The sequence below is a fragment of the Asanoa ishikariensis genome, from assembly GCF_900107455.1.
Lineage (GTDB): Bacteria > Actinomycetota > Actinomycetes > Mycobacteriales > Micromonosporaceae > Asanoa > Asanoa ishikariensis.
The window spans coordinates 170,767-227,050 of the sequence record NZ_FNQB01000001.1; the positions used below are offsets into that span (position 1 = coordinate 170,767).

The 56,284-nt window shown below is 70.7% G+C and carries 58 protein-coding genes (2 of these 58 running past the window's edge); 15 read left to right on the plus strand and 43 right to left on the minus strand.

Annotation, left to right across the window (positions count from 1 at the left end; translation table 11 throughout):
• The 4 genes from BLV39_RS00780 to BLV39_RS00795 all read right to left on the minus strand — a co-directional run.
• Positions 1 to 944, minus strand: the 5' portion of a protein-coding gene (locus BLV39_RS00780; RefSeq protein ID WP_090786047.1) for a metallophosphoesterase. The gene continues 352 nt to the left of window position 1, outside the view; 944 of the gene's 1,296 nt are visible here — the first part of the coding sequence; the start codon lies at positions 942 to 944; its stop codon lies beyond the left edge, outside the window.
• Positions 945 to 1,220, minus strand: coding sequence for a MoaD/ThiS family protein (locus BLV39_RS00785; protein WP_090786049.1), 276 nt, complete (start codon positions 1,218 to 1,220; stop codon positions 945 to 947).
• A gap of 468 nt (positions 1,221 to 1,688) precedes the next feature.
• Complete coding sequence (gene moaA / locus BLV39_RS00790) at positions 1,689 to 2,702, minus strand: GTP 3',8-cyclase MoaA (protein WP_090786051.1); 1,014 nt, start codon at positions 2,700 to 2,702, stop codon at positions 1,689 to 1,691.
• Between the two features lie 212 nt (positions 2,703 to 2,914).
• A complete protein-coding gene (locus BLV39_RS00795) occupies positions 2,915 to 3,805 on the minus strand; it encodes a fructosamine kinase family protein (RefSeq protein ID WP_090786053.1) in 891 nt (296 codons plus the stop codon).
• On the opposite strand from BLV39_RS00795, the gene BLV39_RS00800 reads away from it, so the two are divergent.
• Together BLV39_RS00800 and BLV39_RS00805 are read left to right on the plus strand one after the other, a co-directional pair.
• Positions 3,804 to 4,379, plus strand: coding sequence for a GNAT family N-acetyltransferase (locus tag BLV39_RS00800; RefSeq protein ID WP_239084093.1), 576 nt, complete (start codon positions 3,804 to 3,806; stop codon positions 4,377 to 4,379). The genes BLV39_RS00795 and BLV39_RS00800 overlap by 2 nt on opposite strands.
• A gap of 145 nt (positions 4,380 to 4,524) precedes the next feature.
• On the plus strand, positions 4,525 to 5,655 hold the full coding sequence (locus tag BLV39_RS00805; protein WP_090786056.1) for a DUF4192 domain-containing protein: 1,131 nt from the start codon (positions 4,525 to 4,527) through the stop codon (positions 5,653 to 5,655).
• Here the strand turns inward: BLV39_RS00805 and BLV39_RS44700 are convergent.
• Positions 5,558 to 6,070 carry a hypothetical protein gene (locus BLV39_RS44700; protein ID WP_176984720.1) on the minus strand — a complete coding sequence of 171 codons (513 nt, stop codon included), beginning with the start codon at positions 6,068 to 6,070 and terminating at the stop codon, positions 5,558 to 5,560. The genes BLV39_RS00805 and BLV39_RS44700 overlap by 98 nt on opposite strands.
• A 100-nt stretch (positions 6,071 to 6,170) precedes the next feature.
• Positions 6,171 to 7,055: a formate dehydrogenase accessory sulfurtransferase FdhD gene (gene fdhD, locus BLV39_RS00815; RefSeq protein ID WP_090786058.1), complete on the minus strand. Its 885-nt coding sequence runs from the start codon at positions 7,053 to 7,055 to the stop codon at positions 6,171 to 6,173.
• 393 nt (positions 7,056 to 7,448) lie between these two features.
• On the opposite strand from fdhD, the gene mobA reads away from it, so the two are divergent.
• From mobA to BLV39_RS00830, 3 genes are all read left to right on the plus strand, one after another.
• Positions 7,449 to 8,084 (plus strand): molybdenum cofactor guanylyltransferase, encoded by a 636-nt coding sequence (gene mobA / locus BLV39_RS00820; protein ID WP_176984721.1) that lies wholly within the window; start codon positions 7,449 to 7,451, stop codon positions 8,082 to 8,084.
• Complete coding sequence (locus tag BLV39_RS00825; RefSeq protein ID WP_090786062.1) at positions 8,081 to 8,314, plus strand: DUF6457 domain-containing protein; 234 nt, start codon at positions 8,081 to 8,083, stop codon at positions 8,312 to 8,314. The genes mobA and BLV39_RS00825 overlap by 4 nt, the downstream gene beginning before the upstream one ends.
• Positions 8,315 to 8,558: 244 nt before the next feature.
• On the plus strand, positions 8,559 to 9,650 hold the full coding sequence (locus BLV39_RS00830) for a T3SS (YopN, CesT) and YbjN peptide-binding chaperone 1 (protein WP_090786064.1): 1,092 nt from the start codon (positions 8,559 to 8,561) through the stop codon (positions 9,648 to 9,650).
• Between the two features lie 76 nt (positions 9,651 to 9,726).
• Here BLV39_RS00830 and BLV39_RS00835 read toward each other — a convergent pair whose 3' ends face one another.
• A complete protein-coding gene (locus BLV39_RS00835) occupies positions 9,727 to 11,625 on the minus strand; it encodes a beta-propeller domain-containing protein (RefSeq protein WP_090786067.1) in 1,899 nt (632 codons plus the stop codon).
• Positions 11,626 to 11,668: 43 nt separating this feature from the next.
• Entirely contained in the window at positions 11,669 to 12,127 is a 459-nt protein-coding gene (locus BLV39_RS00840) for an Lrp/AsnC family transcriptional regulator (protein WP_090786069.1), read from the minus strand.
• A gap of 58 nt (positions 12,128 to 12,185) precedes the next feature.
• On the opposite strand from BLV39_RS00840, the gene ddaH reads away from it, so the two are divergent.
• The gene (ddaH, locus tag BLV39_RS00845) at positions 12,186 to 13,019 is read left to right on the plus strand and encodes a dimethylargininase (protein ID WP_176984722.1); all 834 of its coding nucleotides are present in this window, start codon (positions 12,186 to 12,188) and stop codon (positions 13,017 to 13,019) included.
• Between the two features lies 1 nt (position 13,020).
• On the opposite strand, the gene BLV39_RS00850 is transcribed toward ddaH, so the two are convergent.
• Positions 13,021 to 14,223, minus strand: coding sequence for an ABC transporter substrate-binding protein (locus BLV39_RS00850; RefSeq protein ID WP_090786073.1), 1,203 nt, complete (start codon positions 14,221 to 14,223; stop codon positions 13,021 to 13,023).
• A gap of 87 nt (positions 14,224 to 14,310) precedes the next feature.
• On the minus strand, positions 14,311 to 15,126 hold the full coding sequence (locus tag BLV39_RS00855; protein WP_090786075.1) for an alpha/beta hydrolase family protein: 816 nt from the start codon (positions 15,124 to 15,126) through the stop codon (positions 14,311 to 14,313).
• Between the two features lie 65 nt (positions 15,127 to 15,191).
• On the opposite strand from BLV39_RS00855, the gene BLV39_RS00860 reads away from it, so the two are divergent.
• Positions 15,192 to 15,776 (plus strand): bacterial proteasome activator family protein, encoded by a 585-nt coding sequence (locus BLV39_RS00860; protein ID WP_090786076.1) that lies wholly within the window; start codon positions 15,192 to 15,194, stop codon positions 15,774 to 15,776.
• Here BLV39_RS00860 and BLV39_RS00865 read toward each other — a convergent pair.
• From BLV39_RS00865 to BLV39_RS00890, 6 genes are all read right to left on the minus strand, one after another.
• Positions 15,773 to 16,564, minus strand: coding sequence for an HAD family hydrolase (locus tag BLV39_RS00865; protein ID WP_373315445.1), 792 nt, complete (start codon positions 16,562 to 16,564; stop codon positions 15,773 to 15,775). The genes BLV39_RS00860 and BLV39_RS00865 overlap by 4 nt on opposite strands.
• Positions 16,564 to 17,385: an HAD family hydrolase gene (locus BLV39_RS00870; protein ID WP_090786080.1), complete on the minus strand. Its 822-nt coding sequence runs from the start codon at positions 17,383 to 17,385 to the stop codon at positions 16,564 to 16,566. Before BLV39_RS00870 ends, BLV39_RS00865 begins: the two co-directional genes overlap by 1 nt.
• A gap of 164 nt (positions 17,386 to 17,549) precedes the next feature.
• Positions 17,550 to 18,815 carry a serine--tRNA ligase gene (gene serS, locus BLV39_RS00875; RefSeq protein ID WP_090786082.1) on the minus strand — a complete coding sequence of 422 codons (1,266 nt, stop codon included), beginning with the start codon at positions 18,813 to 18,815 and terminating at the stop codon, positions 17,550 to 17,552.
• A gap of 45 nt (positions 18,816 to 18,860) precedes the next feature.
• Positions 18,861 to 19,589, minus strand: a complete 729-nt coding sequence (locus BLV39_RS00880) for a hypothetical protein (RefSeq protein ID WP_143049594.1) — start codon at positions 19,587 to 19,589, stop codon at positions 18,861 to 18,863.
• A gap of 47 nt (positions 19,590 to 19,636) precedes the next feature.
• Positions 19,637 to 21,229, minus strand: a complete 1,593-nt coding sequence (locus tag BLV39_RS00885) for a phytoene desaturase family protein (protein ID WP_204083024.1) — start codon at positions 21,227 to 21,229, stop codon at positions 19,637 to 19,639.
• A complete protein-coding gene (locus tag BLV39_RS00890; protein ID WP_090786088.1) occupies positions 21,229 to 21,879 on the minus strand; it encodes an NADPH-dependent F420 reductase in 651 nt (216 codons plus the stop codon). Before BLV39_RS00890 ends, BLV39_RS00885 begins: the two co-directional genes overlap by 1 nt.
• 37 nt (positions 21,880 to 21,916) lie before the next feature.
• Between BLV39_RS00890 and BLV39_RS00895 the strand changes: the two genes are divergently transcribed.
• From BLV39_RS00895 to pheA, 4 genes are all read left to right on the plus strand, one after another.
• Positions 21,917 to 22,345: an OsmC family protein gene (locus BLV39_RS00895; protein ID WP_090786090.1), complete on the plus strand. Its 429-nt coding sequence runs from the start codon at positions 21,917 to 21,919 to the stop codon at positions 22,343 to 22,345.
• 52 nt (positions 22,346 to 22,397) lie between these two features.
• Positions 22,398 to 22,736, plus strand: a complete 339-nt coding sequence (locus BLV39_RS00900; RefSeq protein ID WP_090790990.1) for a metallopeptidase family protein — start codon at positions 22,398 to 22,400, stop codon at positions 22,734 to 22,736.
• A 115-nt stretch (positions 22,737 to 22,851) separates the two neighbouring features.
• Positions 22,852 to 23,586: an AIM24 family protein gene (locus tag BLV39_RS00905; protein WP_090786092.1), complete on the plus strand. Its 735-nt coding sequence runs from the start codon at positions 22,852 to 22,854 to the stop codon at positions 23,584 to 23,586.
• A 67-nt stretch (positions 23,587 to 23,653) separates the two neighbouring features.
• On the plus strand, positions 23,654 to 24,601 hold the full coding sequence (gene pheA, locus BLV39_RS00910) for a prephenate dehydratase (RefSeq protein WP_090786093.1): 948 nt from the start codon (positions 23,654 to 23,656) through the stop codon (positions 24,599 to 24,601).
• A gap of 3 nt (positions 24,602 to 24,604) precedes the next feature.
• Here pheA and BLV39_RS00915 read toward each other — a convergent pair whose 3' ends face one another.
• Positions 24,605 to 25,096: a hypothetical protein gene (locus tag BLV39_RS00915; protein ID WP_090786095.1), complete on the minus strand. Its 492-nt coding sequence runs from the start codon at positions 25,094 to 25,096 to the stop codon at positions 24,605 to 24,607.
• Between the two features lie 79 nt (positions 25,097 to 25,175).
• Positions 25,176 to 25,568, minus strand: coding sequence for an ACT domain-containing protein (locus tag BLV39_RS00920; RefSeq protein WP_090786097.1), 393 nt, complete (start codon positions 25,566 to 25,568; stop codon positions 25,176 to 25,178).
• 117 nt (positions 25,569 to 25,685) lie between these two features.
• Here BLV39_RS00920 and BLV39_RS00925 point away from each other — a divergent pair, with 117 nt between their 5' ends.
• Entirely contained in the window at positions 25,686 to 26,036 is a 351-nt protein-coding gene (locus tag BLV39_RS00925; RefSeq protein WP_090786098.1) for a YciI family protein, read from the plus strand.
• Entirely contained in the window at positions 26,033 to 27,262 is a 1,230-nt protein-coding gene (locus tag BLV39_RS00930; RefSeq protein WP_090786100.1) for an RNA polymerase sigma factor, read from the plus strand. The genes BLV39_RS00925 and BLV39_RS00930 overlap by 4 nt, the downstream gene beginning before the upstream one ends.
• 178 nt (positions 27,263 to 27,440) lie before the next feature.
• Here BLV39_RS00930 and BLV39_RS00935 read toward each other — a convergent pair whose 3' ends face one another.
• Together BLV39_RS00935 and BLV39_RS00940 are read right to left on the minus strand one after the other, a co-directional pair.
• The gene (locus BLV39_RS00935) at positions 27,441 to 27,929 is read right to left on the minus strand and encodes a transcriptional regulator (protein WP_143049595.1); all 489 of its coding nucleotides are present in this window, start codon (positions 27,927 to 27,929) and stop codon (positions 27,441 to 27,443) included.
• 109 nt (positions 27,930 to 28,038) lie between these two features.
• Complete coding sequence (locus tag BLV39_RS00940; RefSeq protein ID WP_090786104.1) at positions 28,039 to 28,764, minus strand: hypothetical protein; 726 nt, start codon at positions 28,762 to 28,764, stop codon at positions 28,039 to 28,041.
• A 160-nt stretch (positions 28,765 to 28,924) separates the two neighbouring features.
• On the opposite strand from BLV39_RS00940, the gene BLV39_RS00945 reads away from it, so the two are divergent.
• Positions 28,925 to 30,130 carry an arginine deiminase gene (locus BLV39_RS00945; protein WP_090786106.1) on the plus strand — a complete coding sequence of 402 codons (1,206 nt, stop codon included), beginning with the start codon at positions 28,925 to 28,927 and terminating at the stop codon, positions 30,128 to 30,130.
• On the opposite strand, the gene BLV39_RS00950 is transcribed toward BLV39_RS00945, so the two are convergent.
• The 23 genes from BLV39_RS00950 to BLV39_RS01060 form a co-directional block, all read right to left on the minus strand.
• Positions 30,127 to 31,005, minus strand: a complete 879-nt coding sequence (locus BLV39_RS00950; protein ID WP_090786108.1) for a DUF5926 family protein — start codon at positions 31,003 to 31,005, stop codon at positions 30,127 to 30,129. The two genes, BLV39_RS00945 and BLV39_RS00950, sit on opposite strands and share 4 nt — an antisense overlap.
• A 54-nt stretch (positions 31,006 to 31,059) precedes the next feature.
• On the minus strand, positions 31,060 to 31,482 hold the full coding sequence (locus tag BLV39_RS00955) for an ATP-binding protein (protein ID WP_090786110.1): 423 nt from the start codon (positions 31,480 to 31,482) through the stop codon (positions 31,060 to 31,062).
• Positions 31,483 to 31,534: 52 nt separating this feature from the next.
• Entirely contained in the window at positions 31,535 to 32,995 is a 1,461-nt protein-coding gene (locus tag BLV39_RS00960) for a sensor histidine kinase (protein ID WP_090786113.1), read from the minus strand.
• Between the two features lie 42 nt (positions 32,996 to 33,037).
• Positions 33,038 to 33,820, minus strand: coding sequence for a glycerophosphodiester phosphodiesterase (locus BLV39_RS00965; protein ID WP_090786115.1), 783 nt, complete (start codon positions 33,818 to 33,820; stop codon positions 33,038 to 33,040).
• A gap of 7 nt (positions 33,821 to 33,827) precedes the next feature.
• Positions 33,828 to 34,139, minus strand: coding sequence for a rhodanese-like domain-containing protein (locus BLV39_RS00970; RefSeq protein ID WP_090786117.1), 312 nt, complete (start codon positions 34,137 to 34,139; stop codon positions 33,828 to 33,830).
• A gap of 87 nt (positions 34,140 to 34,226) precedes the next feature.
• Complete coding sequence (locus BLV39_RS00975) at positions 34,227 to 35,297, minus strand: LCP family protein (protein ID WP_444541802.1); 1,071 nt, start codon at positions 35,295 to 35,297, stop codon at positions 34,227 to 34,229.
• A 73-nt stretch (positions 35,298 to 35,370) separates the two neighbouring features.
• Positions 35,371 to 36,612 (minus strand): LCP family protein, encoded by a 1,242-nt coding sequence (locus tag BLV39_RS00980; RefSeq protein ID WP_090786119.1) that lies wholly within the window; start codon positions 36,610 to 36,612, stop codon positions 35,371 to 35,373.
• 100 nt (positions 36,613 to 36,712) lie between these two features.
• Positions 36,713 to 37,690 (minus strand): NAD-dependent epimerase/dehydratase family protein, encoded by a 978-nt coding sequence (locus BLV39_RS00985; protein WP_090786121.1) that lies wholly within the window; start codon positions 37,688 to 37,690, stop codon positions 36,713 to 36,715.
• Between the two features lie 101 nt (positions 37,691 to 37,791).
• Positions 37,792 to 39,465 (minus strand): solute symporter family protein, encoded by a 1,674-nt coding sequence (locus tag BLV39_RS00990; RefSeq protein WP_090786123.1) that lies wholly within the window; start codon positions 39,463 to 39,465, stop codon positions 37,792 to 37,794.
• Positions 39,443 to 39,814, minus strand: coding sequence for a DUF485 domain-containing protein (locus tag BLV39_RS00995; protein WP_090786125.1), 372 nt, complete (start codon positions 39,812 to 39,814; stop codon positions 39,443 to 39,445). Before BLV39_RS00995 ends, BLV39_RS00990 begins: the two co-directional genes overlap by 23 nt.
• A 168-nt stretch (positions 39,815 to 39,982) precedes the next feature.
• Positions 39,983 to 40,504 carry a flavin reductase family protein gene (locus BLV39_RS01000; protein WP_090786127.1) on the minus strand — a complete coding sequence of 174 codons (522 nt, stop codon included), beginning with the start codon at positions 40,502 to 40,504 and terminating at the stop codon, positions 39,983 to 39,985.
• A gap of 4 nt (positions 40,505 to 40,508) precedes the next feature.
• Positions 40,509 to 42,179: an ABC transporter permease gene (locus BLV39_RS01005; RefSeq protein WP_090786129.1), complete on the minus strand. Its 1,671-nt coding sequence runs from the start codon at positions 42,177 to 42,179 to the stop codon at positions 40,509 to 40,511.
• Positions 42,170 to 42,928, minus strand: coding sequence for an ABC transporter ATP-binding protein (locus BLV39_RS01010; RefSeq protein WP_090790994.1), 759 nt, complete (start codon positions 42,926 to 42,928; stop codon positions 42,170 to 42,172). Before BLV39_RS01010 ends, BLV39_RS01005 begins: the two co-directional genes overlap by 10 nt.
• A 31-nt stretch (positions 42,929 to 42,959) precedes the next feature.
• On the minus strand, positions 42,960 to 44,609 hold the full coding sequence (locus tag BLV39_RS01015) for a sodium/solute symporter (RefSeq protein WP_090786131.1): 1,650 nt from the start codon (positions 44,607 to 44,609) through the stop codon (positions 42,960 to 42,962).
• Positions 44,610 to 44,984 (minus strand): DUF485 domain-containing protein, encoded by a 375-nt coding sequence (locus BLV39_RS01020; protein WP_090790995.1) that lies wholly within the window; start codon positions 44,982 to 44,984, stop codon positions 44,610 to 44,612.
• 24 nt (positions 44,985 to 45,008) lie between these two features.
• Positions 45,009 to 46,550, minus strand: coding sequence for a DUF4153 domain-containing protein (locus tag BLV39_RS01025; protein ID WP_090786133.1), 1,542 nt, complete (start codon positions 46,548 to 46,550; stop codon positions 45,009 to 45,011).
• Positions 46,547 to 47,611 carry a HAMP domain-containing sensor histidine kinase gene (locus tag BLV39_RS01030; RefSeq protein ID WP_090786134.1) on the minus strand — a complete coding sequence of 355 codons (1,065 nt, stop codon included), beginning with the start codon at positions 47,609 to 47,611 and terminating at the stop codon, positions 46,547 to 46,549. Before BLV39_RS01030 ends, BLV39_RS01025 begins: the two co-directional genes overlap by 4 nt.
• Positions 47,608 to 48,288 carry a response regulator transcription factor gene (locus BLV39_RS01035; protein WP_090786136.1) on the minus strand — a complete coding sequence of 227 codons (681 nt, stop codon included), beginning with the start codon at positions 48,286 to 48,288 and terminating at the stop codon, positions 47,608 to 47,610. The genes BLV39_RS01030 and BLV39_RS01035 overlap by 4 nt, the downstream gene beginning before the upstream one ends.
• A 116-nt stretch (positions 48,289 to 48,404) precedes the next feature.
• On the minus strand, positions 48,405 to 50,501 hold the full coding sequence (locus BLV39_RS01040; protein WP_176984724.1) for a carboxypeptidase-like regulatory domain-containing protein: 2,097 nt from the start codon (positions 50,499 to 50,501) through the stop codon (positions 48,405 to 48,407).
• Positions 50,502 to 50,643: 142 nt separating this feature from the next.
• Complete coding sequence (locus BLV39_RS01045) at positions 50,644 to 51,405, minus strand: LytR/AlgR family response regulator transcription factor (protein ID WP_090786140.1); 762 nt, start codon at positions 51,403 to 51,405, stop codon at positions 50,644 to 50,646.
• A complete protein-coding gene (locus BLV39_RS01050; protein WP_090786142.1) occupies positions 51,402 to 52,616 on the minus strand; it encodes a sensor histidine kinase in 1,215 nt (404 codons plus the stop codon). The genes BLV39_RS01045 and BLV39_RS01050 overlap by 4 nt, the downstream gene beginning before the upstream one ends.
• Before the next feature lie 89 nt (positions 52,617 to 52,705).
• Complete coding sequence (locus tag BLV39_RS01055; protein WP_090790997.1) at positions 52,706 to 54,268, minus strand: sugar transferase; 1,563 nt, start codon at positions 54,266 to 54,268, stop codon at positions 52,706 to 52,708.
• A gap of 242 nt (positions 54,269 to 54,510) precedes the next feature.
• Positions 54,511 to 55,371, minus strand: a complete 861-nt coding sequence (locus BLV39_RS01060; protein WP_090786144.1) for an Fpg/Nei family DNA glycosylase — start codon at positions 55,369 to 55,371, stop codon at positions 54,511 to 54,513.
• Between the two features lie 26 nt (positions 55,372 to 55,397).
• Here BLV39_RS01060 and BLV39_RS01065 point away from each other — a divergent pair, with 26 nt between their 5' ends.
• Positions 55,398 to 56,284, plus strand: the 5' portion of a protein-coding gene (locus BLV39_RS01065; RefSeq protein WP_090786146.1) for a glycosyltransferase family 4 protein. The gene runs 283 nt beyond the window's last position; 887 of the gene's 1,170 nt are visible here — the first part of the coding sequence; its start codon is at positions 55,398 to 55,400; its stop codon lies off the right edge, out of view.

A 56,284-nucleotide genomic window follows, 5' to 3' on the forward strand; every position in this document is an offset into this window, starting at 1 on the left:
AGGTCGATCGCGCCACCGCGCGCGGTGATGAGCTGGCGCTGGTTTCGCAACGTACGGATGCCGAGGCGCTCGACCTCGGCCAGCCACTCCTCGGCGCCGGAGTAGTACTCGTGGTTACCGGTCACGAAGAAGGCGCCGTGCTTGGACTGGATGTCGCGCAGCGGCGCGGCGGCGGCGCCGAGCTCAGCGACGCTGCCGTCGACCAGGTCACCGACAACGGCCACGAGGTCGGCCTGGGTCCGGTTGATGGCGGCGACCACGCGTTCGGTGTGCGCACGACCGGCGAGCGGGCCGAGGTGGATGTCGGAGACGGTCGCGATGCGGAAGCCGTCCATGCTGCGGGGGAGCTTGGCCAGGGTGATCTGGACCCGGTCGAGCCGCGGGGCGCTGAGGGCGGTCCGCGCTCCGTAGGCGGTGATGCCGGTGGCGGTGAGCCCGGCGAAGATGGCGGCTCCGCGGGCGAGCAGCAGTCGCCGCTCGATGCCGGGCGGTGTTGGGCTCGGGTCGTCGTCGCGTGGCTGCGGTGCGGTCGTGGTGGTGCCGGCGGGTTGCTCTTTCACGGGCAGAGGTTCCGCGTTCGCGCCGGCGGCGGTGGCCGCGGGCACGGCTTCGCTGAGGTCAGCGGTGGCGGTTTCCGCGGTGGTCGCGCGGCGGCGGAGTGCGATGCGGACGAGCAGCATCGGGATCTCCAGCAGGAGCAGCACGACCAGCAGGTAGAACATCAGCGCGATCCACAGATACCCGGGCCAGGCGAGCGCCGTGGCGCCGGTGCGGGTGCCGATCAACGTGGCAGGCACCAGCAAGCCCAGGACGACGGCCAAGACCGCACCGGCCCGCCGAACCCGCCCGGGACGCGTCGTGTCCCGGACAAGCCGTTTCCAGATGTAGAAGTGGATCAGACCGATGACGGCAAAAGCGACGACGACCAGCAGAACGATGCCCACTTACCCACCCGCGAACGGCGGAAGGACGTCGACCTCGGCCCCAGCCGGAAGCGGCCGCTGACCGTCCCGCCAAGCGACCCCGTCGACCAGAAAACTGGCGACCTTGAGCACGGTCGCCAACCGGTCGCCATGCCGCTCAGCCAGCTCGGCGACAAAGCCGTCATGCGTCAACCCGGCGGCCACGCTGGTTTCCGCGACCCCGGCAGCCGCCCGCGCACCGGCGAAAAACCGGACGGTGACGACCCCCGACGCCGACCCGTCGACGGAACTACCCATGACGATCAGCCTATCTCCCACCCAAACCGGTCCAGCGCGGGAGAGCGCCAACGTGCCGCGGTGGCGAGGTGTCGGTGTTGCGCTCAGGCGGGGAGCGCGAACGCGCGGCGGTGGCGAGGTGTCGGTGTTTGGGCTCTCGCAGGGAGCGCCAGCGTGCGGCGGTGGCGAGGTGTCGCTGTTTGGGCTCTCGCGGAGAGTGCGAACGTGGCGAGGTGTCGGTGTTGGGCTCAGACGGAGAGCCTGAACGCGCCGCGGTAGCGAGGTGTTGGTGTTGGGCTCACGCGGGGAGCGAACGCGCCGCGGGGGCGAGCTGTCTGTGTTGGGCTCACGCGGAGAGTGCGGGCAGGCCCAGGTGGCGAGGGTGCTGGCGCTGGGTTCGCCGGACGGCAGGGCGTGCTCGACCGCACCGTGTCGGAACCGTCGAAGAAGGGCCCGACGTGCAGGAAGTCGTTCCAGTTCGGTTTGTCGTCAGCCGCCGATGGCGGACATCGGTCGTGCCGGCTGGAGGAACGACGGGTCGTCGATGCCGTGGCCGGCGCGCTTGACCCACATCGCGGACTGCCAGCGGCTCGCTAGCTCCTCGTCCGTGGCGCCGCCGCGTAGCGCGCCGCGCAGATCGGACTCGTCCGTCGCGAACAGACAATTGCGGATCTGCCCGTCAGCGGTGAGCCGGGTCCGATCGCAGTCACCGCAGAACGGCCGCGTCACGCTGCCGATCACACCGACCCGAGCGGGCCCGCCGTCACTGGCCTGGTGGCCGTCCACCAGCCACGTCTCAGCCGGCGCCCCACCCCGCTCGACCGGATCCGGCAGCAGCGTGTAGCTGGCCCGCAACGCCTCCAGGATCTCGTCGGCGGTGACCATCGTCGCGCGATCCCAGCTGTGTTGCGCGTCGAGCGGCATCTGCTCGATGAACCGCAACTCGTAGCCGTGCTCCAGGGCGAACCGCACCAGCTCCGGTGCCTCGTCGTCGTTGACGCCGCGCATCAGCACTGAGTTGATTTTCACGGGGACGAGCCCGGCGTCGGCTGCCGCCTCGAGCCCTGAGATCACGGAGGCGTGCCGGTCGCGCCGGGTCAGCGTCTTGAACCGCGCCGGATCCAACGTGTCGAGCGAGACGTTGACCCGATCGAGGCCCGCGCTCTTCAGCGCGGGGGCGAGCCGCTCCAGCCCGATCCCGTTGGTGGTGACCGACATTTTCGGCCGGGGCCGCAGATCGGCACACGCCCGGACGATCTCCACCAGCCCGGGCCGGATCAGTGGCTCTCCGCCGGTGAACCGGACATTCGTAACACCCAACAATTCGACCGCGATCCGCACCAACCGCACGATCTCGCCGTCGCTCAACAACTCTTCGCGCGGCAGCCACGCGAGCCCCTCAGCAGGCATGCAGTAAGTGCAGCGGAGGTTGCACCGATCGGTAAGCGACACCCGCAGATCGGTAGCTACCCGCCCGAAGCGGTCGCCTAGCGCCCCGTTCATCGCACGGACCTCGGATATCGTCACCGTTCGACCGTATCGCGTGATGCCCCATCTCGTGGATGCCCGCAAAGGCCGATCCCAGCGTGCCCTAGCGTCCGCTCGCAATCGACGCCGCTCATAGGCCATCCGCTCCAGCAGAGGTCCAGCGGCATTTCGACCGGCGGCTGGGCGCGTCCTTTGCCTCGGCAGCACCTGCCCACCCTGCTGCGGCGCTAGGTGCGCAGCAGGGTGTCGACGGCCTGCCGGACTGCCGATTGGTAGGCCGAACCGAACAGCGCCGTGTGCACGAGCAGGAGCTGTAGCTGATGCAATGGCACCCGCCGCTGCCAGCCCTCCGCGAGCGGCCACTCCTCCCGGTAGGCGTCGATGATCGTCGCCAGCTCTGGTGCCCCGCCAAAGAGAGCGAGTTGGGCCAGATCCGTCTCCCGATGGCCACCGTGCGCCGCAGGGTCGATCAGCCAGGCCCGGCCGTCGGCAGCCCAGTGCAGGTTGCCGGGCCACAGGTCGCCGTGGATGCGGGACGGCGGCTCGGCACCGCCGTACACCTCGATCTGGTCGATCACCTGCTCCGTCGCTGTGGCGTCGGCCGCGGAGAGCGCACCACCATCCACTGACTGCCGCAAGTAGGGCTGTAGCCGCCGTTCGGCGAACCACTGCGGCCACGCTTGCGCGGAGGGCGCGTTGTCCTGATGCAGCGCGCCGATGAAACCAGGCCATTGCGCGCCGAAGGACGGCGCGCCGGCGCGATGCATGGCCGCCAACTGTCGGCCGAAGAGCTCGGCACCCACCCTGGTCGGCTCCCCGGAATCGACCCATTCCAGCGCCAACAGGTCCGGCAGGGCGACCAGGACCTCGGGCAACGGCGGGCCATCGGGGGTCCGCAGCCACTCGATGCCGGACGCCTCCGACGTGAAGAAGCCTTCGGGAATCGGCTCGGGCGACCGCTCGGGCCAGGTCTTGACGAACAGCGAGGCGCCGTCGTCGAGCGTCAGGCGGGAGGCGGCGGAGATGCTGCCACCGGCGACAGGGGTCTCGCGGATCCGCTGGTGCTTGAGAAACGTGGGCAGATGTTGCGGATGTGACCGGAGGTAGGCCAGGTCCATGAGGCCCAAGTCTGAACCCCTGTCGTGCATCGGGTTCCGCCGGGTCGCTTCGGAGAGTAAGCATGAAGACATGACGGATGTGGTGGTCCGCCCCTATCGTCCCCAGGACCACTCCGCGGGTCGGGCACTGTGGGTCGAACTCGCGGAGACGCGTAGCGGTCTCTATGGCAGGTCGGCCGGTGCCGACCCAGGCGCCGGCTTCGAGGAATATCTGACCCGGCTCGACCTGTCGGGAATCTGGGTCGCTGAAGACTCGGAGGGCATCATCGGCCTGGTCGGTCTGCTGATGTTCGGCACCAGCGGTGAGGTGGAGCCGATCGTCGTCTCGGCCAGCCGCCGGGGAGCGGGTGTGGGTGCCGCGCTGCTGAAGCACGTAAGCGGCGAGGCGAAGAAGCGGTCGCTGGCGCGCCTCACCATCCGACCGGAGTCGCGCAACGTCGAAGCTCTGAAGTCGCTTCATGCTGCTGGTTTCGACCTCCTCTCCGCTGTCGAGCTCAGCCTTGACCTGCGCTCTTCGCCGTCCACCGTGGACAACATCGAGATCGATCTGCACGGGCTGCGCTTCCGGGGTTGAGTGTGTCGGGCCGGAGGGCCTCGGCGGGGATCTTCGCGGCTGCCTGTGGATAACTTTGTGCCCCGAATTCGCCGGGGCGAAGTTATCCACAGTCGCGCTTCGTGGGGTGGCGATCACACAGCGACATCGACCACGCTTCCGCGCCATGACCGCTACCGAGGCGCCACCCATCACCTTGCGTTCCTGCGCCGACCTCATCGCGTCGGTGCCTTACCTGCTCGGCTTTCATCCGGCCGAGAGCATCGTGGTCATCGCGATCGTCGACGACCGGGTGCGCTTCGTGGCGCGCGGCGACCTACCCGATGCGGTCACTTCGGAGCACGTCGCCGGGCGCCTGGTCTCGCTGCTGCTCCGCGACCCCGTCGACGCGATCGCGATCGTCGGCTACGGGCCCTCGAGCTCGGTAACCCCCGTTGCGGAGGCGGTGTGCGTCGCGCTGCGGTCCACGGACATCACCACCCTCGACGTCCTTCGCGTCGACGGAGGTCGCTATTGGTCATATGTCTGCGCGAACGCGGCCTGCTGCCCACCCGAGGGCAAGCCCTTCGATCTGACCACGACCTGTGTGGGCGCCTCCGCCGTCTACGCGGGCCGGGTCGCGCTGCCCGACCGCGAGGCGGTGGCGGCGTCCCTCGCACCGGTCGACGGAGTGGCCCGAGCGGCGATGACGGAAGCGACCGCACGCGCCGACGCGCGCCTGACCAAGCTCGTCGAGACCGCTCGCGCCGCCGCCGACAGTGCTCCACCGCGGCTCCGGCCGATGTCGGCGCAGGCGGCCGGCGCGGCCGTGCGCGCCAACGCCCGCGTGGCCAAGGCGTTGCGCGCCGCGGGCGACGAGGCGGTGGAAGACGCCGTCGACCGTTATCGCGCCGGCCGGCGCCTCGGGGACGACGAGGTGGCGTGGCTCAGCGTCCTGCTGGTCCACCTGCCGGTGCGCGACCACGCGTGGGAACACATCACCGACGACGACTGGCAGGTCGACCTCTGGAGCGACATGGTGCGACGGGTCGACCCGCCACTCGCCGCCGCGCCTGCGAGCCTCTTGGCCTTCGCGGCCTGGCGGGCGGGGCATGGCGCACTCGCGGCGATCGCCGTCGAGCGAGCGCTCGCGGTCGACCCGGACTACGCGCTGGCCCGGATGGTCGACGAAGTCCTCGACCAGTGCCTGCCGCCGTCGATCATGGTGGACGCGGCCGAGCAACCGCATCGAGCACCGGGCCGTCGGGCGCGGCGTCGCTGGATCGGTCCGCACATCGGGCTCGAGCAGGCGAGCTGAACATGGCGACGTCATCGCGAGGAATCGCGGAACCGTCCCAGCCGTCTCCGACGGTGCTCACGGCGGAGACGATGCCGGCTGCGCGGCCGGTCTCGGCGGCCGAGGCGGCGCTGGCATCCAGGGTGGTGCCGGCGGGCGAGGTGGCGCTGGCGGGCGACGTGGCGCTGGCGGTTGAGGTGGCGCTGGCGGTTGAGGTGGTGCCGGCGGTTGAGGTGGTGCCGGCGGTTGAGGTGGTGCCGGCGGTTGAGGTGGTGCCGGCGGGCGAGGTGGTGCCGGCGGGCGAGGTGGTGCCGGCGGCCGAGGTGGCGCTGGCGGCCGAGGCGGCGCTGGCGGCCCAATTGACGGCGGCCAGAGCGATGCCCGCTGCCGGCGCGGTGCGGGCCGTTCCGGTGGTGGTGGCGGTCCAGGCCTGCAACGGCGTTGTCCGGTGCGCCTTGCCGATCTCGTGGGTGGCCCTGCGCGCCTCAGTCGCGGCCGCCCTGGTGCTGGCGGCGATCGGCGCGATCAGACGGGCATCAGCGGGTGGCTTGCGACGCCGTCTTGTCCGGGTCGGGCTCGGTGATGCGGTGGGCGCCCGCGTACACGTTCATCGTCAGGCCGCGCAGGAAGCCGACCAGCGTCATTCCGGCCTCCTGCGCCAGGTCGACGGCGAGCGAGCTCGGAGCCGACACCGCGGCGAGCACCGGGATGCCGGCCATCCAGGCCTTCTGGGTGAGTTCGAAGCTCGCCCGACCGGAAACCAGGAGCACGTGCTCACGCAGCGGCAACCGATGCTCCGTGGCCGCCCGCCCGATGACCTTGTCCACGGCGTTGTGGCGTCCGACGTCCTCCCGCACCAGCACCGGCTCGCCGTCGGCGGTGAACAGGCCGGCGGCGTGCAACCCGCCAGTGCGGTCGAAGGCCTGTTGGGCGGCCCGCAGCCGGTTGGGCAGGGCGGCCAGCACGTGGGGGCTGACGGTCATCGGGTGGTCGGCGAGGCGCCATGGCGACCGGGTACGGATCGCGTCGATGCTCGCCTTGCCGCAGACGCCGCACGAACTGGTCGTGTAGAAGGCGCGAGCGGGATCAGTGTCGGGCGCGGGTACGCCGTCGGCGAGCACGATGTCGACCACGTTGTAGGTGTTGGGGGTGTCCGTGCCGGCGCAGAGCTGGGCGGTGACGATGTCGCCGGCGTCCCGGATGACGCCCTCGGTCAGCAGAAAGCCGATCGCGAGATCGATGTCGTCCCCGGGCGTACGCATGGTGACGGCGAGCGGCCGGCGAGGCCCGGACCCGTCGGCGCGGCGACCCACCCGGATCTCCAGCGGCTCCTCGCCGGAGATCGAGTCCATCCGGCGCACCGCGGTAGCAGCCGAGAGGTCGATGCGGACGATCTCGCGCCGGTCGGTAACACGTCCCACGCCACCATCCTGCCCCGGCACCCGCCCCGCCGCCGAGGGATGTCCGGCAAACGCCGCCCGCCGGACGTGACTGGCCTACGGTCCGAGGTTTTGCTCGGCCTGGGCTCGGCGGTGCTGGCCGGACGGGCCAGCACCGCCGACCGCTCAGGGCGATGGGTGAGCGTCGCCGGACGCTGCGGACAGAAGGGAGCCGAATAGCGGCGCTGTTGGCCCAGGCGAGGGGTGCGACGCGAGCCGGTGGTCCTGGGAGGCCGGGCGGGCCGACCTGAGCCAGTTCCCGTCGTTGGTCTCGGGAATGCCCTCAGCAGAGCGACCCGCCCGTGTCTGGGCCCGCACGTACGCGGAACCGGCCCCGTAGGGTCGGAGAGGAGGTTCGTGGCCGAGAGGAGCGCTGTGGCGGGGTTTGCGGCCGTGGTGTTGGCGGGCGGCTCGGCTCGGCGGATGGGCGGCAACGACAAGCCGTCGGTGGTCGTGTTCGGGCGGTCGATGCGTGATCGCGTCCTGGACGCGCTGGGTGCGGCCGAGCCGACGGTCGTCGTCGGTGGAAACGTCGATGTGCCGGCGGGAGTGGGCTACACCCGGGAAGAGCCGCCAGGTGGCGGCCCGGTTGCGGCCGTCGCGGCCGGGCTGGCGGCGGTCGGCCCGGATGCGGCGGAGGTAGCGATCGTCGCCGGAGACCTGCCGTTGTTGACCGCGGACGCGGTGAACGTCCTCCGCGACCGTCTGTCCACTGCCGACGGTGCGCTCTACGTCGATCGCGACGGACGGCGACAGTTGCTGTGCGGCGTGTGGCAAGCCAAGGCCTTGCGGCATCGGCTCGCGGAGATGCTGCCCGGCACCGGCGCGAGCACAGGCTTCGACGCCGGACCCCGCGGCGTACGGGGTGCCTCGATGCGTGCGCTGATCGAACCGCTGCATGTAGTCGAGGTGGCCTGGAGCGGCGACGGACCGCCGCCATGGTTCGACTGCGACACCGACGACGACCTCCGTAAGGTGCGGGAATGGCTGACAGCGAGAGGAGCGGAATGACGCTCGACGAATGGGTGCGGGCCGCGTGCACGGAGTTGGGCATCGCGCCGGCGGAGGCTCAGGTTTCGCTCGTGCTTGATCTGGCTCGGGACGTCGCGCACAACACCGTGCGGCCCGCGGCGCCGGTTACCGCCTTTCTGCTCGGGCTCGCTGTCGGGCGCGGTGCGGATGCCCAAGAGGCCGCAGCGCGGCTGACCGTCCTCGCGAAAGCACAGGCCGCCGACCGATAAGGCAGCGGGCCAGACGGTCATCTGGCACCGGCCCGCGGCTAACCCCCGCAATCCTCGCGTTGGTTCGGATGCTGGAACATCGCTGGTCGATTCGCTGCTCAGGTTGGAAGCTCGAACAGGGCACGCGGGGTCCCGGTCAGCAGACCGGGTGTAAGCGCGGTGTAATGCCGTTATCCGACTCACACCGGCCTATCCGTGGGGACCGGTGCCCTGGGTAGGGTGTGCCTGACGGACGGAGGCGATCATGACGTCAGCGCAGCTAGCGAGCACGGGGGACGACGGCTTTACGGATGCCATCCTGCTGGACGAGGCGAGTACCGCCGACCTGCGGGGCAAGGTCATCGAGGCCTGGCGTGACTTCGCGCGTGCGTTGTCGAAGGTGGTCCCTGAGCTGCCGGTCGGCGCGCGGGTCGAGTTGACCCTTGATCCGACCGCCTCGGGCACGGGTGCGGCGGTCTACTCCGTCGAGCTTCAGATCATCGGTGACGGGATGGTCCGGGCGCTGGCGGTCGGCAACGCCGGGCTGCCGGACGGTTACCGGCTCGACCGTGGAGCGGTCGCCGACCTCGTCGCGCTCGGGTGGTCGCCGCCCGGGGTGCTGCCGGACTCCGGTGAGCAGTTCGGGTTGCACGCGCCGACCAAGGACGCGTCCAGGATCGCTACGACCGTTTCGCGTACGTTGCGGGACGTCTACGGGGCGCCCCACCCCGCCTTCCTCGTCTACCTCGTGCACGACTCCGAGGACGAGCCGATCGCGGTCGAGCCGCTCGCCACCGCGCGGCCCGAGCTTGCCGGCAGCCTTGACCTCGACAGTGCGATAAAGGCCGGGCAGGAGATGGCCGGTCGCGGGGACGACGCCGGCGAGGACGACACCGTGGCCCTCGAGGAGCGGGTTCGGACCGTGGTGGCCGCGCTCATGAAGTCCGACGCTGAGGCACTCAAGGTCGACTCGGACGGCGACATCGGCATTCGGGCCGGTTCCGCGATGGTGTTCGTACGCGTCCGCGACAACCCGCCGCTGGTCGACGTCTTCTCGCCCGTGCTGACCGACGTCGAGCCGACCGAGCAGCTCTACGTGAAGCTCTCCGAGCTGACCAACCGCATGCCGATCGGCCGCCTCTACTGCACCAACGACACCGTCTGGGCGTCGATCCCGGTGTTCGGTCGCAACTTCCAGGCGACCCACCTGATGCTCGCCGTCCAGGTGATGACGGGCCTGGCCGACGAGCTCGACGACCGCCTGCACGGCGAGTTCGGTGGCAAGCGCTTCTTCGGCGAAGGAGACAAGCCAGCGAACCGCGCCGCCCAGGAGCCCAAGACGGGCATGTACCTCTAAGAACGCCAGGAATAAGAACGCCAGGAATAAGAACGCCAGGCACCAGTCGGCGCCGGGCGATGCCAGCAGGCACCGGCTACGCGTACGGGATCCAGGCCTGGTCGCGCATCGAGGTCGAGTCGGTCGCGCGTAGGCCGGCATCCGAAACGGTCCACAGTGTCCCGTCAACGATCAGCGACCGCCGGATCATCGGCTCGTAGCCAAGGCCAAGGCTCGGAGTCGACGGGTGGCGCACCGTCCCGACCTGCTCGAGCCCCGACTCCGTGACCCGCAGGGCCAGCATGCCGACCTGCGACTGCGCGCTCATCGGCACGACGAGAAGCTTGGACGCCGGCCAATAGAGGAAAGCGTGCGGATCTCCCTCCGCCTCGGACCAACCGTCCCTCACCCGGTGCTGGGCGACCCGGCGCGGCGAGGACAGGTCGCTCACGTCGAACACCGAGATCTGGGCGCCGAGCACCCGACCGCGCGAGTCGGCGTCCTGGCCGATGCCGATCAGCCGGCCGGCGTCCAGCGGGTGCAGGTACGACGAGTACCCATTGATCTTCAGCTCGCCGCGTACCTTCGGGGCCGAAGGGTCGCCGAGGTCCAGTGTGTAGAGCGGGTCCGTCTGGCGGAAGGTCACGACATAGCCGACCGATCCCGCGAACCGCACCGCGTAGATCCGCTCACCCTTGCCGAGCCCGTCGACCACACCGGTGCGCACCATGTCGGCGGCGCGCAGCACGTACACGGACGACGAGTTCTCCGACAGCGTCGCCGCGACGCGCAGGTGGCCGTCGAACTCCGACATCGCGTACTGGTTGATCAGGTTGCCGGGCACCGAACCCGCGGCCACGTAGCGGGGTGTTCCCACACCGGTGATGTCGAAGCGGTAGATGACCGTCGAAAGATCCTGCACCGCGGCAGGGCGGCCGCGCATGACCCGCCACCGCTGGTCGTTGGCCACGTACAGGCTGGTGCCGTTGCTGTAGACCAGATCGCCGTCGGCCACGATCGTGGTCGGGTCGCCGGTGCCGTACGCGCTGCCGATGTCGAAGCTCAGCACCGTCATCAGCGACGTGCCCGAGTACGCGTCCGGACTGCGCAGCGCACCGCAGTCGATCCGGCCGCGGCGTTTCTCGCCGCCGTTGTCAGTCGACCAGCGCGGCAGCCAGTCATCGATCGTGGACCGGTCGACGAGAGCCCGGTTCGCGCGCAGCCGTTGGGTGTCCGTGGCGTTCTCGCGGTAGGGGAAGTCGATCCGCGGCCGACTGCGCACCACGATCCGCGCCGTCGAACCCACCTGGCGCGCGTCGACCACGGAGCCGTCGATCGTGTACGAGCCGACCACCACGGGCCGAGTCCCGGCGAGGTCGACGGTCACCAGCCGGACCATCGTGTCGCCCCAGGGCCGAAGGCTCTTGCGGGCGCTGTGCGAGACCGGCACCACGGCCGGCATGAGCACCATCGCGCGGTCACCGGAGAGCAGCAGGTTCGCCTCGCCGAAGTGGCCCGCGTCGTCGGCCAGGTCGACTTTGCCGGTCATCCGGCGCGTGGCCGGGTCGATCACGCGCAGTGTGCCGCCCGAGACCGTCACGATCCTGCGGCCGTCGGTCTTGACCAGGTCAGGCTCGTCGACTCCGGCCTCGTGGGTGTTGGTGCCGGAGTATCCCGACTGCTCGGACCCGGGCGCCTGCTTGGCGGCGGGCGCAGCGGCGGCGAGGTCCTCCTGCGCACCGGTGCGGGAGGCTATGCCGCCGCGGTACCCGCCGAAATCGTCGAACCCCCATGCCGTGACCACGTCCTTCGCGGCCCGCTTCAGCCCGCTCAGCACGTCGTCGCACGAGTCGAACGCGACCAGCCGGAAGGCCGGTGCCGGCAGGGCAACCGGGGCAGGCGACGCCGCGCGCGGCGAAGGGCCGGGCGAGTTGGTGCACCCGGACACGAGCAACACAGCGACGACGGCGTACGCGCCGCGGCGGGCGATGGTCATGCCGGGTTGGACGCCGCCACGGGCGGCATCGTTCCCCAAGAGTTCAGTGCGGCGCCGGCACGATGTTGGGCGAGTCGACCAGTCGACTCAGGACGATCATGCTGCGGGTCGAGGTGACGAAGGGTTCGGCCCGCAGCCGCTCCAGCGCCTGCTCCAGGTGGGCGATGTCGGCGGCCCGCAGGTGCACCAGGGCGTCCGCCTCGCCCGACACCGTGTAGGCGCCGACCACCTCCGGGTGCCGCCGGGTCGCCACGGTGAGCTGGGCGGGGGTGGTCCGTCCGGTGCAGTAGAGCTCCACGAACGCCTCGGTGGTCCAGCCGACCGCGGCCGGGTCGACCACCGCGGTGAACCCCCGGATCACCCCGGCGGAGCGCAGCCGATCGACGCGCCTCTTTACGGCGGGGGCGGAAAGCGAGACCCGTTCACCGATCTCCGAGTACGAGGCTCGAGCGTCAGCGACGAGTGACGCAATGATTCGCTGGTCTACGTCGTCGATCTGCAACGTTTCGCCTCTCGCAAGCAAGAGATTCGGCTGTCTTGACCACGAAGAGTACCTGATCATGGTGATCGTGAAGGACGAGCGGATGTCGCGTAAGCGGACATATCTCATGTGCCCGCCAGAGCGTTTCGCGGTCGCGTACGCGATCAACCCGTGGATGGACACCAGCGCGCCGGTCGACGCCGAGCTCGCCCTCAAACAGTGGCAGCTACTTCGGGAGACGCTCGCGGGGCTCGGCCACACGGTGCACGTGCTCCCGGCCGAGGACGGGCTCCCGGACATGGTCTACGCCGCCAACGGCGCCTTCACCGTCGACGGTACGGCGTTCGGAGCCCGGTTCCGCTATCCCCAGCGCGCCGAGGAAGCCAGAGCCCACCGGGCCTTCTACGACGAGCAGGGCTGGGCGTACGTCGAGCCGACGGAGATCAACGAGGGCGAGGGTGATTTCGCCTACCTGCCCGACGCGTACGGCGGCATGATCCTCGCTGGTCACGGCTTCCGCACCGAGGCCGTGGCGCACAGCCACGCCCAGGAGGCGCTGGGCCGCCCGGTGATCTCGCTCCAGCTCGTCGACCCGCGCTTCTACCACCTCGACGTGGCCCTGGCCGCGCTCGACGACAAAAGGATCACCTACTACCCGGGCGCCTTCTCGGCCGGCTCGCAGCGCGTGCTGGCCCAGCTCTTCCCCGACGCCCTGCTCGCCGACGAGGCCGACGCCCTGGCGTTCGGCCTCAACCTCGTCAGCGACGGTCGCAACGTCGTGTTCAACGCCGAGGCCACGGGCCTTTCGGCGAAGCTGGCACACGCCGGCTACACGCCCGTCCCGGTCGAGCTGAGCGAGCTGAAGAAGGGTGGCGGCAGCGTGAAGTGCTGCGTCGCCGAGCTGAGGGCCTGAGTCAGCCCAGCGTCTCCAATTCGCTGATCACCACGTTGGACAGCACGGGGCCGTCCCGGCGCACCTGACGCAGGTACCACTTCTGCTGCGGCGTGCGGGTCTGGTTGAACTGCCACTCGCCGCGCGGGCTGTCGATCAGGCCGATTTTGCCCAGAGCGAGGTTGACCGCCTGCGGCGTCGGGTCAGCGCCGGCGAGGCGCACCGCCTTGTCGATCACCTGGGCGGCGTCGTAGGAGGCGACCGCGTAGGTGGTCGGCGTCGCGCCGTACTTGTTGCGGAAGAGCGTCGCGAACTCGCGGTTGGCGGCGTTGTTGAGATCCGGCGAGTAGTTGAGCGCGGTGAAGACATCGTTCGCCTCGTTGCGCTTCAGCTCGCCGAGCACCTCGCCCTCGGTGAGGAAGCCCGGGGCGTAGACCGCGCCGCGGTAGCCGTCGTCGTGCAACTGGCGCAGGAACTCGACCGCGGCCTGTCCACTGTAGAAGCAGTAGATGGCCTTCGGGTTGCCCTGGCGCACCTTGTCGATCTCGCTCTTGAAGAACGTCTTGGTGGGCTCGGTGACGTACTCCGTCCACACCGGACCGGCGGAGAGCCGGGAGTCGCTGACGCCGAAGGCGGTGCGGAACCCGTCGACGGCGTCGCGGCCCGCCTCGTAGTTGGGCGCGATGATGCCGACCTTGCCGTCGACCTCCTCGCCGACGTAGCGGCCGAGCGCCGCGCCCGCCTCGTTGTTCACATAGGACGTGCGCCAGATGTAGACCACGCTCTGCAGGGCGGACGGCGAGGCGCAGGAGCCGATCAGCGGGATCCGGGCCTGCTCGACGGTGTCCCGGATGCCGAGCATCACGGTCGAGCTGACGACGCCGGTCAGCGCCAGCACGCCCTGCTTGAGCAGCCCGTCGAGGGCCGCCTTGCCGGACTCGACCGTCTCGCCCTCGTCGGCCACCGCGAGCTGCACGTGGTGGCCGCCCAGTCGCTGGTCGTTCATCTCCAGGTAGAGGTTGAAGCCCCGGGTGAGCTCGTCTCCGACGCTCTTGTAGCCGGCTGTCTGCGGCACGATCAGGCCGATTTTGATCGGCTCATCGCTGACCAGCCGGTTGCCGTCGGCCGCGTCCGCGCTGTCGTCATTGCCGCACGCGGCTAGGAAGCCCGCGGCACCCAAACCCGCGAACAACCGCAACGCCTGGCGGCGATCTATCTGCGACACGGAAACGACCCTCCCCGACCGGTGGGCTGATTGCCACACTCCCCCGGGGTTCCTACCGCCTGGACGACGCTGCGTCAATGAATATGATCACCGCCGCAAGGACCGCAACGCCTCCGTCACCTTTCGCCACGCTGCGGACCGCGGATCAATCAGCTCGAAATGCCCTACTTCGCGGAGTTCCAAGAGCGTAATTTCGTTATCAACCGCGCCGGCCTCCGCAACGAACCGGCGGCTCAGGGCGATCGGAACTTGCACATCCGTCGTTCCATGAAGGATCACTGTCGGTAACCGCAGCGGTATCGACGGGAGTGGGTCCGCCGCGGCGTAGGCCTCGGCCCGCGCCTCGGGGCCGCCGCCGAGCAGCGCTTCGACCGCGCCACCGTCGAGGTCCAGCCGATGGGCCTCGGCCAGATCCGCGACCGGTGCCAGCGCTAGAACCCCGTCGGGTACGGCCTCCGCCGGGGCGTGTGCGGCGTACCAGAGCGCGAGGTGGCCGCCGGCGGAGTGACCGACCAGGATCGGTGGCCCCTCGTCCGGCACCGGCCGGCCCAACTCCCGCGCGGCGGCGGCGACCAACGCCGGCAGAGCGCCCACGCCGGCCACCACGTCCTCGAAGGTGGCCGGCCAGCCACCCTCGGCGCCGGGGCCGGTCCGGCGGTACTCGAGCTGGGCGACCGCGTACCCCAGGTCGGCCAGGGCGGCGGCCAGGTGTCCGGTGTGCGCACGGTCGTACTCGTCGCGCCAGAACCCGCCGTGGATGACCACCACCAGCGGCCCCGAGCCGGCCCGCGGCAGCCGGACGTCGGCGACGTGGTCCGCGTGTGGCCCGTAGCGCACCACGGTGTCCGGCGGAGGCGCCGGCAGTACGAGCACGTCGCGTGGGTCCGGTTCGCTCGCGGGCATGTGCGGAACGCTAGCTTGCCGGGTCCGGGGAGCACCGTCGGCCGGGGTTGGGGAAAGATGGGACCATGACCGATACCCCAGGAGCGCCGGACGAGCAGGTCGAGCCCAACCGGCGGTCAGGCACCGTGGTGGTGGTCGGGCCGGACGGCCGGCCGGTCGGCACGGTCGACACCGACAACGGTGGCGAGGAAGACCCCGGCCGCCAGATCGAGCAGCCGGCCAAGGTCATGCGGATCGGCAGCATGATCAAGCAGTTGCTGGAAGAGGTCCGGGCGGCGCCCCTCGACGAGGCCAGCCGCGTGCGCCTGCGCGACATACACCAGCGCTCGATCATCGAGCTCGAAGACGGGCTGTCGCCGGAGCTGCGCGACGAGCTGGAGCGGCTCTCACTGCCGTTCAGCGAGACGTCGACGCCGAGCGAGGGCGAGCTGCGGGTGGCCCAGGCCCAGCTCGTCGGCTGGCTGGAAGGGCTGTTCCACGGCATCCAGGCGGCCCTGGTGGCCCAGCAGATGGCCGCCCGCATGCAGTTGGAGCAGATGCGTGGTGGCCGCCCCGCGCTGCCGCCCGGCGCCGTACCCGGCGTGATCCCGGGCATGCCCGGCACCAACCCGCCGCAAGAGGGCGGGAAGGGCACCGGCCAATATCTCTAAGGGAGCAACTGCTCCAGGTAGGTCGCGACGCCGTCGTCTTCGTTGCTCGCGACCACCTCGTCGGCGATCTCCTTCACCGCCGGGTGCGCGTTGCCCACGGCGACCGCATGCCCGGCCCAGGCCAGCATCGGCACGTCGTTCGGCATGTCGCCGAACGCGGTCACCTCGGCGGCCGGCACGCCGAGCCGGGCGCAGTACCAGGCCAGCCCGGCCGCCTTGGTGACGCCCGACGCGGACACCTCGACCAGCCCGGACGTCGACGAATGGGTTGCCTCGCCCACCCCGGCCAGGGCCTTGGCGATCTGGTCGGCGAACTCGTCCGGGTCCCGGTCGCCGGCCCGCACCAGCAGTTTGACCGCGGGCTCGGTGAGCAGTTCGGCGATCGCCCGCACGGCCTGGACGCCGCCGTGCTCGCTGTCCCAGCGCATCGGGTAGTCGATGTGATGCCGCATCTCCCGGCCGTCCATGATCTCGACCGCGAGCACCGCCTCGGGCACCTCTTCGGCCAGCCGGCGGGCGATCTCCTCGAGCGCCTCGGGTGCCAGGGGGTCGGCCCGCAGCACCTGGTCGCGCATCGGGTCGTAGACCACGGCGCCGTTGGCGCACACGGCCGGCAGCGGGATGGCCAACTGCGCGTAGACCGTACGGAGCCAGCGGATCGGGCGCCCGGTCACCAGCACCACCGGCACGTCCGCGGCGGCGGCCCGCTCGAGTGCCTCGGTCGTCCGGGCGCTGATTGTCTTGTCGGCGCGCAGCAGGGTTCCGTCGAGGTCGGTGGCGATCAACATCATCTAGACAGTAGCCGGTCTAGATATACGGCCACGCCGTCGTCCTCGTTGCTCGAGGTGATCTCGTCGGCGGCGGCCTGGACCAGCGGGTGCGCGTTGGCCACAGCCACCCGGCCCCAGCCGGCCCACGCGAACATCGGCAGGTCGTTGGGCATGTCACCGAAGACCAGCACGTCGCCGGGGTCGACGCCGATGGCCTCCGCGACGACCGCGAGGCCGGTGGCCTTGTCGACGCCGGGCGGGAGGATCTCGATGAAGCCGAGCCCGGCCTGCGTCACCGTGGCGATGGCGGGGTCGACGATCCGGGCGGCCGCGGCGAGGAGCTCGTCGACGTCGTGACCCGGCGCGCGGGCGAAGGCCTTGATGACGTCGCCGGTGAAGCAGTCCGCGCGGGCGCGCGGCTCCAAACGGTCGGGGTAGCGCCACGCCGGGTCGGGGTCGCCCCAGAGGGGGTCGTCGTGTCCGTCGAGCGCCTCGACCATCACGGTCAGCGGCCCGACCGCGGCCTCCAACTCGGCGATCACGGGGGCGAGCACCCGGCCGGACAGGCGCGCGTCGCGCAGCACGATCGGGTCCACCGGGTCGGTCTGGTCGACCACGCGGCCGCCGTTGGCCATCACCAGGAAGTCGGCGTCGCGGATGTCGTTGCGGGTGAGCTCGGTGAGGCGGGGGCCGCGCCCGGTGGCGCCGACGATCGGGATGCCGGCCGCGCGCACCCGGTCGAGGACCTCATGGGTGTAAGCGGAGACCGTGTCGTCGTTCCGCACGATCGTGCCGTCGAGGTCTGTGGCGACCAGTTTTGGCAGGCCCGGTCGGGGCATGGCTCCTCCTCGCCCCGACCGGTGACGACCGCCGGGAGGAAGCCGCGAGCGGCCGGGCAGCAACCGTACCTCGCACTCGGTAGCCCAGCCATGACGTTTGGGAGAAATCGTCGCAGCCGGGCAGCGGCCACTCAGCGGTGGCCGCGCCGGCCGAAAACACCAGGTCAGGACCGCTTGACCGGCTCCAGAACCTCGCGACCGCCCAGATAGGGCCGCAACGCCTTGGGTACGACGACCGACCCGTCGGGCTGCTGGTGGTTCTCCAGGATCGGCACGATCCAGCGGGTGGTGGCCAGCGTGCCGTTGAGCGTCGCGGCGATCTGCGGCCGACCGGCCTCGTCGCGGTAGCGGATGTTGAGCCGGCGGGCCTGGAACGTCGTGCAGTTGGACGTCGAGGTCACTTCGCGGTAGCGACCCTGCGACGGCACCCAGGCCTCGCAGTCGTACTTGCGGGCCGCGCTGCTGCCGAGGTCGCCGGCGGCCGTGTCGATCACCCGATAAGGCACCTCGACCTTGGCCAGCATCTCCTCTTCCCAGGCGAGCAGCCGCACGTGCTCGTCGTGTGCCTGCTCCGGCCGGCAGTACGAGAACATCTCGACCTTGTCGAACTGGTGCACGCGGATGATGCCCCGCGTGTCCCGGCCGTACGAGCCGGCCTCTCGGCGGAAGCAGCTCGACCAGCCCGCGTAGCGGACCGGCTCGCCGAGGTCGAGGATCTCGTTGCTGTGGTAGGCAGCCAGTGGCACCTCGCTGGTGCCGACGAGGTAGAGGTCGTCGGCCTCGAGCCGGTAGACCTCGCTGGCGTGCGCACCGAGGAAGCCGGTGCCCTCCATGGCCTCCGGCTTTACCAGCGCCGGCACGATCGCCGGGGTCAGCCCGTATTCGACGGCCTGCGCGATCGCCATCTGGAGCAGGCCGAGCTGGAGCAGGGCGCCGACGCCGGTCAGGTAGTAGAACCGGCTGCCCGACACCTTGGCGCCGCGCTCGACGTCGATCGCGCCCAGCAGCTCACCGAGCTCCAAGTGGTCGCGGGGCGAGTCCAGCTCGGGCTTGGTGCCGACCTCGCGCAGCACGACGTAGTCGTCCTCGCCGCCCGCCGGTGCGCCGGCTTCGACCACGTTGGAGATCCGCAACTGCGCCTGGCGCAGCGCCGCCTCGGACTCGGTGACGGCCGCCTCGGCCGCCTTGACCTCGCCCGAGAGCTCCTTGGTGCGCACGAGCAGGGTGTCCCGCTCGGCGCCGGTCGCCTTGGGCATGAGCTTGCCGAGCTGCTTCTGCTCGCCGCGCAGCGCCTCGAAGCGCTGCACGGTGGCCCGCCGGGTCTCGTCGGCCGTGAGGAGGTCGTCGACGGCGGACTCGGACTCACCCCTGGCCCGCTGGCTGGCGCGCACAACATCGGGATCGTCACGAAGCAGTCGAAGGTCAATCACGGTAAATCAGACTACCGGGGCCGCCGGACGGCGGTCGCGCGGATATCAGCGGTCGCGGTCGTCGTCGCTGTCGGGGAGGGCGAACGGCCGGGCCGGCTGGACGGTGAGGTCGAGCGGCGCCGCGGCGGCGAGCGCCGTGGCCGTCTCGTCGCGCACCGGGCGGGGCGGTTGCCAGCCCAACGCCGGACCGCCGGTGGCCTGTGCCGCCGAGCCGCGGCCGCTCAGGAACAGCGCCACGGCTGCGAGGAGGACGGCGACGAAGGCGGCGGTGAGGCCACCGCGCCGCTCGATCTCGATGTCTTCCTGGAAGAGAAAGAAGAAGGAGCGCATGATCGAGTTCTGGATGTTGGCCATGAGCGACACCAGCACCGCGAGCGATGCCCCGGCGAGGGTCAGCCCCGTCAGCCGTGCGACCGAGCGGGCGGCCGGGGGACCCGCGAGCGCGAGGACGCACGCGACGGCCACGACCAGCAGGCACACCAGGTAGACGGTGGCCAGCGTGCCGAGGTCGTCCAGGTGGAACTCGGTGGGCCGGTCGCTCTGGACACCGGTGTTCGGGTCGGGCTCGCCCAACGCCAACATGGCCGAGAACCACGGCGCGATCAGCGCCACGAATCCCGCGACCGCGGCCGCGAGCATCGTGCCGGCGAGGATCAGCCTCCGTGGGTCGACGATGCCCCGGCGCAGCCGATCCACAAACGGCCAGGACCGGTCGGGTACGGCCTCGCCGGCACCGAACGCCACGACGGCCGGGCCGGACGGCTCTGCGGACATGCACATCAGCATGCCACGATGCGGCCAGGACCGGGGCGTTCAGTTGATCAGGGCCGGCGGCGGCGGTCCCGCATGATCTGCTTGACCACGTTGCGGCCCGGGATGCCGGTCACGCCACCGCCGCCGTGGGTCGCGCTGCCCGCCTGATAAAGACCCCTGATCGGCGTACGCAGGTCGGCGTACCCCGCGGCCGGCCGGCCGTGGAACATCTGGCCCGGCGTCAGCTCGCCGTGGAAGATGTTGCCGCCGACCAGGCCGTACTCCTGCTCCATCGTGTGTGGACCGATGACCTGGCGGCCGATGACCGAGTCGGTGAACCCGGGCGCGACCGTCTCCAGGCGGGCCACCAGCCGGTCGGCGTACGCCTCCAACTCGGCGGTGTGTGGCGCGCCGGCGTAGGTGTGTGGCACCCACTGGGTGAACGCGCTGACCACGTGCTTGCCCTCGGGCGCCAGCGTCGGGTCGAGGACCGACGGGATGCAGACGTCGGCGAACGGCAGCGTGGCCGGGCTGCCGGCGGCCGCTTCAGTGAACGAACGCTCGATTTCTTCCAGCGAGTCGGCGAGCACGATCGTGCCTCCGTGCACCTCCGGGGCGTACGCCGGATGGCTCGTGAAGGTTGGCAAACGGTCGATCGCGAAGTTCACCTTCACGGTGCCCGAACGGCTGCGCCACGCCTCGATGTCGGTGACGAACTCGGCCGGCAGCTCGGCCCGGTCGAGCAGTTCGAGGAACGAGATCCGCGGGTGGGCGGTGGTGATCACGGTCGGCGCGCGCAGCTCCGTACCGTCGGCCAGGGTGACGCCGAGCACCGCGCCGCCGCGGGTGTCGATCCGGGCGACCGGCGACCCGGTCCGGATCTCCGTGCCGAAGGCACGCGCGGCCGCCGCCATCGCCTGCGTCACGCCGCCCATCCCGCCGCGCGGGAACCCCCAGCCGGCCTGCTGACCGCCGGTCTGGTCGAGATGGTGGTGCAGGGTCACGAAGCCGGTGCCGGGGCTGCGTGGGCCGGCCCAGGTGCCGATCACTCCGGAGACGCTGAGCAGGCCGCGCATCGCGTCGGACTCGAAGCGGTCCTCGACCAGGTCGGCGATGCTCGCGGTGAACAGCCGGGTCAGGTCGACGGCGGCACGCACGTCGACGTGGCGCAGCCGGCTGGCCAGCCCGGCCTGCGCGGCCAGGTCCAACGGTCGCTTCGAGCCCAGCTTCGGCGGTATCTCGTGCAGCAGCGGGCCGACCAGCCGGCCGAGGTGGGAGAGCCAGGTGTCCCAGCGCTCGTACGCGTCGGCGTCCCTGGCGGAGAACCGGCTGATCTCGCGATGCCGCTCCGCGGGGTCGTCGGGCAGCGCCAGGTAGCGGCCGTCCGCGCGCGGCGCGAAGTACGGACCCTGCGGATAGACGTGGTAGCCGTGCTCGACCAGCCGCAGGTCACGCACCATATCCGCGGGCAGCAGGCTGACCACATAGGACAGGCTGGTGACCGTGAAGTCCGGCCCGAACGGGTGCTCGGAGACCGCCGCGCCGCCGACGGTGTCACGCCGTTCGAGCACCAGCACCCGGCGCCCGGCCCGGGCCAGATAGGCGGCCGCCACCAGACCGTTGTGACCACCGCCGATGACGATGACGTCGTACGCCGACATCAGCCCTGGATGACGTTGATGTTGAAGGCCAGGTTGCCGTCGAGGGCGCGCAGGATCGACACCCAGAGCGGCATATACATCTCCATGCCCCGCGACGCTTCGATGCCCCCGAGGTCGAGCACGTTGGCGGCGGCCCAGCCGAACTCGCCGAGCAGCACCGTCACGGCGCGCTTGGCGTCGGCGTCGTTCCCGGCGACGAAGATCGTGTGCTGGCCGGGCACCAGGGTCGGCTCGACCATCACGCTGCCGTTGACGGTGTTGAGGCTCTTGACGATCCGGGCGTCGGGGAAGCTGCGCTGAAGCTGCTCGCCGACGCTGTCGGTGTTGCAGACGCTCAGCCGTAGCTCGCCGGTGGAGAAGTCGAGCGGGTTGCTGACGTCGAGCACTACCTTGCCGGCGAGGGCCGAGTTGCCGCCGGCCATTTCCAGCGCGTTGACCGCGTGCTGGCCGGCGGTGGCGTTGATCACCAGGTCGGCGTCAGCGACCGCCTCGGCGAAGGTGCCGCATCGGGCCGCGTGTGCTTCGGCCCACTCCAGCGCGCGTGGATTGCCCGTTTCGCGGGCACCCAGCGTGACGTCATGGTCAAGGTTGTGCAGGCGGGTACCGAACGTCTGGCCAACCGCGCCGGTGCCGAGGATGCCGATCCGCATCCAGCAATCATGCCCGACAGTGGACTAGCGTCGAGGTATGCCAATCCGCACTTCTTCCGCCCGCTGGTCGGGCAACCTGACCGAAGGTTCCGGCACGATCCGCACCGGCAAGGGCGGCTTCGAGGGGAACTACAGCTTCAAGTCGCGCTTCGAGGAGGGTGAGGGCACCAACCCTGAGGAGCTGATCGCCGCCGCGCACTCCGGGTGCTTCTCGATGGCCTTCTCGAAGGGCCTCGCCGACGCCGGCCACATCCCGACCTCGGTCGAGACGACCGCGAAGGTGCACCTCGACAAGACCGACGCCGGCATGACCATCACCCGGATCGACCTGGAGAGCGTCGGCGACGTCCCCGGCATCGACGACGCCGATTTCCAGAAGATCGCCCAGGGTGCCAAGGAGAACTGCCCGATCTCGCGCCTGCTTTCCCCCGGCGCCGAGATCACCCTGACCGCCCGGCTCGCCTGAGTAGGTCTTCCGTCGCGACCGGCACGGCACAATAGGAGCCGTGCCGGTCGAGATGAGTCGCGAACGCTTCGAGGAACTCGTCGCCGATGCGCTCGACGAAGTCCCCGAAGAACTGCTCGGCCTGATGAACAACGTGGTGATCCTGGTCGAGGACCGGTCGCCGCCGGGCACCCGGCTGTTGGGCCTCTACGAGGGGCACGCGCTGACCGACCGCGGCTGGAACTACGCCGGCGTGCTTCCGGACCGGATCACCATCTACCGGCTGCCGATCCTGTCGATCTGTGAGACCGACGAGGACGTGGTCGACGAGGTCGCGGTCACCGTCGTGCACGAGATCGCCCACCATTTCGGCATCGACGACGCCCGCCTGCACGAGCTCGGCTGGGGTTGATCCGCACCGCGCCGGTGTTAAGTCAAGGTCGGTTTGGCGACAGTCGGCATATCGCGTTTGCGCAGGCTACCTACGCTCTTGGGCAGCACTCACCACTCGATGGAGGAACGCTCAGATGCGTAGCGCGCTGTTTTCCGCGGAGAACCTGGAGAAAGAGTCGGATCAGCCGGGCATGCGGCTGCAGAACTCCAAGATGCTCAAGATCGAGCTTAACGGTGAGTGCATGGCGCGCACCGGGTCGATGGTCGCCTATCAGGGCCAGGTACAGTTCGCGGCGCTGGGTTCGGGCGGCATCGGCAAGTTCCTCAAGCAGAAGCTGACCGGCGAGGGTGTGCCGCTGATGAAGGTCAGCGGACGCGGCGACGTGTTCCTCGGGGACCGGGCCGCCGACATCCACCTGGTCGACCTCGAGCACGGTGACGCGCTCTCGATCAACGGCGCCAACGTGCTGGCCTTCGACTCGACGCTCCAGTACGACATCAAGATGGTCCAAGGCATGGGCATGATGTCCTCCGCCGGCCTGTTCAACTGCGTGTTCAGCGGCCAGGGCCGGATCGCCATCACCACCAAGGGCACCCCGGTCGTGCTCAACGTCGACCAGCCCACCTACGTCGACCCCCAGGCGGCGATCTGCTGGTCGCACAACCTCCAGACCGGCTACCACCGGGCCGACCAGCTCGGCATCGGCACGCTGCTCGGCCGCAGCACCGGTGAGGCCTTCACGATGAGCTTCGCCGGCCAGGGCTTCGTCGTCGTGCAGCCCTCCGAGGAGCCCCCGGGCGGCATCGCCGGCGCGGCCGGCGGCCAGCAGCAGAGCGGCGGCGTACTCGGTGGCCTGCTCGGCAATTGATCTTTCGTAAGCGAACGGCCCGCCCCACAAGGGGTGGGCCGTTTGTCCGTTCCGTAGGCTGGGTCTCATGCCGGGAACGCCGCCCACCAGGTACGTCTTCCTCGGGCCCGAGGGGACCTTCGCCGAGCAGGCGCTGCGCACGATTCCGGCCGCCGAGCGCGGTCAGCGCACGCCGGCCCGGAGCGTGGGTGAGGCACTCGACGCGGTGCGCTCGGGCGACGCCGACGCGGCGCTGGTTCCGCTGGAGAACTCGATCGGCGGTGGCGTGGGCGTCACCCTCGACGAGATGGTCGCCGGCTCGCCGCTGGTGATCACCCGCGAGGTGGTGCTGCCGGTCGAGTTCGTGCTGGCCGCTCGCGCCGGTGTCACCCTCGCCGACATCCGTTCGGTCGCCGCCCACCCGCAGGCGTCCACCCAGTGCCGGGGCTGGTTGCGCGACAACCTGCCGGACGCGGTCGTCGTCGACGTGCTGTCCAACGGCGCCGCCGCGCGCAGTGCCGCGACCGGCGAGCACGACGCGGCGATCTGCGCGGCGATCGGGGCCGCGCAGCAGCGACTGACCGTGCTCGCCGAGAAGATCGCCGACCACGGCGACGCGGTGACCCGGTTCGTGCTGGTCTCCCGCCCGGGCACCCCGCCGCCACCGACCGGCGACGACCGCACCTCGCTGGCCGTGTACATCGCGCACGACCGAGTCGGTGTGCTGCTCGCGGTGCTGATGGAGCTCGCGGTGCGCGGGGTCAACCTGACCCGCATCGAGTCCCGCCCGACCGGCGAGGCGCTCGGCCGCTACGCGTTCTTCCTCGACTGCACCGGGCACGTGGCCGACGACCGGATGGGCGAGGCGCTGCGCGGTCTGCGCCGGGTCAGCGCGGAGGTGCGCTTCCTGGGCTCGTACCCGCGGCACCGGTGGACCGGGTCTGAGAGCGACGGTCCGGTGCAGGCGCCGCCCGGCCAGTCTGATGTGGACTACGCGGACGCCGCGGCCTGGCTGGCCCGCATCCGCCAGGGCTAGTCCCTAGAGCGACGGCGGCAGCGCGTCGCAGGCGGCCGAGCGGATGCCGGCCGGTGCGCCGGCGCGCACCTCGATGCTGCACACGTCGGTGCCGGCGGTGATCAGCCGCAGTGTGTTGCCTCTGATCTCGCTGACCGCCTGGAGCGGGCCGTTGTTGGTGTCCAGCACGCTCCACTGCCAGGTGCCGGCGCACATCGGGCCGACGGTCACCCGGCCGTTGTACGACGACGCGAGCATCCCGCGCCGCTTGAGCAGCGTGATCACCTGGGCAGCGGAGGGGCGGCCGCCGCACGCGACCGCAGGGCTGTCCGGGAAACCGGTCGTCGCGGTCGGGCTCGATGGCGGCGGCGGCAGTGGTGGCTGGGGCGGCAGCGTGCTCGCGCTGGGGCTGGCGGTCGCCGAGGGACGGGGGACCGTCGTGCCGGGCGGGTTCAGCTCCGGTGGGGTGCCGCAACCGGCCGCGAGCAGGGTGACCGTCGCGGAGACGGCAAGCATGCCAAGGGGGATGGGGCGGCGCACGGTACCTCGGGGTGGGGCATCGGCTGGGGTGAGGGCCAGATCATCGTATGCCCGGTCAGACAGTCACCGGATGGCCGGCCTGGCCGAGCGTGGCGACCGCTTCCGCCAGGCGCACGCTGGGCACGAGGAGGTAGTCGGTGTCGTAGGTGGAGAACGCCATGATGTTGACGCGGGCCGCGGCCAGCGGGGCGACCATCGAGGCCAGGATGCCGGTCAGCGCGAAGTCCAGCGGGCCGACGACTCGCAGGCAGCGCCAGGGTGCCTCCGCGGTCGCGCCGTCGGGCACGCGGTCGGCCCGGCAGATCACCGAGACCTCGTCGGCCGTCCAGGTCACCGACACCACGGCGTCCTTGGCGGCGCTGCCGTCGACCAGGGCCGGCGGGAGCGCCGAGCCGGCCGGCAGCCGGCACACCGCGTAGTCCTCCGGCAAAAGATCAAGGGCAGGCATGAGAGGAAGAGTACGACCAGACTGCCTCCCGGAAGAACTTTTTCCCGGTCGGTAGTGGGCGGGCCAACCCGTTCGTCGTAGTGGTGGAAGCTGACGCCAAGTGGAAAGGAACTAGAGATGAAGTACTTGTTTCTGATCTGCGTCGAGGCACCCGGCAACGAACCGGGAGCGGAGTCCGTCGATGCGGCCGGTGGGCCGATGCCGGTCGAGGACTGGGTCACGGAGATGGACACGCGGGGCGCGCGGCTGGACGGCAACCGCGTCCGGCCGGGCTCGGACGCCACCACGGTGCGGGTGCGCAACGGGGAGGTGGTGGTGCTCGACGGGCCGTACGCGGAGACCAAGGAGCAGATCGCCGGCTTCGACATCATCGAGGCGGCGAATCTCGACGAGGCCATCGAAATCGCCGCGAAGCACCCGATGGCCTGGGCCGGCATGGTCGACGTCCGGCCGTACTGGACCGAATGACCGGCATAGACATCGACGCCGAGGTCGCCGCCGTCTACCGCGCGGAGTGGGGTCGCGTGGTGGCGGCGGTGATCCGGCTGACGGGTGACTGGGACCTCGCGGAGGAGTGCGCCCAGGACGCGTTCGCGAAGGCGCTGGAGCGCTGGCGGCACGAGGGTGTGCCGTCGCGCCCCGGCGGCTGGCTGGTGGTGACGGCGCGAAACAGGGCGCTCGACCGGGTACGCCGGGCCGCCGTCGAGGCCGAGAAGCTGCGGGAGGTGGTCCGGATGACCCAACCGGAGCCACTGGTGCCGCACAGCATCCCGGACGACCGGCTAGAGCTGATCTTCACCTGCTGCCACCCGGCCCTCGACCAGGAGGCGCAGGTCGCGCTGACCCTGCGCACCCTGGCGGGGCTTTCGACGGCGGAGATCGCCCGGGCGTTCTTGCTGCCGGAGAAGACGATGGCCCAGCGACTCTTCCGGGCTAAGAGCAAGATCCGCAATGCGGCGATCCCGTTCCGGGTGCCGCCCGACCACCTGCTGCCGGACCGCCTGGCGGCCGTGCTCGCGGTGGTCTATCTGCTTTTCAACGAGGGGTACGCGGCGACGGCCGGCACCGACCTCGTCCGGGTCGACCTGACGGCCGAGGCGATCCGGCTGGCCGAGGTGCTGGTCGCGCTGATGCCCGACGAGCCGGAAGCGGCGGGCCTGCTCGCGTTGCTGACCCTGCACGACGCCCGCCGGGCGGCCCGGCTCGATGCCGCCGGCGATCTCGTGCCACTGGAGGACCAGGACCGGGGGCGCTGGGACACCACCCGGATCGCGTGGGCGGATGCTCTGTTGCACCGCGCGTTGCGGCGTGGCCGCCCGGGTCCGTACCAGATCCAGGCCGCCATCGCCGCCGTCCACGCGACCGCACCGACAGCCGCCGACACGGACTGGACAGAGATCGCCGGCCTCTACCGAGAACTGGCCAAGCTGATCCCGTCCCCAGTGGTCGAGCTCAACCGCGCGGTCGCGGTGGCAATGGCCGACGGTCCGCAGGCCGGCCTGGCCCTGGTAGACCGACTGGCCGCGACGGGAGCCCTGCAGGGCTACTACCTGCTTCCAGCCACCCGGGCCGACCTACTGCGCCGCCTGAACCGCCGTGCGGACGCGATCGCCGCCTACGACGAGGCCCTAACCCTGACCACGTCGGATCCCGAACGCCGCTACCTGCTCCGCCGCCGAGCGGAAATGGCGTAGCTGCGAGGGCTTGACCACGTCGGACCCCGGACGCCGCTATCCGCTGGGCCGCCGCGCGGAAATGGCAAAGCCGTGAGGCCCGGCCTCGCGGACCTGGCAAGCGACGCGAAGCGAGCGGTCCCCGGCGGGAGCGACGGTCGGAACCACCGCGAACCCGGGAACGGATCTAAATGTTGTTCTAGACCGTTGCGAAGAAGGTCAGGCTGCCTACGGTTTCGCCGTCGCGTTGTAGCGGTGTGGCGATCGCGTCGACCGTTGCGTCGGAATTGTCGTGGTTGACGCGCAACAGCCCCCTCGCCTGGCGGCCGGAGGTGACCGCGAGCAGTGGCGGGATCTTGTCGACCTCGGTCTCGGTGAGCTCGCTGCGGGCGGCCGTGAAGTCGACCAGGCGCAGACCGGCGTCGAGCAGCGGGAGGCCGACCGCGGTGCGCGGGTCGGCGAGACCCAGCAGGGTGCAACACGCGGCGGATGCGGCGACGATGGTCATCGAACTGTCGATGACCAGGCAGGGCTCGTCAGCCGCGAACACCGTCTCGGCCCAGCGGTCGAAGCTGGTCGACCACGGTCCAGCGGACCAGGCGGCACCCGCGGGTGGGCCAGTGGTCGGCTCCACGCCATCGGAGTCGCCAGGTGCCAAGACCTCAAGCTCGAGTTCTACGTGCGCCACCGCGCCTCCTGTGCATCGCCGGCAGTTGCCCCACCGTCACGCTAACCGGTGATTCGCGTGCCGACGACCCTCCAGTCGGCCAGTGCTGCGGATGGTAGCGCCGCAGCGGTCAACGGCGGGTGGCCAGTTTGGTCGAAGCGGTTCGGCCGTCCTCGTACCACCGGTAGCCGCCGCCGCTGTGTCCCATGTTGAGCCACGTGCTGGGCTGGCTCGCAACGTGAGACAGTTTTTCGGCGGTGGCCGAGCTGATCCGGTCGCCTCCGGCCACGAGCAGGCGGTCGAGCTCGCGGTGGGTCGCGACCAGGCAGTCCTTGGGTAGCCCGTAGACGCTGATGACGCCAGAACCGACGAACGTCAACACTGGCGTCACCGGAATGCTGTGACCCGTAGCGCCGCTGAGCGCCTTGGAGGCGCGCTTGGCGTCACGGATGGCCTCCGAGACATAGGGCGGGCGCTTGCCGCTGATCTGGACCACGTCACCGGCCACCATCACGCGGGCCCGGCCGTGGTCGGCGATCGTCACGGCGAACAGGCCGCTGGGCCCGATCACCAAGAAACCGGCCTGGTCGTCGGCGCCGGTGAACAGCGCGTCGAACGAGTCGGTGCGGGGCCACTCCACCACGTGCCACGAGGGGCCGAGGTGCTCGATGCGGTTGAGGGCACGTGCGCCGGCCGCTTCGATGCGGCGGGCGTCTCGTTCGGCCCGCCGACGGCGGGCCCAGTCCATCGGTCGTGGACGTGCGGCTTCGAGTAGGTCGGGGTGGTTGGATTCTGCGCTCGGCAGAGCTCGTCGGGGGGTGAGGGGGACGGCTCGACGCGCAGGAAATACGGTCATCGCTGCCTCCGGCAAGGGCGAGCTTTGGCTGTCTAACTACCGTACGTGGTGACACCAGTACTCTTGCAAGACGTACCGGGGGAATGAGTGCGGATGAATGCCGCATTCACGGTACGGCTCTTTTCCCGGATGGTGACAACCACGGCCTAGGCTCGGGCCCGTGACGAACTACGTCGGAAGCGAAGTAGGCCGGTTGGCGACTGTGCTCCTGCACCGGCCCGGGCGGGAGTTAGCGCGTCTGACCCCGCGAAACAACGATTCGCTGCTGTTCGACGGCATCCCGTGGGTGGGCCGGGCCCAAGAGGAACACGATACCTTCGCCGCGGCCCTCCGCGCACGTGGTGTCGAGGTCCTCTACGTGTCCCAGTTGCTCGCCGAGACGCTGTCGGTGCCGGAGGCGCGAGCGGAAATCACCGCGAGCGTCGTCGACGATCCCCGGCTCGGTGACACCCTGCGCCGCCGGGTCGCCGACCATCTGACCTACCTGGACCCGTCGGGCCTCGCCGGGGTGCTGATCGGCGGGTTGGCCCACGACGAGCTGCGCACCAGCGTCGACCGGCCCGGTGGCCTGGTCTACTCGCTGATGGCGAGCAACGAGTTCGTCATCGACCCGCTGCCCAACCTGCTGTTCACCCGGGACTCGTCGGTCTGGGTGCGCGACCGGGTCGCGGTCACGAGCCTGGCCATGCCGGCGCGGCGCCGGGAGACCACGCTGACGGACGCGATCTACCGGTTCCATCCGAGGTTCGTCGGCACCCAGTTCGTCTACGACGCGAGTCTGGAGCCGGTCGAGGGCGGCGACGTGCTGCTGCTGGCCGAGGGCGTGATCGCGATCGGGGTGGGTGAGCGGACCACGCCGGCGGGCGCGGAGCGGCTGGCCCGTCGGGTGTTCGAGGCGGAGCTAGCGCACACGATCCTGGTCGTGCCGATCACGCAGGAGCGGGCGACCATGCACCTGGACACCATCGTGACGATGGTCGACGCGGACGCCGTCATCATGTATCCGAAATATGCGGACACGCTCCAGGCGTACACCGTGATCGCCGGCGCCGACGGTGAGCCACAGGTCGACGGGCCGGCGCCGTTCCTGCGCGCGGCGGCCGACGCCATGGACATCGGCATGCTGCGCGTCATCGACACCGGCCTGGACCCGGTCACCGCCGAACGCGAGCAGTGGGACGACGGCAACAACACGCTGGCCATCGCGCCTCGGCTGTGCGTCGCCTACGAGCGCAACGTGGAGACCAACGCGCAGCTCGAACGGGCCGGCATCGAGGTGATCCGGATCCCCGGCTCCGAGCTTGGCTCGGGCCGGGGCGGACCACGCTGTATGTCGTGCCCGATGCTCCGGAACGGAGTCGGCTAGCGCAGGGTGAGCTGGCGGCCGACCAGGCCCTGGCGCGAGCGGCGGGCGGCGGCGTCGAGCGGCGACGTGTCGGCGAGGGCGTCCGCGTAGCGCTTGGCGAACGACTCCAACGGCGCCTCCCAGTCGGCCGGGTCCGGGTCGCGGGGAATGTCCCAGACCGGAACCAGTCGACCGTGCGCCCGGAACATGCCGGCGAACTTGGTGCCGTCGCCGAGCAGCAGGTCGCCGCTGGCCGCGAGTCGGGCCAGCGCGGCCAGCGCGGCGTCCTCGTCGTCGGGCAGCACCCAGCGGACGTGGCCGCGGTCGGGGACCCGGCACCAGTACGCGGCCTTGGCCGCGGCCAGCCGCACGGTGGGGTAGATCGAGGCATTCGCCCGTTCGAGTGACGCCTTCACGTTGGCGTCGTCGCCCGCGTCGTCGTCGAGCCAGAAATCGAACCCGTCGTGCAGGGTGACCTCGAGCGGCCCGTCGACGACCAGGTCCTGGAGCACCGGGCCGACGCCGGCGTGGGCCGGGACGGAGACCGGGCTGCCCGGCGAGGTCTGGAGGGCCCGGATCAGCGCCACCGCGAGGTCGCGTGAGGCGTGCCCGGACTGCACGTGCCGCTGGAGGCCCAGGAAGATCCGGCCGTCCGGCTTGGTCATCGCCGGCCAGGCCATCGGCAGCACCGTGGCCACGGTGACCGGGCGGTCGCCGAACTCCTCGATCAGCGCCGGCGTGAGGGTGAGCGGCGCGGAGGCCGCCGGGACCAGCTCACGCAGGGCGATCCACTCGACCTCGTCGACGAAACCCTCGAACGGGCGCGCCGAGAACATGTCGGGGAGCTTCTCCCGCTTCGGGGTGCCGTCGTTCCTGATCCGGCGCTTCTTACTCATGGGGAGACAGCCTATTGCCATTGCCGGCGGGGCACCCGGTCGCGGGGTGGCGTTTCACGCCAGCGAGTGTGCGCGTTCCCCGAGCTCCGCCCAGACGCTTTGCCCCTGGCCACCCTGGTCGACGCCCCACCGGTCGGCCAGCGCCGAGACGATCTGAAGGCCGCGGCCGTCGAGCGCCTGCGGGCCCGCGGGCCGGGGGCTCGGGCGCACCTGGCCGCCGCCGTCGGTGACCCGCACCTCGACCACCCCGGACGTGCTGACACCCCAGTCGACCCGGATCACGCCACCGGGCAGCGGGCGGGCGTGCCGCACGGCGTTGACGACCAACTCGCCGACCACCGCGACGACGTCGTCGAGCAGGTCCGCCGGCACCGTGCCGGCCAGCTCGGTGGTCAGCCGGTGACGCGCGGCGCGCGCGCCGCGGGCGTGGTGCGGCACGACCACGTGCCAGGACCGCTCGGCCACCGCCGTCGTCACTCCCCGCCTCCCGATCATCGTTACGCGCCGCGACCGTCGCCCACCGCGACCGTCAGCCGCGGGGGAGTCGGACCTCCGCGACCGTGCCGCCGCCATCTCGCGGGCGGAGCGACACCCATCCGTTCTGTCGCTCTATGACCCTTCGTACCAGGTAAAGCCCTAATCCGGCGCCCGGATACCGGCGCCGGTCACCCGATTCGGCCTGCCAGAACCGGTCGAACGCGCGCTCCACATGTTCGGGTCGTACCCCGATGCCTCGATCGGAAACGCGGAACACAACGGTCCGTTCGTCACTCTGCGCAGTCAGCTCGATCGCGGTGCCGTCGATGCTGTACTTGTCGGCGTTCGTCACGAGCTCGGTCAGGATCGTGGTGATCGTGCTCCGGTCGCCGATCGCCTTGGGCAGGTCGACCGGCAGTCGGACCAGCAACCGTCGGCGCAGCGCGGTGGGCAGGTCCCGCTCGGCGACCCGCAGCGACTCGACGAGGTCGAAGGGCGTGGGTGGCGAGCCGGCGGTCGGGCCGCTCTGGTCGGCCGCGGAGAGCAGTCGGTCGACCAGCTTGGCCAGCTCGCCGGCGCGCTGGCCGATGACGTCGGTGGCGTGGCGGCGCTCGTACTCGGGTAGCTCGTCCCAGTGGCTGTTCAGGGTGTCCGCGTACCCCTTGATCACCGTGACCGGGGTGCGCAGCTCATGGCTGGTCAGGGCGACGAAGAGGTCGCGGTCGCCCTCGCGGCGGTGCTGGTCGCTGATGTCGCGGAAGGTGACGACCACCGAGTCGACGGTGCCGGTCAGCTCGCCTGCGGTGATCTTGAGCCAGCGGCCGTCGGCGAGCCGGTGGTCGAGCGTCTGGCCGAGCACCGGGATCGGGAACGGCAGCGTCGCGTTGAGCACGTCGGCCGTGCTGAGCCCGGTGACCGCCTCGGCGGCTGGGTTCCACAGCCGGACCTTGCGGTCGTAGTCGATGATCGCCAGGCCGTCGGCGAGGGCGGCGACCACCGGCCCGTCGCCGTGCACCGGGAGGCCGGCCTGGTGCCCGTACATGTGGGCCAGGTTGATGGCCACGAACTCGATCAACGTGTGGTGCTCGATGGTGGGCAGGTCCTCGACCTCGCGGTAGAACGCCTGGAGGCTGCCGATCACCAGCCCGCCCAGGATCACCCGGGTGACCAGCATGGTGTGCAGGCCGTGGCCGGTCGCCTGGTCCGGGAACTTCCCCGAAATCCGGTCGAGCGAGATCACCTGGGTGCGCAGGCCGGTGAGCAGCCGCTTGGTGGTCGGCGACTCCTTGTCGACCGGGCGGCCCAGCGCCCACTCGGCCTCGCCGGTCGCGGCGACGATCCGGCCGCCCGACGGACCGTATTCCGCGAAGGTCATTCCCGCCGAGCTGAGGGCCTCCTGCGCGAGCCGCAGCAGGACGCCCAGGATCGGCAGACCCGCCTCGCCCGAGTTGATCCGTTCGACCACCTCGGCGTGGCGGGCGATGAACGTCGCATAGTCCGGGCGCGCAGGCACGTCCCGAGTGTGCCCAACCCGAGCGCTGGGGAAAAGCCCTGGCTAACGCCCGATGTGCTTGAGAACGAACGCGGGGCGGTCGGTGATGATGCCGTCGACGCCCAGATCGATCAGCATGTCGATCTCGTCAGGGTCGTTGACGGTCCAGACGAAGACCCGGTTTCCGGCGGCCTGGAGGGTACGGACGAGCCGTGGCCGGGCCTTGACCAGGTGGATGCCGGGGCCGGCGATCCGGGCGCCGAACGGCAGGGTGCCGCGCAGGGCCGAGGGGAGCAGCTCCATCAGCAGGGCGGTGGGCAGACCGGGTGCCAGCTCTCGCATCCGGCGCACGGCGAGTGCCGAGAACGACATCACGGTCACCGCCACCCGCTCGCTGTCCCGAGGCTGGTCCAGGCCGTAGCGGCGCAGGGCCGTCGCGAGCGCCCGCTCGACGTCGCCGCCGTGATGGGTCGGGTGCTTGGTCTCGATCAGCACCTGGACCTCACGCCCGGCGTCGCGGACGGCGCCGAGCAGCCGGTCGAGCGTGAGCAGCCGGGCCCGGTCAGGGTCCGGCGGGTCGTCGGTGCCGGACCGGTCACCCCAGTTGCCGAACTCGAGCGCGTCGAGCTCGGCCAGCGTGTGCCGGCTGACCCGGCCCTTGCCGTTGCTGGTGCGGTCCAACCGCCGGTCGTGTACGCAGACCAGGTGACCGTCCTTGGTCAAGCGGACATCGCACTCGACCCCGTCGGCGCCCTCGTCGAGCGCCTTGAGATAAGCCGGCAGCGTGTGCTCCGGCAGGACCGCGGAGGAACCGCGGTGCGCGAAGATCAACGGCGACTCGCCCACAGGTGGCTCAGACGACGCGGGCCGGTTGGCCGTTTTCGCTGACCATCGGGCGGCCGGCCGACTGCCAGGCCTCCATGCCGCCGTCGAGGTTGCGCACGTTGTCCCAGCCCTGCTTGGCCAGATAGGTCACGACCTGGGCCGAGCGGCCCCCCATCCGGCACACGACCACCACGTCCGCGTCGGTCGGCACGTCGGCCAGCCGCGCGGGCACCTCCATCATCGGCACATGGTGCGCGTCAGGCGCGTGCCCGGCCGCCCACTCGTCGTCTTCGCGGACGTCGAGCAGGTAGGCGTCCTCAGGCACATCTTCCGCGTTCACCCACGGAACCGGTTGCGGTCTCCACACGACACCCAGAGTAGGCCCTGCTCTTTGACCCCACTCCGGGGCCGGGTCTCCGCCATGGGCCTAGATGTGGTTGACCCATTTCGGGTTGGCTGCGGCCCAGCCGGCCACGTCGCCCTCCCGGATCGCCTTGAACAGGCCGTCGGCGTCCGAGGTGAGGACGTTGTAGGAGGTGCCGTCGATGCGGGCGCCGGTGGAGGGCATGCGGATGCCGTAGACGTTGTCGGCACGGATGTGGCGCAGGGCGAGGACCAGGTCATTGAGGGGTACGCCGTTGGTGTCGACGGTCATCGTGCCGCCGATGGCCCGGATCGTCTGGTCCAGCTTGAGCGGGTTGGCCAGCACGGTCGGGTCGGTGAGCTTCTGGGCGATCGCCTTGAGGATCTGTTGCTGGTGCCGCTGCCGGTCGTAGTCGCCGCGGGGGAGTCCGTAGCGCTGCCGCGCGTAGTCGAGGGACTGCGCCCCGTCCATCCGGTAGCAACCCATGGGGAAGATGTGGCCGGTGTGAATCGATTTGACCTGTCGGTCGACGCAGACGTCGACGCCGCCGAGCAGGTCGACCACCCGTTGGAAGCCGGTGAAGTCCACGATCGCGGCCCCGTCGAAGCGCACGCCGGTGAGGTTCGTGACGGTGGCCGAGAGCAGTTTGGCGCCGTCGGACTGGCCGTACTGGAACGCCGCATTGATCTTGTCCTGGCCGCCCTTGTACTGCCCTTGCGGGTACGGCGGGATGGTCACCCGCAGGTCGCGGGGTATCGAGATCAGGTATGCCCGGTCGAGCCCGGCCGGTATGTGCACGATCACGATCGAGTCGGCCCGGTGACTGTTCGGGCTCGTCGGCCGTTGGTCCGAGCCGATCAACAGATAGTTGAGCGGTCCGGTCAGCTCGCCGCTGCCGGTCCGGGCGCCCGAGTCGAGCAGGTCGGCCTTGTGCAGCGCGTCCTCAAGGCGGGCGGAGAGGAACTTGAGCCCGCCGAGGCTGAGGCCGGCGAGGACGGCGAGTGCGATGCCGACGACGATGAAGATCTTGGCCCAGCGTGGCCGCGCGGCCCGTGCACCGTCTGGTGCACGGGGACGCTTGTCCCGCTTGCGATCCGCGCTGGGAATGGCCCCTCCCGACCCCGCTGCCGCCACGATCTAGCGTCAGCTTAAGTCGGATATGTCGGGCCAGGGCCACCCTAGTCATTCGTCCGGAACGGGGTATTTGTCACTTCTTGTTGGCTGTCGCCCACTCTGCCATCTTGTCGTCGGACATCGCCTTGTACATCGCCAGCGCCTTGTTCTTGTCCGAGACCACCACCGACTCGCCGCCGATGGTCTGGCTGCCGCTGTATGGACTCGTAAGGAACTTCAGGTTGTCGCCGCGCAGGCTGCGGAACTGGAGCGCCATGTCGACCAGCGAGAAGCTCTCGTCGACGGTGACCGCGTTCGTGACCGCCTTGAGGAAGCTGTTGAGCTTGCCCGGGTTGGTCAGCGTGCCGGAGCTGGCCGCCTTGTCCATCAGCGCGCGCATGAAGTCCTGCTGGTGCCGCATCCGGGCGAAGTCGCCATCGGGGAACTGCTTGCGCTGGCGGACCCAGTCGAGCGCCTCGTCGCCGTTCATGTGGTTGACGCCCTTCTGGAAGGTGCGGAAGGGCTTGTGGATCGACTTGACGGTCCGCTCCACGTTGAGGTCGACGCCGCCGAGCGCGTCGGTGACTTCCTTGAAGCCTGCGAAGTCGACGGCCATCACGTGATCCATCCGGACGTCGGTGAAGCACTCGACCGTACGCACGGCCAGGGGGAGCCCGCCGAAGGCGAACGCGGCGTTGACCTTGTGTCGTTCGGAGTCGGCGCACTCGGCCTTGGCCGACTTGGGCACCGGCACGTAGAGGTCACGCGGGATGGAGACCAGGTAGGCCTTGTCCTGCGAGGCGGGGATGTGCATCACGATGATCGTGTCGGCCCGCCACTTGCCGGCCTTGTCGAGCGCGGCGTCGGGGTCGCGGGAGTCGGTGCCGACCATCAGGATGTTGAGCGCGCCGCTGGCCGTCTTGGCCGGCCGGCCGTTGGTGATCTCCGAGAACGGGTCGGTCCGTCCGATGTTGCCGTTGAGCGCCCGCACGTAGATCCACGTGCCGCCGGCGCCGAGCAGGCCGAGCAGCGTGAGGGCGGCGACCGCGACCAGGGCGATCCGGCCCCACTTGGGCTGTGGGCCCTTGCGGTAGGGAGTGCCGGGGCGGCGCGGACCGCGAGGGCCGCCGGGGCCACCCGGACCGCCACCCACTCGCCCGACACCACGGGGCGGGCCGGACTCACCGCGGGCACCGGGCACGTGTGCCCGACCGCTGATCCGGGTGCCCGATGGTGCCCCCGAAACCGGGACCCCGGACACCGGCGCGCTGGACGAACCGCCAGGCACCGCGGCGCGGCCGTAGGTGCCACCGGAGGATGACGTGGTCGCAGACATGTCACTCAGGGTACGAAGCAAACCTGGGTCTGGCTCACAACCAACGCCGGCACGGCACGAAGTTGGTAGCAAAAATTTCGGGTCTGACCTGGGGATTTAGCTAGATCGCGCGGCGGCGGAAGTCATCGATGGTGCGCCGCAGCCCCTCCTCGGGAGGGGTCGTCGGCTCGAAGCCCAGTTGGGTGCGGGCCAGCGTCAGGTCCGGCCGGCGCATCTCGGGGTCGTCGGCGGTGCGTGACATGAAGGTCACTGTGGAGGAGCTGCCGGTCAGCCGCACGATCGTCTCGGCGAGGTCGCGCATGGACATCTCGTGCTCGTCGCCGCAGTTGATCGGGCCCGCCTCGGTCGAGTCGAGCAGCAGCAGGATGCCGCGCACGAGGTCGTCGACGTAGCAGATGGACCGGGTCTGCTCTCCGTTGCCGTGCACGGTGATCGACTCGCCGCGCAGCGCCTGCGCGATGAACGTCGGGATCGCCCGGCCGTCGTCGGGGCGCATCCGGGGGCCGTACGTGTTGAAGATCCGCACGATCGCGGTGTCGAGCCCGCGGTAGCGGTGATAGGCCATGGTGGACGCCTCGGAGAAGCGCTTGGCCTCGTCGTAGACGCTGCGGATGCCGACCGGGTTGACGTTGCCCCAGTAGGTCTCGACCTGCGGGTGCACCAGCGGGTCGCCGTATGCCTCGGAGGTGGACGCCATCAGGAACCGGGCACCGTCGGCGACCGCGCGCTCGAGCAGGTGCAGCGTCGCGATCGACCCGACCCGGAGGATCTCGATCGGGAGCGTGGTGAAGTCCTTGGGGCTCGCCGGCGACGCCATGTGCAGGATCGCGTCGAACCGGCCCGCGACCGCCGGGTGGTGCGTCGGCAGCCCGTCGGCGACGTCGCCCTCGACCAGCGTGAACAGCGGGTTGTCGATGAGGTGGGTGACGTTTTCCTTGGATCCGGTGACGAAGTTGTCCACCGCGACCACCGTGCAACCCCGGGCGATCAGGGCATCGATCAGGTGGGACGGGACGAAACCGGCGCCTCCTGTGACGAGGACGCGATGACCGGCTCCGAAACGTTGGGCAACCACCATATGCCCAGCCTACCGAGCCTGCGGATCACCGGCTGGGGCCGGGCACCCCATTGGGTGCGGAACAGGCCCCGGCGGTGTGCCGCCGCCGGGGCCCGCGTGACCTAGTGGGCGCCCGAGCCGGTGAGGGATCGGACTTCCAACTCCGCGTATTTCGCGTCGTCACGCTCCTTGGAGATGATCGTGCCGAGCCAGCCGCAGAAGAAGCCGAACGGGATCGAGATCAGGCCCGGGTTGTTCAGCGGGAACCACTGCCAGTCCGACTTCGAGAACATCGCGGTGGCGGAGCCGGAGACGACCGGAGAGAAGAACACCAGCACCACTGCTGAGATCAACCCACCGTAGATCGCCCAGGTCGCACCGGACGTGTTGAACCGCTTCCAGAACAGGCTGTAAAGGATCGCCGGCAGGTTGCCGGACGCGGCCACGGCGAACGCCAGCGCGACCAGGAAGGCCACGTTGAGGTTCTGCGCGAAGATCGACAGCAGGATCGCGATCGCGCCGATCGCCAGTGCGGAGATCCGGGCGACGTTGACCTCCTGCCGCTCCGAGGCCTTACCGTCCTTGACCACATTGGCGTAGAAGTCGTGCGCGAGGCTCGACGACGACGCCAGGGTCAGGCCGGCGACCACGGCGAGGATGGTCGCGAACGCCACCGCCGCGATGATCGCCAACAGCGTCGCCCCGCCGGTCTCGCCGCCGAGGAACCGGCGGCCGAGCTCCTGCGCGAGCTGTGGAGCGGCCGTGTTGCCGGCCTTGTCCTGTGCGGTGATCGCCTCGCTGCCGACCAGCGCCGCGGCACCGAAGCCGAGGGCCAGCGTGAACAGGTAGAACGTGCCGATGATGCCGATCGCCCAGAGCACGCTCTTGCGGGCCGCCCGCGCCGTCGGCACGGTGTAGAAGCGGATCAGGATGTGCGGCAGGCCGGCGGTGCCGAGCACGAGCGCGATGCCGAGCGACAGCAGGTCCATCTTGTTGTAGAAGGTCTGTGTCGCGTTGTTGGCCACCTCGACGCCGTATCTGAGCCCGGGTTCGAGGAACGCCTCGCCCTTGCCGGACGACTGCGCCGCGTCGCCGAGCAGCGACGAGAGGTTGAACTTGAAGACCGACAGCACGAGGATCGTCATGACCAGCGCGCCGGTCATCAGCAGGAACGCCTTGACGATCTGGACGTACGTGGTGCCCTTCATGCCGCCGATGGTCACGTAGATGATCATCAGCGCGCCGACCAGCACGATGGTCGCGATCTTCGCCGCGCCGGCGTCCATGCCCATGAACGTGGTGCCTGGCTTGATGCCGAGCAGCAGCGCGACCAGCGCGCCGGCGCCCACCATCTGGGCCAGCAGGTAGAAGATCGACACGGTGATCGTGGAGACCGCCGCCGCGGTGCGGACCGGCTTCTGCCGCATCCGGAACGCGAGTACGTCCGCCATCGTGTAGCGGCCCGAGTTACGCAGTAGCTCGGCGACCAGCAGCAGGGCGACCAGCCAGGCCACCAGGAAGCCGATCGAGTACAGGAAGCCGTCGTAGCCGTTGAGCGCGATGATGCCGGCGATGCCGAGGAACGACGCCGCCGACATGTAGTCGCCGCCGATCGCCATGCCGTTCTGGAAGCCCGAGAACGACCGGCCGCCGGCGTAGAAGTCGGTCGCCGTCTTGGTCTGCCGGCTCGCCCAGACCGTGATCGCCAGCGTGACAGCCACGAAGACCAGGAACAGGATGATCGTCAGCGTACGAGCGGTGCTGCTCGTCGCCTCAGCCGCGAGGACCGTCGGCACTCGGCACCTCCCCAAGCTCTTCGTGGATCTTGTCGGCCAGCGGGTCTACCCGGCGGCTGGCGTACCGCGCGTAGAGCCAGGCGATCAGGAAGGTCGTGACGAACTGGAGCAGACCGAAGATCAGGGCCACGTTGATGTGGCTGTCACCGATCCGGATGCTCATGAAGTCACGGGCGTACGCGGACAGGATCACGTAGAGCGCGTACCAGACGAAGAACGCCACGGTCATCGGGAACACGAAGCCGCGGAGCGCCTTGCGTAGCTGGGCGAACTCCGGCGAACGCTGCACGGCCAGATACCGGTCCTCGGGTGTCTCCGTGGGAGCGGTGTCTCTCGCCTCCGTACTCATGTGGTCACCACCTTCACGGGGGGCGTAGGGACAGGGCTGAACAGGCGCACCGTAGGTACGGCCCGACGAACCCCGGAACCCCCAGGCAGGCGAGCGCAGCCACCTGCGCCGAACGGACAAGTGGCTGCGCCGAGTGACCCCGGTCACGCCGTTGAACGGCTGGCCCGGTCAGCCCGCCAGGTATCGACCGCGGTAGTGGATCAGTGGTGGCCCGTCGCCGAGGATCTCCACCTGCTCGATGGTGGCCTCGACCAGCAGCCCCCAGCCGAACTCGCGTGCGCTGTCGAGACGGCAGCCGGCCCACGCGCCGGCGTCGGCGGGAACCGGGCCGAACGGCGTCTGCGTCCACTGTCCAGTCCGGAAGAGTCCGCCGGGCGCGGGCATCAGCCCGGCGAACCGGTCGGCGAGCTGGCCCTGCCCGGCGGCGAGCGGGGTGACCGCGAACCGGCCCGCCGCCGACACCGCCGTCCACAGGTCGGCCTCGTCGTCGAGGTGGCCGATCAGCCGGCCGGGGTCGCCGTCGATGACGAGGGTGGACGAGACGGTGAACCCGGCAGGCCCGGGCGCGGTCCAGAGGGTCACCGGCGACGCCAGCCGGCCGCGGAACCGCCGGATCGGCGAGCGCGCCTCCTCGGGGGTCGCGAACGGGTCGGTGCCGTGGATCTGCGCGCCGGGCTCGATCGGGTCCACGGCGCTACCGCCGCGGGGTGATGGTCAGCAGGAGCTCCGGAGCGCGCCGTTCGAGCACGTCGCCGACGATCACGCTGCCCAGCCAGGCGGCGCCGACGCCGTAGACCAGGCCGATCGGCATGGCCAGCCAGAGCCAGGCGTCGCCGGCGAACAGCGCGCCGAGCAGCATCGGGATCGCCAGCACGAGGCTGGCCAGCATCGCGACCACGCTGAGCAGGCCGCGGGCCATGCCCGCGCCGGTGTTCAGCGCGAACGGGTTGGAGGTCTCCGGCAGGGCGTAGGCGCCGACCACCGAGAGCATCGAGTTGGCGGCCAGCCCGCAGCCGAAGGTGGCGACCAACGTGCCGACTGCCATCGGGATCCAGCCCGGCTCCCCGATGAGGAAGCCGACGATCACACCGATGACCAGGACCAGGGGGAGCACGTAGACCGCGAACGCGCCGGCCCGGGCGGCGATCTCGACCCGGCCCGGCACCCCGGCCACGATGTCGGCGGCGTACGCGGTGCCGTCGAAGCCGAACTGGTTGGCCAGCGTCAACGCGCCGAGCGTCCCGATGAAGATCATCGACAGCGCGAAGGTGACCGGAGAGGCGGACACGTCGCTGGTCGGCTCCGTGCCCCAGATGACGTCGCCGAAGTTGACCATCGCGGACACGAACAACGCGGCGACCGCGAACGTGATCAAGTTGGCCCGGCGGCGGGCGTCCCGCCACCAGTAGCGCACCTCGCGGGCCAGCACGGCGCCGAACTGGTCCCGCCGCACCCAGCCCAGGGCCTTCGGGAAGAGCAGCGCGACCGGAGCGCCGGGTGTCGTCCGCTGGACGGTCTTGCGCACGCTGGCCGTGCCGACCATCGCGGACTCCAGCGTGCGCGACCACCACCACAGCAACGCGACGATCGCCGCCGCGGAGATGACGAGCTTCGCGGGTGCCGCCCAGTAGCGGCCGCTGACCACCTCGAGCCCGGCCGTGTAGGGCGCGCCGAACGGCGTCCAGCCGACGATCTCGGCCAGCGAAAGGAACCGTCGCCAGTCGGTGTCGGTGCTCGCCCGGTTCAGCGCGATCTGCAGCGGACCGATCAGGGCGGCCGCCACCGCCAGCAGCACCGCGGCCAGGTCGCGGGTGCGCCGCGACCGCAGCAGCGTGGCGAACGCGCTGGTCACCGCCCGGCTCACCGCGACGCAGAAGAGCAGGCCGAGCAGCACGCCGACGGCCTGGACCAGCGCGGCGCCGGGGCCGCCGAGAGCACCGGCGGAGAACACCAGCCCGGCGGTCGCGATCAGCGTGGCGGCCGCGGGAACACCGATCAGCGCGGCGGTCAGCAGCCCGATGACCAGGGTGCTGCGGCGCAGCGGGAGGAGGGCGAAGCGGGACGGGTCGACGGTCTCGTCGACACCGAAGAACACCAGCGGGAGGAGCGTCCAGCTCAGCGCCAGCACTCCGCCGCCGAGGGCGGCCACCAGCAGCGCGGCGTCAGCGTTGTCGGCCAGGCCGGGCAGGGCACTGCCGAGGAATCCGGCGACCGCGTAGAACAGCCCGCCCAGCACGCCGGCCACGAACAGCAGCACCCGCGCGGTCTGGCCGCGGAACCCGTTGCCGAGAATGCGGAGCTTGAGGCGGACGAAGTGGCGTGGTGAGACCGGGCGGGGCGCGGTCACCGCGGCGGTCACAGCCACGCCAGCTCCTCGCCGGTCGCCGTGCGCCCGCCGACGACCTCGACGAACACGTCTTCGAGCGAGCGTTCGCCGCGTACGTCGGCCAGAGTGCCGACCCGCTTGATGACGCCGCCGGCCAGGATCGCGACGTGGCTGCAGAGCCGCTCGACGACCTCCATCACGTGGCTGGAGAAGATCACCGTGCCACCGCCGACCACGTACCGCTGGAGGATGTCGCGGATCAACGCCGCCGCCACGGGGTCGACGGCCTCGAACGGCTCGTCGAGCACGAGCAGCCGCGGCGCGTGCAGCAGCGCGCAGGCCAGCCCGATCTTCTTCTTCATGCCGGCCGAGTAGTCGACGACGAGGGTCTGGCCGGCGTCGGCGAGGGCGAGCACGTCGAGCAACTCCTGGGCGCGCTGGTCGACCACCGCCGGGTCCATGCCCCGCAACAGACCGTGGTACGCCAGCAGCTCGGCGCCGCTGAGCCGGTCGAAGAGGCGCACGCCGTCGGGCAGCACCCCGAAGAGCCGCTTCGCCTGGATCGGGTCGGCCCAGATGTCGTGACCGAGCACCCACGCCTGGCCGTGGTCGGGCCGCAGCAGGCCGACCGCCATGGACAGCGTGGTCGTCTTGCCCGCGCCGTTGGGGCCGAGCAGGCCGTAGAACGAGCCGGCCGGCACGTCGAGGTCGACGCCACCGACCGCGACCTTGCCGTCGAAGCTCTTCGCCAGTCCCCGTAGCACCAGGGCGAACCGATCGTCCTTCACCGTCGTCACCCCCTGACGGTATCGGTCGCAATCACCTCCGTGGTGAACCGGCGAGCGCGCTTTCCGGCGCGTGCAGGCGGAGCATCACCTCGCTGACGTCCGCGGGCACGCGGCCCCGGCTGGCCAACGACACGATCACCATCACGGCGAAGGCCAGCGGAACCGTCCACGCGGCCGGCTGACCGACCAACGCGGCCGGCCAACCCGACAGCGGCGGTCCGAGCACGGTGAGCAGCACGGCGCCAGCGGCCGCGCCGCCACCGGCGAGCACCCCGGCGGCGGCGCCGCGCGCGGTCAGCCCGCGCCACCAGATGCCCAGCACCAGCAGCGGACAGAAGCTCGACGCGGCGACGGCGAACGCGAGCCCGACCACCTGTGACACGTCCAGGGTCGAGATGGTCAGCGACAGCACGATCGGCACCACCCCGGCGATGACCGTGGCCAACCGGAAGTCGCGCACCGAACCGTGCCCGGTCACGTCGGTGGAGATGACACCGGCGACGCTCGTCAGCAGACCCGACGAGCTCGACAGGAACGCGGCGAACGCGCCGGCCGCGACGAGGGCGGCGAGCAGTTGGCCGGTCAGGCCGCCGCCGAGAGCGGCTCCGGGCAGCAGGACCACGACCGCGTCGGTGCGGCCGGTCATCAGCAACTGCGGTGTGTAGACCCGGCCGAGCACGCCGTACAGCGTCGGCAGCAGATAGAAGAGTCCGACCAGACCCAGCACCACCAAGGTCGTACGCCGGGCGGCGTTGCCGTCAGGGTTGGTGTAGAAGCGGACCAGCACGTGCGGCAGGCCCATCGTGCCGAGGAACGTGGCCAGGATCAGCGAGTAGGTGGCGAACAGCCCTTGGTCGCTGTCGCCGGGCAGCAACCAGTCGGGACCGCGGGTGTCGTCGACGGTGGACACCTGCGGCACCGGCTCGCCCGCGGCGAAGTCGAGCTTCTCGCCCGCCCGCACCGTCATGGTCGAGCCGTCGGCCATGGTCAGCGTGGCGTGGTCCTCGATCACGACGGTGGTGGAGGTGTGGAACACCGGCCCGTCGGGTGCGGCCACCGCCGGCCGGCCGTCGGCCTGCCACTGCAACAGCAGGAAGACGGCGGGCACCAGCAGGGCGGTCAGCTTCAGCCAATATTGAAAAGCCTGCACGAAGGTGATCGCCCGCATCCCACCGAGCGCGACGTTGCAGGTGACCACCGCACCGACCAACAGGGCGCCGAGGGCGTACGGCTGGCCGGTGACCGTGGTCATCGTCAGCCCGGCGCCCTGTAGCTGCGGCACCAGGTAGAGCCAGCCGATGAACACCACGAACGCCGTGGCCAGCTTGCGCAGCCGGCGCGAGCCGAGCCGGAGCTGGCAGAAGTCGGGCAGGGTGAACGCACCCGAGCGGCGCAGCGGCGCGGCCACGAACAGCAGCAGCGCGAGATAGCCGGCCGCGAAACCGACCGGATACCAGAGGACGTCGACGCCGTACTTGAGGATCAGGCCGGCGACGCCGAGGAACGATGCGGCCGAGAGATATTCGCCGCCGATCGCGGCCGCGTTCCAGGTCGGGCTGACGCTGCGGGACGCGACGAGGAAGTCCGAGGTGGTGCGGGCCAGCTTGAGGCCGTAGAAACCGATCGCGACGGTCACCAGCGTGACCAGCAGGATCGCCGGAATGATGTACGGGTTGTCCACTCAGCGCTCCGGCCGCCGGACCACCGCGACGAAGTCCTGCTCGTTGCGTTCGGCGAGGCGCACGTAGGCCCAGCCCACGACGAACAGGAACGGGAACGCGGCCACGCCGAGCAGCAGCCAGGGCAGGTCGACGCCGGCCAGGCGCGCGTTGCTGACCTCGGGCGCCACGGCGAACAGCAGCGGCAACCCGCCTAGCCCGATCGCCACGACCAGGGCCAGCCGCAGCGCGAGCGCGAGCTGGGCCCGCACCAGCCCCTGGACCAGCGCCTCGCCGACCTGGGTCTGCTCGGCGAGCTCCGTGCGGGTGCGGTCGTGGTCGTGCGTGCGCGGGTGCACGTCGGCGAGCACCACTCGGGTACGCCGCCCTTCCGTCATGCCGGCAGTGTCCCCGATCACACGCTATCGGCGGTAGACCCCGCAGTCGTCGGCCGGACGCTCGGCGAGCGACTGGCGGGCTTCGTGCCGGGCGAGGTTGAACGATCGCCAGTCGTCGGGGGACGAGTCGAGGCCGTTCGCGATGCGCCAGATCACGCACGCCCGTTCGTGGTCCGGCAGTCGGTTGAGCGCCGGCGCCGCGTCGGCGGACAGCGAGCTCAGGTAGATCAGATCGATCCGGCCCGTGGCGAGGAACCGGTCGACGTTGCGGTCGGCGATGAACCGGTCGGGGTTGACCACCGCGAGGGCGAGCAGTCCGCCGGTCGCGATGGCCAGCACCGCGCGGGGCAGCCAGCCGCCGCGCAACCGCACTCCGGCGACCAGGATCGCGACGAAGACGGCGCCGAGGCCGAGCTCGACGGCGGAGACGAAGACCCGCAGCCGGGTGTAGCCGTAAGCCTGCTCGTAGACGTTCATCCGGTAGGTCGCGCTGGCCACCACCACGAGGGTGAGCAGGGCCAGCGCGCCGAGCAGCACCCGGACGGCGATCCGGTCCGCGCGGTCGGCCCGGGGTGCCCAGCGGCCGGCGACCGCGACGACGACGAGCGTCAGGCCGGTGATCGCGAGCAGTTGCCAGAAGCCGCCGCGGGCGTAGTCGGCGAACGTCGGGCCGCCGGGGCCGAGCACGTGCCGGGTGCCGCCGAAAAGGACCGTGGCCTGCACCGCGACGAACGCGAGGAACAGCAGGTCGAGCAGGGCGACCGGGATCGCCCAGTCGGCGCGGCGGAAGGCGAAGCGGGCCGGGCGGTCGGTCTGGTCCAGTGTGGGCGGGCCGGCCAGGGTGAAGGCGGCGCCGGCCAGCACCGCGAAGAGGACCGGGAAGAGCAGCAGCGCGCGGGCGAGCGCACCCCCGTTGACGGTCGGGGTCGCCCGGTCGAGCAACTCGGCGAAGGCCTCGTCGGCGGAGGCGAAGAGCGCGCCGAACACGAGCAGGAGGACCAGCGAGACGGCGCCGACGACGGCGACCCGGGCGGGTACGCCGGAACGGCCGGCGAGCCGGTCCCGCATGCTGTCGCCGACCCAGGGCAGCGCGCGTACCGCCCCGGCCACCGGAACGACCAGGGCGGCGAGGATGGCCCGGACCGTGCGCGGGTCGATCAGGGCGAGCGTCCCGGTCACCGCGGCCGTGAGCACGCACAGGGCGAACAGCCAGTCGGCGGAGCGGAACGTGCCGACGCCGAGCAGGGCGACGGTGGCGGCGGCCCAGGCGGCCTGCCGCCAAGAGACCTTACTTCGCGTGACTGCCAGGGCAACAATGCTTGCGATGCCCCCGAGCAGCCAGCCGATCCCGGGCCGGTCGAGCGGGAGGGCGGCGGCGGAGAGGGCGGCGGCCAGCATCAGGGCCACCAGCGCCGGTCCGCCGGGCCGGCGGGTCGGGCCGGGCCAGGACCAGCCGGCCGGCGGGCTGGGCGGCTTCGGCGGCGCGGTGGGCGGGTTGGGCGGCTTCGGGGGCGCGTCGGGCGTCGGGCTGACGACCAGCGCGTTGGCCGGGGTCGATGTCGTCATGCCGCCACCGTCGCGGGTGCCGCCGGTGTCGTCAAGCGGGGCAGCGACACCCGCACCAGGCAGCCAATTCCGGACGGTGGGTCGACCACCCGGATGGTCCCGCCGTGTAGCTGCACCACCCACTGGGCGATCGCCAGGCCGAGCCCGGTGCCGCCGCCGGCCGCGCGGTCGCCCCGGGTGAACCGGTCGAAGACCGCTTCCCGCTGCGCCGGTGGGATGCCGGCGCCCTCGTCGCCGACCTCGAACACCACGTGGTCGCCGTCGAGTCGCCCGGCGAGCGAGACCGTGCCGCCCGGTGGGCTGTGCCGGGCCGCGTTGTCGAGCAGATTGGCCAGCACCTGGTGCAGGCGGGCCGGGTCGGCGTGCACTGTCATTGGTACCTCCGGCGGGCGTACCGCCAACGTGATGTCGTGGCCGGCGCCGCTCGCCGTGACCGTGGCCTCTTCGGCCACCTCGTCGAGGAAGTCGGCGACGTCGAACCGGACCGGGTGCATCGGTTGCACGCCGGCGTCGAGGCGGGACAGGTCGAGCAACTCGGCGACCAGCCGGCCGAGTCGCTCGGTCTGGTGCAGCGCGGTGCGCAGGGTGGCGGGGTGCGGGTCGGCCACGCCGTCGACGATGTTCTCGAGCACACCCCGAAGAGCGGTGATGGGTGTACGCAGCTCGTGCGAGACGTTCGCGATCAGCTCGCGCCGCTGTCGGTCGGCGGCGGCCAGTTCGGTGGCCATCTGGTTGAACGCCTGCGCCAGTTCGCCGACCTCGTCGCGCGAGGTGGCCCGGACCCGCTGGGTGTAGTCGCCACGGCGCATCGCGCGGACGGCGGCGGTCATCTCGCGCAGCGGCGAGGTCATGCCGTGTGCCAGCACCTGCGAGGTGAGCAGGCCGACGAGCAGGGCGGTGGCCGAGGTGACGTAGGGGATCCACTGGGTCGCGTACCAGAAGTAGGCGAGCCCGGCGAGGGCCGAGGCGAACAGCAGGAGGGCGAGCTTGAGCTTGATCGACCGGACGGGGTCGAGCGGGCGGGGCAGCAGGTCCAGGCCGCGGGTGAGCAGGTCCTTCACGGCTGCTGCACCTCCAGCGCGTAGCCGACGCCGTGGACGGTGCGGATCAGGTCGGCGCCGAGCTTGCGGCGCAACGCCTTGATGTGGCTGTCGACGGTGCGAGTGCCGGCGCCGTCGCCCCAGCCCCAGACCTCCGCCAGGAGCCGTTCCCGGGGCAGCACCGTGCGCGGCCGGCCGGCGAGGTGCACCAGCAGGTCGAACTCGGTCGGTGTCAGGTGCGCCTCGACGCCCGCCCGACTGACCCGACGTTCGGCCTGGTTGATCTCCAGGTCGCCGATCCGGATCGGGGCCGGCCCGGCCGAGTGGGACCGCTGCACCCGGCGCAGCAGCGCGTGCACCCGGGCGGCTAGCTCGCGCATCGAGAACGGCTTGGTGAGGTAGTCGTCGGCGCCGACCGCGAGGCCGACGAGCATGTCGTTCTCGTCGTCGCGGGCGGTGAGCATGAGCACGGGCACCGGCCGGTCGGCCTGGATGCGCCGGCACACCTCCAGGCCGTCGAAGCCCGGCAGCATGATGTCGAGCACGACCAGGTCGGGCGGTTCGCGCCGGGCGGTCTCGACCGCGGCCGGGCCGTCGCCGGCCAGGCTCACCGCGAAACCTTCCGCACGCAGCCGCACGGCGATCGAGTCGGCGATCGTCCGCTCGTCCTCCACGACCAGGATTCGGCGCTCTCTCATGCCGGCGACTGTAGTGAGCGCCCGTGGGGATACCGGTCCGGCGATGTGAACAAGCTGTGGAGATGCGAAAAGGCCCGCACCGTCGCCGGTGCGGGCCTTTCGGTGTCGCCGATGGTTCAGTTGACCAGGATGTCGACGTCCAGGCCGCCGGCCGGCACGGTCACCGAGTAGCGGACCGGACCGCCCGGGGTGGCCGGAGCCAGCTTGGCCTTGTCCGAGCTGACGTAGTCACCGTCGACCTGAACGTCGTACACGTAGCGGATCTCCTGGCCGGGCAGCACGTGCAGCTCGTACGTGGTGCTGTCTTCGAAGTCGCTGGTGTCCACGTAGTCGCCGGTCACCGTATTCAGGACGCTGACCCGCGCCCAGCCGCTGATCGTGCCCTTGCTGATCACGAGGTCACCCGTCACCGTCACCCCGTGCGTCAGCGCGAGGTCGGCGGTGGCCACCGCGCCGACGGTCACCTGGGTGCCCGTGGCGGTGTAGCGGTTGACAGCGCCGCCGGTCCACGCGGTCGCGTAGCCGAAGGAGCTGTACTTGAGCGGCCAGCGATACGGGCCGAGGCCGTCGATCTGGAACCGACCGTCGGCGTCGGTTTCCGCCTCCGGGGAACCCAGGCCAGGGTTGGCGGTGAACGGGGCGACGCGGGCGTGCAGCGGCGCGCCGGTGGCGCCGTCGGTCACCCGACCGCGGATCGACCCGGCGCGGTCCATCTTCACCTGCGGGGCGGCCGCGGCCTTGCCCGTCGCGATCTTGATCGTCGCCGCCTGCCGCTCGTCACCAGCGCCGCCGTTCGTGGTCACCCACTGCTTCCCGTAGGTGGTGTTCTCCAGATCGCCGGACTGGGCGAAGAGCCGGTAGTCGCCGGCGGCGAGCCGGTTGATCGTCACCTTGCCCGCCGCGTCGCTGCACATGTCGCCACCCCAGTTGTCCGGGATGCGGACCTGGCCCAGCTTGTAGGCGAACACGCAGACATCGGCCAGCGGCTGGCCGGTGGCCTTGTCGACGACCGTGGTGGTGATCTTGCCGCCGGGCAGGAGCCGGACGAGGACCTCGGTCGTCTGGTTGGCCTTCACGGTGGCGGTGGCCGAGCGGCCGATGTAGTTGCCGTCCGTGTTGACGTCGATCGTGTGCGTGCCGACGGTCTGGTCGGTCATCAGCGCCACGCCGGTGCCGTCGTCGCAGACGTCGTACGCGCAGAAGCCCCGGATCGTGGCGCCGGTCAGCGCGTCGACGGCGCGGACGCGGATGCTCCCCGTCGGCAGCATGCTGTCGGTGACGCGGGTGTTGGTGCCCGCGGTGACGACGACCGGGTCGGCGTCTTCCAACTCGAGCGCGCCGTCGAAGTATTGGTGCCGGATGCCGGTATAGAACTCGACCGAGTACGTGCCGACCAGCACCTGCGGGATCGAGAACTCGCCGTTGGCGTTGGTCGGCACGTCGCCGAGGTAGCCGTTGGCCTGAAACGGCGTGGCGTAGACCGAGGCGTCCGCCACCGGCGTGCCGTTGTCGTTCGTGAGCCGCCCGCTCAGGCTGCCGACCGCGAGCGCGGTGTCATCCGCCCGGGTCTCCTGGTCGGCCGTCACCGTGAACAGCGTGGCGTCGTCGACGCTGATCTTCCGAGGGATGAACTGCTCCTGGTAGCTGCCCTCGAGCGGCGAGAACGAGACGCGGTAGGAGCCGACCGGCACCGGGACCCGGTAATTGCCGTTGTCGTCGGTGGACGCGCCACCGACCGAGCTGCCGAACTCGTTGACGGCGTTGACCCAGGTCCACGCGAGCGGCTCGCCGTTGGCCTGGAGGATCCGGCCGGCCAGGAAGCCGGTGGGGATCAGCGCCTGGTTGATCGTCGTGGTCTGGCCGTTGGTGACGCGGACCTCGTCGGCTTGCCAGATCTCGGTCTTGCTGTCGAAGTACTGCGTCGGGTGGTCGGTGCCGGACATCGACACGACGTAGCTGTCGGTGGCGAGACCCTGGATGCGGTAGGTGCCGTCGGCCGCGGTCGTGGTGTAGCCGACCGGCTCGCCCAACTCCTCGAAGTCCATGGCGGCCACCCAGATGTCGGCCGCCGGGGCGCCGTCGCTGGTCGTGATCCGGCCGGTGATGACGCCGGTGCCGGCCGCCTGCGCGGGCGTCGCCCACACGGCCAGGGTCCCGGCCATGACGGCCGTCGCGACGGCGGCTGTCGCACGGCGTCTGACGCTGAGTCTCATTGCGTTCCTCCCCGTTGCTTCGTCCACATCGGACATGGGGGAAGGCAGAACGGTTCCCCCGTGTTCGCCGGCGCTAAGGCGCGGGCGTACGAAGGATAGAGGCTCTTCGCTTTCGTGTCGTCGGCCGTTCGACTGAAAGGATCTAGCGGCTCCAGTCCTGTTTGGCCGCGCGGACGAGCTTGTCTTTCAGCTCGCGGGTGTGGCGCCGGGAGACCGGCAACTCGGCGTCGTCGACGACCACCACGTAACCGGAGTTGGCCAACCGAAGCTCGGCGATCAGCCGTAGCTGCACCAGATACGACCGATGGATGCGCACGAAGCCGGCGTCGGCCCAGCGGTCGGCGAGCGTGGCCAACGGAACCCGCACCAGGTGCGAGCCGTCGGCGGTGTGCAAGCGGGCGTAGTCGCCCTGCGCCTCCACCCAGCGGACCGCCGAGCGCGGCAGCATCCGGGTGGTGCCGGCGAGCTCGACCGGGATCGTCGGGTCCTCTTCGGCGCGGGCCAACGCGGCCGGATGGCTGGCCACGACCCGGGCGCTGACCACGCGGCGGATCGATTCGCTCAACCGCTCTACCTGTACGGGTTTGCGGACGTAGTCGGCCACGCCGAGGTCGAAGGCGTCGACGGCGCCGTCGTCGTACGCGGTGACGAAGACGATCGCCGGTGGCCGGGCGAACCGGCGCAGCACGCGGGCCAGTTCCATGCCGTCGAGGCCGGGCATCCGGATGTCGAGGAAGACCACGTCGACGTCGGTGTCACGGAGCACCCGCAGCGCCTCGGTCGCGTCGGCCGCGGTGTGCAGCCGGGCCACCCGGGGGTCCGCGCGCAGAAGATAAGCGAGCTCGTCGAGGGCCGGCGGCTCGTCGTCGACCGCGAGCACACGCAGAAAACCGCGATCATTCACGACGCACCGCCCGCGTGTACGCCGGGGTGGAACTTCGGCACTCGAATGCTCACCCTGGTTCCCGCCCCGATTCCTGTCTCGACGACCAGACCGAACTTGTCGCCGAACACCGAACGCAATCGCTCATCCACATTGGACAGGCCCACGTGGGCGCCGGCGTCGTCGACACCGGCCATGCCCGCCTCGGCCACTCCGGCGACGAGCGCCGCCGGATCCATGCCGACGCCGTCGTCTTCGACGGTGATGTGGCACTCGGCGCCAGCGTCACGGGCCTGGATGCTCACCATACCCAGGCCCGGCTTGCGCGACAGGCCATGTCGCACCGCGTTCTCCACCAACGGCTGTAGACACAGGAAGGGCAGGCTGACCGGCAGCACCTCGGGCGCGATCTGGAGGCGCACCTGGAGCCGCTCGCCGAACCTGGCGCGCTCGATGGTCAGGTAGCGGTCGATCGAGCGCAGCTCCTCGGCGAGCGTGGTGAACTCGCCGTGCGCCCGGAACGAGTAGCGGGTGAACTCGGCGAACTCGAGGATCAGCTCGCGGGCGCGCTCCGGGTCGGTGCGGACGAACGAGGCGATCGCGGTGAGCGCGTTGTAGATGAAGTGCGGGCTGATCTGCGCGCGCAGCGCGCGCACCTCGGCGCGGGCCAACCGCTCACGGGACGAGTCGAGCTCGGCCAGGGCAAGTTGCGCGGCGGCCCAGCGGGCCGTCTCCAGAGTGGCCTGCACGAGCCCGGGCGCCGGCTGGTCGTCCGCGACGGCGACCAGCGCGACCGGCGTCGCGCCGCGGATCGGTGCGACGACCGCGCCGCGGATCTCACAGTCGACCCGGTCGCACGGCAGCTCGGCCTGCCGGAGCACGGTCGACCGCCCGGAGGCGAGCGCCTTCTTGGCGGCGGCCTCCAACTGGTGGGAGTGGTGCCCACCGCGCCCGTCCAGGGCGAGCACCCCGTTGTCGTCAGCCAACGCCAGCCCGGGCGCACCGACCAGCACCCGCAGATGGCGGGCCGCCTTCGCCGCGGTCGCCGCGGTCAGCCCGGAACGCAGCGGCTCCGCGGCGAGCCCGGCGGTGTGCAGCACTTCGTACGTCGCCCGCTGTGTCGCGGTCGCGATCCCCCGCCGAGCCCGCAACCGCACGACGGCGTAAACCGCGGCCGCGAGCGCACTGATGAGCGCCAACACGGCCAGTGCCGTCGACAGGTCCGCACTCATGCGCGGAATCTTCGCCCGGCGTCTCCGATTACGGAACCCCTGTCCGGGTGGGTTACCCGGGCGAGTCCGGGACCAGAGCTTGATCTTGTTTAGTAGGCGCCCTTGCGGGCTAGGACTACGCCGATGGTGCGCCAGAGGATGCTGAGGTCATATGCCAGCGACCAGTTGTCGACGTAGTAGAGGTCCAGGCGGACCGCCTCGTCCCAGGAGAGGTCGGAGCGGCCCGAGACCTGCCACAGGCCGGTGATGCCCGGGCGGACCAGCAGCCGGCGCCGGACGTCGCCGAGGAAGTCGCCGTCGTCGGCGGGCAACGGGCGGGGGCCGACCAGCGACATCTCGCCCTTGAGCACGTTGATCAACTGGGGCAGTTCGTCGACCGAGCTCGCCCGCAGGAACCGGCCGAACGGGAAGACCCGCGGGTCCTGACGGATCTTGAAGAGCATGCCGTCGGTCTCGTTCTGGTCGACCAGGGCGGCGAGGCGGTCCTCGGCGTCGATGTACATGGTGCGGAACTTCCACACCCGGAAGGTGCGGCCCTCGTGGCCGACCCGCGGCTGGCGGAAGAAGACCGGACCCTTGTCGGAGATCTTGATGCCGATGGCGATGCCCGCGAGCACCGGAAGCAGCACGATCAGCCCGACGGCGGCGGCCACCCGGTCCAGGATGTTCTTGGCCAGCAGCGCCGGGCCGGACAGCGTCGGCTCTTCGACGTGCAGCAGCGGCAGGCCCTCGATGGGGCGGATGTGCACCCGGGGGCCGGCGATGTCGGTGAGCTGCGGTGCCACGACGAGGTCGACGCCGCTGCCCTCGAGCTGCCAGGCGAGCCGGCGCAACTCGCCGGGCTCCGCGCTGGCCGAGCCGCAGACCGCGATGGTGTCGGCGCCGAGCTCGCGGACCAGGCCGAGCACGTCGCGGCCGGCGTAGACGGGCACCGGGGTCTCCATGCCGCGTGCGGCGGCGTACCCGTCGGTGATGTGGATGCCGACCGGCACCAGGCCGGCGGACGGGTTGCGAGTGACCGCCGTGTAGACCTCGAGCGCTTCGGGCAGCGTGCCGATCAGGATCATCCGGTGCCCGGCGATGCCGGCGCGGCGGCGGACCAGGTGCAGCACCTGGCGGGCGAGGTAGCGGGTGAACCAGATCAGCAGCAAAGCGCCCAACAGGACGCCGCCGACCGTCATGCGGGACAAATCGGTCTTCGTGGCGAAGACGAGGAACGACACGCTGGCGGCGACCACGAGCGACGCGCGCGTCACGCGCTTGAACTCGTCGGTGCCGAGCCCGAGGTAGCGCCGGTCGTAGGCGCCGTTGGCCCAGAGCGTGAACAGCCAGCCGCACGGCAGGAAGACGTAGGCGATCAGGTTGAACAGCGTCGGGCGGTCCTGGAAGCCGGCGCGGGCGGTCTCGAACTCGGTGACCGCGAAGTAGCTCGCGAGCACGGCCGCGGCGAAGTCGAGCACGAGCAGGATCAGGATGAAGGGGCGGTGCCAGCGGGAGACGCGGCGGCGGGCTCGGGCCCAGGCGGAACGCGGCACGCCGTTGGGGGGCGGCGGCGAAGGCACCTGGATCTCGAAGCTGTCGACGTGGCGCACGACGCCACCGCGGCCGTTGCTGGTTACCGGGCGCTCGAGGCTTGTCGTCACCTCACGCACGTCCTCCCGGGTAACGCGTGCCGCCCACTCGCCGTACGGGCTCGGGTCGCCCACCGCATCAGTCTCCCATGTCAACGGTTGTGAACCGTGGACAGAAGGCAGACATTACGCCCGCACCCGTCGGAGGGGTCGTCCCCGCGCCGTCGGCGCGGGACCGGGTCACTATACCGATAGACGAGCGCTTCGGAAGAAGACAGTTGTGCGTCGAAAAAGGTTCGTACGCAGGGCTTCCGGCCGCTCACTCAGCGCACCAACCTGGACAGCCGTCGATCCGCCAGGGGCTTGCCGCCGGTCTGGCAGGTCGGGCAGTACTGCAGGCTCGAGTCCGCGAACGAGACCTCGCGCACGGTGTCGCCGCAGACCGGGCAGGGCAGCCCCGTGCGGGCGTGCACCTTCATGCCGGATCGCTTCTCGCCCTTGAGCTCCGCGGCCTTCTGTCCCACGGAACGCCCGACCGCGTCGTTGAGCACCGTCCGCGTGGCTTCGTACAGGGTGGCCATTTGTGCGTCCGTGACGCGGTCGCTCATCGCGAACGGCGAGAGCTTGGCCGCGTGCAGGATCTCGTCGGAGTACGCGTTGCCGATGCCGGCCAGCACCGACTGGTCCTTGAGCACACCCTTGAGCTGGCCGCGTCTGCGGCGCACGGCGGCCGCGAAGGTCGCCTCGTCGGCCGTGAACGCGTCGGGGCCGAGCTTGGCGATGCCGGGCACCAGGGCCGGATCGGTCACCAGGTAGGCGGCGAGGCGTTTCTGCGTGCCGGCCTCGGTGAGGTCGAAACCGGACCCGTCGTCGAGGCGTACGCGCACCGCGATCGGGCCCTTGCCGGGCTTGAGTGGCGTGGCGCTCGGGAACGCGTCGCGGTAGTGCAGCCAACCGGCGCGGGACAGGTGCACGACCAGGTGCACGCCACCTTCGAAGGTCACGTCCAGGAATTTGCCGTGGCGGCCGGCGTCGACGATCTCTTTGTCGGCGACCGCGGAGGGTGCGGGATCGTAGGTCTTCAGTGCGCTGAAGGAAGCCACCTCGAGCCGCTGCACACGGTGACCCACGGCACGGTCACGCAGGTATGCGGCGAGTGCTTCCACCTCGGGCAGTTCGGGCACGTCGACAACGGTAGCCTGACGCCACCATGAAGGTCGTCGTCGCGCACAACCGATATCGCGAGGCCCAGCCCTCGGGCGAGAACACGATCGTCGATCTGGAGATCGACCAGCTCGCCGCGGCGGGCGTCGAGGTGCTGCCGTTCCTGCGCAGCTCCGACGAGATCGCGACCATGTCGCCGGCCGCCAAGGCGCTGCTGCCGGTCTCGCCGATCTACGCGCCGAAGGCGCAACGGGAGCTCGCGGAGCTGATCCGGGCGCATCGGCCGGACGTGCTGCACCTGCACAATCCGTACCCGCTGATCTCGCCCTGGATCGTGCGGACCGCCCACCGGTTCGGCCTGCCGGTGATCCAGACCGTGCACAACTACCGGCAGGTCTGCGCGTCCGGGCTCTACTTCCGTGACGGTGGGATCTGCCACGACTGCCGGGGTCGCACGCTGCCGCTGCCGGCGGTGAAGCACCGCTGCTACCGGGGTTCGACGGCGCAGAGCGCGCTGATGGCCACGGCGTTGACCGTGCACCGGCCGACCTGGCGCTCGGTCGACGGCTACCTCGCGCTGACCGACGCGATCAAAGATCATCTGATCGGGTACGGGATCGCGCCGGAGCGGATCACGGTCAAGCCGAACGCGGTCGCTGACCCGGGCCCGCCCGCGCCACTCGGCACCGGCTTCCTGTTCTTCTCCGGCCGGCTCTCCGAGGAGAAGGGCGTCCGGCTGCTGCTCGACGCCTGGCAGCGGCACCCGGACGGCGCGTACGGGCCGCTGCGGGTGGCCGGCGACGGCGATCTGCGCCCGCTGGTCGAGTCGGTGGCGGCCCAGCGCGGCGATGTCGAGTTCCTGGGCCGGCTCGACCGTCCGGCGATCGACGCGGCGCTCTCGGCGACCGCGGTGGTGCTGGCCACGCCGACCTG

Bases quoted from the DNA above. Each gene is read 5' to 3' on its own strand.
- BLV39_RS00865 (WP_373315445.1), bottom strand. From the start codon at position 16,564: ATGTTGATCGCCACCGACCTCGACGGAACCCTGCTGCGCGCCGACAAG.
- BLV39_RS00900 (WP_090790990.1), top strand. From the start codon at position 22,398: ATGAGTCGCGAACGCTTCGAGGAACTCGTCGCCGATGCGCTCGACGAA.
- BLV39_RS00915 (WP_090786095.1), bottom strand. From the start codon at position 25,096: ATGCTTGCCGTCTCCGCGACGGTCACCCTGCTCGCGGCCGGTTGCGGC.
- BLV39_RS00855 (WP_090786075.1), bottom strand. From the start codon at position 15,126: ATGCCCGCGAGCGAACCGGACCCACGCGACGTGCTCGTACTGCCGGCG.
- BLV39_RS00985 (WP_090786121.1), bottom strand. From the start codon at position 37,690: ATGGTGGTTGCCCAACGTTTCGGAGCCGGTCATCGCGTCCTCGTCACA.
- BLV39_RS00795 (WP_090786053.1), bottom strand. From the start codon at position 3,805: ATGGACCTGGCCTACCTCCGGTCACATCCGCAACATCTGCCCACGTTT.
- BLV39_RS01035 (WP_090786136.1), bottom strand. From the start codon at position 48,288: ATGAGAGAGCGCCGAATCCTGGTCGTGGAGGACGAGCGGACGATCGCC.
- BLV39_RS00785 (WP_090786049.1), bottom strand. From the start codon at position 1,220: ATGGGTAGTTCCGTCGACGGGTCGGCGTCGGGGGTCGTCACCGTCCGG.
- BLV39_RS00905 (WP_090786092.1), top strand. From the start codon at position 22,852: ATGCGTAGCGCGCTGTTTTCCGCGGAGAACCTGGAGAAAGAGTCGGAT.
- BLV39_RS01040 (WP_176984724.1), bottom strand. From the start codon at position 50,501: ATGAGACTCAGCGTCAGACGCCGTGCGACAGCCGCCGTCGCGACGGCC.
- BLV39_RS00890 (WP_090786088.1), bottom strand. From the start codon at position 21,879: ATGCGGATCGGCATCCTCGGCACCGGCGCGGTTGGCCAGACGTTCGGT.
- BLV39_RS00950 (WP_090786108.1), bottom strand. From the start codon at position 31,005: ATGAGTAAGAAGCGCCGGATCAGGAACGACGGCACCCCGAAGCGGGAG.
- BLV39_RS00940 (WP_090786104.1), bottom strand. From the start codon at position 28,764: ATGACCGTATTTCCTGCGCGTCGAGCCGTCCCCCTCACCCCCCGACGA.
- BLV39_RS00825 (WP_090786062.1), top strand. From the start codon at position 8,081: ATGACGCTCGACGAATGGGTGCGGGCCGCGTGCACGGAGTTGGGCATC.
- BLV39_RS00830 (WP_090786064.1), top strand. From the start codon at position 8,559: ATGACGTCAGCGCAGCTAGCGAGCACGGGGGACGACGGCTTTACGGAT.
- moaA (WP_090786051.1), bottom strand. From the start codon at position 2,702: ATGAACGGGGCGCTAGGCGACCGCTTCGGGCGGGTAGCTACCGATCTG.
- ddaH (WP_176984722.1), top strand. From the start codon at position 12,186: ATGGTGATCGTGAAGGACGAGCGGATGTCGCGTAAGCGGACATATCTC.
- BLV39_RS00885 (WP_204083024.1), bottom strand. From the start codon at position 21,229: ATGTCGGCGTACGACGTCATCGTCATCGGCGGTGGTCACAACGGTCTG.
- BLV39_RS00895 (WP_090786090.1), top strand. From the start codon at position 21,917: ATGCCAATCCGCACTTCTTCCGCCCGCTGGTCGGGCAACCTGACCGAA.
- BLV39_RS00805 (WP_090786056.1), top strand. From the start codon at position 4,525: ATGACCGCTACCGAGGCGCCACCCATCACCTTGCGTTCCTGCGCCGAC.
- BLV39_RS00980 (WP_090786119.1), bottom strand. From the start codon at position 36,612: ATGTCTGCGACCACGTCATCCTCCGGTGGCACCTACGGCCGCGCCGCG.
- pheA (WP_090786093.1), top strand. From the start codon at position 23,654: ATGCCGGGAACGCCGCCCACCAGGTACGTCTTCCTCGGGCCCGAGGGG.
- BLV39_RS00880 (WP_143049594.1), bottom strand. From the start codon at position 19,589: ATGTCCGCAGAGCCGTCCGGCCCGGCCGTCGTGGCGTTCGGTGCCGGC.
- BLV39_RS00920 (WP_090786097.1), bottom strand. From the start codon at position 25,568: ATGCCTGCCCTTGATCTTTTGCCGGAGGACTACGCGGTGTGCCGGCTG.
- BLV39_RS00930 (WP_090786100.1), top strand. From the start codon at position 26,033: ATGACCGGCATAGACATCGACGCCGAGGTCGCCGCCGTCTACCGCGCG.
- BLV39_RS01025 (WP_090786133.1), bottom strand. From the start codon at position 46,550: ATGACGACATCGACCCCGGCCAACGCGCTGGTCGTCAGCCCGACGCCC.
- BLV39_RS00835 (WP_090786067.1), bottom strand. From the start codon at position 11,625: ATGACCATCGCCCGCCGCGGCGCGTACGCCGTCGTCGCTGTGTTGCTC.
- BLV39_RS01050 (WP_090786142.1), bottom strand. From the start codon at position 52,616: ATGAGTGCGGACCTGTCGACGGCACTGGCCGTGTTGGCGCTCATCAGT.
- BLV39_RS00860 (WP_090786076.1), top strand. From the start codon at position 15,192: ATGACCGATACCCCAGGAGCGCCGGACGAGCAGGTCGAGCCCAACCGG.
- BLV39_RS00870 (WP_090786080.1), bottom strand. From the start codon at position 17,385: ATGCCCCGACCGGGCCTGCCAAAACTGGTCGCCACAGACCTCGACGGC.
- BLV39_RS00800 (WP_239084093.1), top strand. From the start codon at position 3,804: ATGAGGCCCAAGTCTGAACCCCTGTCGTGCATCGGGTTCCGCCGGGTC.
- BLV39_RS00995 (WP_090786125.1), bottom strand. From the start codon at position 39,814: ATGAGTACGGAGGCGAGAGACACCGCTCCCACGGAGACACCCGAGGAC.
- BLV39_RS00925 (WP_090786098.1), top strand. From the start codon at position 25,686: ATGAAGTACTTGTTTCTGATCTGCGTCGAGGCACCCGGCAACGAACCG.
- BLV39_RS01020 (WP_090790995.1), bottom strand. From the start codon at position 44,984: ATGACGGAAGGGCGGCGTACCCGAGTGGTGCTCGCCGACGTGCACCCG.